The following is a 42,865-nucleotide window of genomic DNA, read 5'->3' on the forward strand; positions in this document are numbered from 1 at the left end:
GATGCGGTGATCGGCGTTAACCCGGTGACTGACGACGTGGAAAACTTAAGCCGCGTGCTGGATACCATCTATGGCGTGATCGACAAATTCAACATTCCGACCCAGGGCTGCGTGCTGGCGCACGTCACCACCCAAATTGAAGCGATCCGTCGTGGCGCACCAGGCGGGCTGATTTTCCAGAGTATCTGCGGCAGCGAAAAAGGGCTGAAAGAGTTTGGCGTGGAGCTGGCGATGCTCGATGAAGCACGCGCAGTGGGCGCGGAGTTCAACCGTATCGCCGGGGAAAACTGCCTCTACTTCGAAACCGGGCAGGGTTCTGCGCTATCGGCGGGCGCTAACTTCGGCGCAGATCAGGTAACGATGGAAGCGCGTAACTACGGGCTGGCACGTCATTACGATCCGTTTATCGTCAACACCGTAGTGGGCTTTATTGGGCCAGAGTATCTCTACAACGACCGGCAGATTATCCGTGCGGGCTTAGAAGATCACTTTATGGGCAAACTGAGCGGCATTTCTATGGGCTGTGACTGCTGCTACACCAACCACGCTGACGCTGACCAGAACCTCAACGAAAACCTGATGATCTTGCTCGCCACCGCAGGCTGTAACTACATCATGGGGATGCCGCTGGGTGATGACATCATGCTCAACTACCAGACTACGGCCTTCCACGATACCGCCACTGTGCGTCAGTTACTCAACCTGCGCCCGTCACCGGAGTTTGAACGCTGGTTGGAAAGCATGGGCATTATGGCAAACGGTCGCCTGACCAAACGGGCGGGCGATCCGTCACTGTTCTTCTGATGACGCGGAGATAACACATCATGGATCAAAAACAGATTGAAGAAATTGTACGCAGCGTGATGGCGTCAATGGGACAAGCGGCCCCCGCGCCGTCAGAAGCAAAATGCGCCACTACCACCTGTGCAGCACCGGTGACCTCGGAAAGCTGCGCGCTGGATTTAGGTTCCGCGGAAGCAAAAGCGTGGATTGGCGTTGAAAACCCGCATCGCGCAGACGTATTAACAGAACTGCGCCGCAGCACCGTGGCTCGCGTCTGTACCGGTCGTGCCGGTCCGCGTCCGCGTACCCAGGCGTTGCTGCGTTTCCTGGCCGATCACTCTCGTTCGAAAGATACCGTACTGAAAGAAGTGCCGGAAGAGTGGGTGAAAGCGCAGGGCTTGCTGGAAGTCCGCTCTGAAATTAGCGACAAAAATCTCTATCTGACTCGCCCGGATATGGGCCGCCGCTTGTGTGCAGAGGCTGTTGAAGCGCTGAAAGCGCAGTGTGTTGCCAATCCGGACGTACAGGTGGTTATTTCCGATGGTCTGTCTACTGACGCTATTACCGTCAACTACGAAGAGATCCTGCCGCCTCTGATGGCGGGCCTGAAACAGGCCGGGCTGAAAGTCGGTACGCCATTCTTTGTTCGTTATGGTCGGGTGAAGATTGAAGATCAGATTGGCGAACTTCTTGGCGCGAAAGTGGTGATCCTGCTGGTGGGTGAACGTCCGGGGTTGGGGCAGTCAGAAAGTCTCTCCTGCTACGCCGTTTACTCGCCGCGTATGGCAACCACCGTTGAGGCCGACCGTACCTGTATCTCTAACATTCACCAGGGCGGCACGCCGCCGGTTGAAGCCGCAGCCGTCATTGTGGATTTGGCGAAACGTATGCTGGAGCAGAAAGCATCCGGCATCAACATGACCCGATAAGGAGGCATCATGCCAGCTTTAGATTTGATTCGACCGTCGGTAACCGCCATGCGGGTGATTGCCTCTGTTAACGCCGAATTTGCGCGTGAACTGAAATTGCCGCCGCATATTCGTAGCCTCGGGCTGATTTCTGCTGATTCCGATGACGTCACCTACATTGCGGCTGACGAAGCGACCAAGCAGGCGATGGTTGAAGTCGTGTATGGTCGCTCGCTGTATGCGGGAGCTGCACACGGGCCGTCACCGACTGCCGGTGAAGTGCTGATTATGCTCGGGGGGCCAAACCCGGCGGAAGTGCGTGCCGGTCTGGATGCGATGGTTGCGCATATTGAAAATGGCGCTGCTTTCCAGTGGGCTAATGATGCAGAAAACACAGCCTTCCTGGCGCATGTCGTTTCGCGTACCGGCTCTTATCTCTCATCAACCGCCGGGATCACGCTTGGCGATCCGCTGGCGTATCTGGTGGCACCGCCGCTGGAAGCGACTTACGGCATTGATGCAGCCCTGAAATCTGCCGACGTGCAACTGGTGACCTATGTCCCGCCACCGTCAGAAACCAATTATTCAGCGGCATTTTTAACCGGTAGCCAGGCAGCGTGTAAAGCAGCCTGTAACGCCTTTACCGATGCAGTGCTGGAAATCGCGCGTAATCCAATCCAGCGTGCGTAACGGAGGTTGCCGATGATCAATGCACTGGGATTGCTGGAAGTGGACGGCATGGTCGCCGCGATAGATGCAGCTGATGCCATGCTCAAAGCAGCTAACGTTCGTCTGCTCAGTCACGAAGTGCTTGACCCTGGTCGCCTAACGCTGGTGGTGGAAGGCGATCTGGCGGCGTGTCGTGCGGCGCTGGACGCAGGTTGTGCTGCCGCGATGCGTACCGGGCGTGTCATCAGCCGTAAGGAGATCGGTCGGCCAGACGATGACACCCAGTGGCTGGTTACTGGCTTTAACCGCCAGCCGAAGCAACCCGTAAAGGAACCCGACGCGCCAGTTATCGTCGCGGAATCTGCTGACGAGTTGTTGGCGCTGTTAACATCAGTACGTCAGGGAATGACGGCAGGAGAAGTGGCTGCCCACTTTGGCTGGCCGCTGGAAAAAGCCAGAAATGCGCTCGAACAGCTCTTTTCTGCCGGGACGTTACGTAAACGCAGTAGTCGTTATCGTCTCAAGCCCCATTAACCTGTCGGAGGTGCCGGGTGTCCTACAACACCCGGCATTAACATCATGAAAAAGACCCGTACAGCCAATTTGCACCATCTTTATCATGAACCCTTACCCGAAAACCTGAAGCTCACGCCGAAGGTCGAAGTGGATAATGTTCATCAACGGCAAACAACGGATGTCTATGAACATGCTTTGACGATTACCGCCTGGCAGCAGATTTACGATCAGCTGCATCCGGGCAAATTTCATGGTGAATTTACGGAAATTCTGCTCGATGATATTCAGGTTTTCCGTGAATACACGGGGCTGGCGCTGCGTCAGTCGTGCCTGGTCTGGCCGAACTCGTTCTGGTTTGGCATTCCGGCGACGCGCGGTGAGCAGGGATTTATCGGTTCGCAATGTCTGGGAAGCGCAGAAATTGCGACGCGCCCTGGCGGCACCGAGTTTGAATTAAGTACGCCGGACGATTACACGATCCTTGGTGTGGTGCTTTCTGAAGATGTCATCACCCGGCAGGCTAACTTTTTGCATAATCCGGATCGGGTATTACATATGCTGCGTAGCCAGTCGGCGCTGGAAGTGAAAGAGCAGCATAAGGTCGCGCTGTGGGGGTTTGTCCAACAGGCGCTGGCGACGTTTTGCGAGAGCCCGGAAAATCTCCATCAGCCTGCAGTGCGAAAAGTGCTGGGGGATAATTTGCTAATGGCGATGGGGGCGATGCTGGAAGAAGCGCAGCCAATGGTGACGGTGGAAAGCATCAGTCATCAGAGTTACCGTCGGTTGCTTTCCCGCGCCCGTGAATATGTGCTGGAAAACATGTCCGAACCGGTGACGGTGCTGGATTTGTGTAATCAACTGCACGTCAGTCGCCGCACCTTGCAAAACGCATTTCACGCTATTTTAGGCATTGGTCCGAATGCGTGGCTGAAACGCATTCGCCTGAACGCCGTGCGCCGTGAACTGATTAGCCCGTGGTCGCAAAGTATGACGGTAAAAGACGCCGCCATGCAGTGGGGATTCTGGCATCTTGGGCAGTTTGCCACGGATTATCAGCAATTGTTTGCAGAAAAGCCTTCACTGACGCTGCATCAGCGGATGCAGGAACTGGAGTGAGGGTGAGGGCCGGATGAGGATGGTGTTTGATCCGGTCCATAGTGAAGTTACAAATTACGTTGAATTGCTATGTGTTTTATTGCCCAACGGGATAGGCGATAAACAAACCGACAATTGTCAAAATACACGCCAGCAGGAATACCAACATACAATTGACGCGCTTTCGCGAAATTTTAAATAAATAGCAAAATAGTGTTGTTACCACGATCACTACCGGGATAGTCATAAAATTAATAACGATGAGTGCTATCAATCCGAAACTTGCTCCTCCACCGTGGGGAATAAAAATGTGTTCTTCAAAATAAACTTCTATAGCAAATGCCAGCACACATCCCAAAAAACTCATATCCAGATGAGGGTGCCATTTACTTTCTTTATGTGATGTGTCTAACATTTTTAAATGCTCCCGTGAGCAAACTGGCGCAAAATAATTTCTAAGATTGCTGATAAGACGTCGCTGTTGTCCGGCACTCCGGGCAGATAAACGCGTAAATCATCCCTTCGCCATATTGTTCAATATCGGCATAATCCAGTTGCGCAAGAAACATCATTGTGTGGGAACATTGCGGACAGAGAGGATATTCCGCGTCCTGAATCCAGGTTGGATGCCCGCCAAGTTGCGAGAAAGAGACAGGTAAAAATGGGTCTGCGGCAAATAACGGTGACCTAAGGTTTCCCTGTCTCATGCTGTTTACAGGGAGTCGACGCCATTCCGATACATCATCCGGCAGCCAGGCAGGCGGGATATTTTTTGCAGACAAATGAGCGTTACCCTTTGAGTCCATGTAGCCGAAAATGGTGCTGTAGGCGGTGCAACATTCGCAAGTCACGACGCGAAAACTGCCGTTATCGCTAAGACCCGTTGCCTTCAGGTCAACGTCGAAAAGATTTGTTAGGGGCAATGCGCAATTTGGACAGGTATCGCTGCGTTCATCAACAACACGCAAAGCTTCGCAACACCCGGTGTTTTTCATCTCCAGATGAAAACATTGAGGAAAATAGAGATTACGCCTTTGATCTTCAGCGGTTAACTCCCAACCGGCCTCATGCGCATATTCTTCAGGCGCGATGTAAAGTGAACTGCGCCACAGCGGCGGGTTATTGCGCCAGTAGGCAAAACGTTCAACAACAACGTCATCCCCAATCCATGCCAGACATTGCAGAATAAAATTTCTGTTTTCTGCATCAACCTCAACCCGTTCTAACAGCCTGTCGCGTACATCTGTGGGGGCGCGGTGGAAAGGCATATAAGAATCATTGTCCAAATCATCGTAAGATATCCATTCTCTGAAATACGCATCCAGATTGGCCTGGGTAAATGCTGCCAGACAAAGCCAAATCTCCTGAGCGAGTTTATATTCACCAGATGCAAAGCGTTCTGTGGCGTAATCAGCCATTTGCTGCGCTTGATCGGCGGTCAACTGTTGATACAGGGCATCTGTGGGAACGGGGCAGGGAGTCCAGTCGATTAACGCATCGAATTTTCGCGGCTGGTGAACTAATTTCAGCATAGCAACCGGATCGCTTAACCCTGCAAACACATTCACGATCTTTTTGTTTTTCCTTATATATTCATTGTGTTCACGTTGCTGTTGGGTCTGAACGCAGGGCATACAGTATCCGTCAGTACGCGCAGCGGTTTCCGGCAGAATACGGTTTGAGCAATCAGGGTTTTTACAGGCGAGGCGTTCGCTCATTGGAGGTTGCTCCATGCATGTGATTACGTTGGATAATACTGCTCCACGAGATTATCTAATAAATTTAACCCGCCGAAAACTGAAGAGGTTAGCCTGATATGGCGATCCAGACTTATGGACTGAGTTGGTGGGGTCAGCAGTGGTTAAACGCGCTGACGCATATTGATGCCGACAACCGCTTACCGCGCGGTCGTACCTACGCGATTAAAGGGGCGGTACAAAAGCTTGATATCAAGGACGGTCACATCCGTGCGCAAGTGCGGGGATCGTACATTTATACGGTTGAAATTACCGTTCCACCGTTTTCCGGGCAGGAAAAAGAACGCCTGCTGGATGCGCTGGTCAACGATCCGCTGATTATCTCGCAGTTATTAAATCGCGAACTTTCGCCAACGGTGCTGGATCTGGCGAATGAGACGAATATCAAGATTTTCCCCGCGAGCTGGAAAGATCTTCATATGGATTGCAACTGCCCCGACTGGGCCGTGCCCTGTAAACATCTGGCCGCAGTGATTTATCTGATCAGTCGCCAGATCGACAGCGATCCGTTTCTGGTTTTTGCGCTACATGGTCTGGATTTGCCGACCGCATTGCGCCAGCGTGGAATGGACATCGACAAAAAGATCTTTATCACTCCCCCCTCGCTGTCAGCGCTATTCGCAAATCAACCTTTTGTTCATGAGGAAAAAGCGAATCAGGGGCTGGATTTTACCCTGATCCCTGCTTTACACCACGATCTGTTGCGACTGTTGCCCGATAATCCGGTTTTTTACCCCTTTGGTGATTTTCATCAGGTTTACAGCCAACAACTGGCACGCCTTGTTCGTTATGGGGAGCAATTGCAAAAAATTGTTCCTGAATCAGAGAGCCAGATGTAGTGGGAGCTGGGAGCAACCGAATCCCCGATGCTCAGAATTGACGGGGATTACCGTTGTTGCGTGCAGGGTATTACGCATCTTAAAGATCTCTCCACGCTGCTGGGGGAGCTGAAAAATTTGACCCCGCGACGCTTGCAGATGTTGCAACCTTCCGTCGCAGGTTTACACCTGGCCTGGCAATTCGCTGTTCATCTGCTGGCGAAAGGCGCAGTTATGCCACAGGTTTTTTCCTGTGAAAGTGAGACGCTGGTTCGCTGGCTTCCAGCTACGCTGGATGTAACGGTCGATAATTTGCTCGAACAGGTCGCCCGACAATTGCCGGACGGGTTGATCTCTTTTAACGATTGGGCGCTTACCGGCAAGCGGCAGGTTATAACCTTGTGCTCGCTGATGCTTGATCGGTTGGTACAGTCGGTTCCCCTGAAGAAAGGCGATACGCCATATGACAAGCTCTTTTTCCTCACCGGGCGGGTGACATTTGACTCGCGACGGGAAAGCGCCAGCGCCGCCAGTATCGCACAATGGCTGTCGCGCCTGACGCTGGTGCATCGCGAGCAGCCGCCAGTGATTATGCTGGATGAAGCCGGGGAAGACTTTGCGCTGCATCTGGCGGTGAAAATAACGGACCAGCCCGCGCCAGTGATGCTGGCGGATATTCTGCGGCAAAAATGCTACGAAAATACACGGATGGCCGTCCTGCAAACGCTGGCGATGTTGGCGGAATTCTACCCTCCGTTGTGTGAGTATCTGCGTGCCGGAGGGCGGCAGGCGCTGCGCCTCACCGCACAAACGTTGCCGGATTTTCTCTTTACCGCGTTGCCCGTTATTCGCATGCTGGGCATTCAGGCGTTGCTGCCGAAAGCGCTGGATAAAATATTACGCCCCAGACTCAGCATGCAGGTGAAATCATCCTCCGGCGCGGGAGGCAGCAGCGGGTTTCAACTGGGAAATCTGTTCGATTTTGACTGGCGCATTGCGTTGGGAGACAGGCAACTGACGGTTACTGAATTTGAAACGCTCATTGACAGTGCCGAAGGGATTGTCCGCTTCAAAGAACAGTTTATCTATCTTGACCCTGACGAAATCGCCCGACTGCGCAATAAGCTGTTAAATCCACCGGACATTAAAGGCATGGCGCTAACGCAGACGGCGTTGTCCGGTGAGTACGCAGGCACGCCGATTATGCTGGATAGCGCGGCCCGTGAGCAACTTCGGCAATTGACCTCGGTTGGTATGCCCTCTCAGCCCGTTTCTCTTAACGCCACGCTGCGGCCCTATCAGCAAACGGGTTTTGCCTGGCTGACGCATAACCTGGCGCTGGGGATCGGCGGCATCCTGGCCGATGATATGGGCCTCGGGAAAACGCTTCAGCTTATCGCTGCCATTCAGCATCAAAAAGAGACAGGCGCGCTGGCGGAGCGTAAGGTGCTGATTATCATGCCGACCACCTTGTTGACTAACTGGCAACGAGAAATCGCCCGTTTCGCCCCAACGTTAACGACGGCGATATACCACGGCGGCAAGCGCGCGTTGCCCGATGAGATGCCGGATATCCTGCTCACCACTTACGGCGTGGTGCGTAGCGATGCCGCAACGTTAAAGAAACAGCACTGGCGTCTGGTGGCGGCGGATGAGGCACAAAATCTAAAAAATCCGGCCTCGGCACAGACGAAGGCTGCAAAATCAATTCCTGCCGATGCGTTTATTGCTCTAAGCGGTACGCCGGTGGAAAACCGTCTTGCAGAATACTGGAGCATTATGGACTTTGCTCTGCGTGGCTATCTGGGGCCGCTAAAAACGTTTATTTCGGAGATTGAGAAACCGATCCAGATGGATCGTAATCAACAGGTTGCTGAACGTTTTCGCCGCATAACCGCGCCATTTTTGCTGCGTCGGCTGAAATCGGACAAAACCATCATCAGCGATCTGCCCGAAAAAATTGAAACCGACCGTTTCTGTGAACTGGCAACTAAACAGGCGGCAATTTATGCGTCCGTCGTGCGCGAAGGGATGCAGGTGATCCGTGGGGAGTCTGATGCCTTCCAGCGTCAGGGTCTGGTGCTGCAAATGATTATGGCGTTGAAGCAGGTCTGTAACCATCCGGCGCACTATCTGAAAAATAAGCAGATGGATGCGGCGCTTTCTGGCAAGGCGCAACTGTTATTGGATCTTCTGGACAGCATTGAAGAGACAACAGAAAAGGTGCTGATTTTTACCCAGTTCAAAGAGATGGGCGAACTACTGCAAAGCTGGCTTACCGCGCGTTATGGCGAACAACCCCTGTTTTTACACGGCGGCTTAAGCCGCAAAAAGCGCGATGAGCAGGTCGAACGTTTTCAAAATGACCGTTCTGTACGCCACTTTATTCTGTCGCTGAAAGCTGGTGGTACGGGGCTGAACCTGACCGCCGCCAGCCAGGTGATTCATTACGATTTATGGTGGAACCCGGCGGTGGAAGCGCAGGCCACCGACCGCGCCTATCGCATCGGCCAGCAGCGTAATGTGCAGGTGCATCGCCTGTTGACCCGTGAGACGTTTGAAGAGCGGATCAACGACATGATCAGAAATAAAAAAGCGCTGGCGGAGATGACTGTCGGCAGCGGCGAGCAGTGGTTGGGTAAGATGACGGATGATGAACTGGAAGAGCTGTTCAGGGCAGGCCAGGATTAGAGATTACCTTCAATCATAATCGTGTCATATTCCCGCATAAGGGGCTGCATCCATTCAACCACGTATTGAATGAATGGCGTGTAGCTCTCATTTTCTTGCCCTGCATCCAGCCAGGACGAAATTATTCTCTCACATTCAGCAACGGTAAATTCATTCCAGCTCGTATAATCAAACGCGCGTTCACCATTATTGAGCGGATAGCACGCCTTAATGCCTGCCGCCAGTATCGTGAAATCGCATTCGTAAATGAAAAGACTTTCAACATTATAATCCCACCCACCATTTGCCTCTTCTTTGTAGGGGTAGATAAAACATCCAATACTATTGTCTCCCCGGCGATGTGTTTTCCGCAAAGTGGTGCGATGTCTTTTCTCATCTCTATCAAGATAATAGGGCGGTATGGGGGTATCCAGCGCGACGGTCATCACCGTCACGATCTTTGACCATTCCTGAGGCGACATTTCACGGTCACAGTAATAATGAATATCGATATTTTTTTCTGACCAGATAAAGTGGCAACCATGTTTACCTTTGCCTACGCGGAGTGCAATGTTGTCATGGCGGTCGTTAATCTGCTGTACGCCCCAATATTCCCGGAAGCATTCGATCAATCTGTTTTTCTGTTCATCAACAGAGATGCTGGCGATGAGGGGGAGGGTGGTTTTCATTATTATTTATTCTCGTAGTATTTCGAGTTGCAATTCGCGTCCGCTAAACCCAATCCCTGACCTTAATAAACTCACTCAACGCCGCTTCCGGGCTGCCTGCTTCCGGTTGATAATCATACTCCCAGCGTACCAGTGGCGGCATTGACATCAGGATAGACTCGGTGCGCCCGCCAGTTTGCAGGCCAAACAGCGTTCCGCGATCCCAGACCAGGTTGAACTCGACATAGCGACCGCGACGGTAGAGCTGGAAATTGCGCTCGCGCTCGCCGTATTCCATCGCTTTGCGTCGTTCAACAATCGGTAAATAAGCGTCAGTGTAGCCTTGACCTACCGCCTGCATAAAGGCGAAACAGTGATCAAAGTCTGGCGTGTTCAGGTCATCAAAGAACAGCCCGCCAATACCGCGTTGTTCGTTACGATGTTTGAGGTAGAAGTATTCGTCGCACCACTTTTTGTAACGCGGATAAACGTCTTCGCCAAATGGCAGGCACAGGTCACGGGCGGTGCGGTGCCAGTGAATAGCATCGTCTTCAAAGCCATAGAAAGGGGTTAAGTCGAATCCACCGCCAAACCACCAGACGGGATCGGCACCCGGTTTTTCGGCAATAAAAAAGCGCACATTCGCGTGGCTGGTGGGAACGTACGGATTATGCGGATGCACTACCAGCGAAACGCCCATCGCTTCGAAACTGCGTCCGGCAAGTTCCGGGCGATGAGCAGTGGCGGAAGCAGGCATCGCCTCACCGTGGACATGTGAAAAGTTGACGCCCGCCTGTTCGAAAACACCACCATTACGTAACACCCGGCTACGTCCGCCGCCGCCAGCTTCGCGCTGCCAGCTATCTTCGACAAACTCTGCGCCATCGACGGCGCTCAGCTGCTGACAAATTGTATCCTGAAGGTTGAGCAGGAACTGTTTAACCTGGTGTGCGTCGGGTTTCATCACTTACCGCTTTCTCGAGTGTGCTTTCTGGTTGTCAAACCAGTGAAAATAACTGATCACGCCTTCGGCAATGGCTGTGGCGATTTTCTGGCGAAATGCCGCCGTGCCTAACAGCCGCTCTTCTTCCGGGTTGGTGATAAATGAGGTTTCCACCAGCACCGAAGGAACCGACGGCGATTTCAACACCACAAACGCGGCTTGTTCGGTGTTGCGGCTGTGCAGTTTATGCACCGGCTTAATCTTTTTCAGAATATGCGAGCCAAGCGTCAGGCTGTTTTTAATGGTATCGGTTTGCACCAGATCAAACAGCACTTGCTGCAATAGGTGATCCTTGTCAGTCGCTTTTTTACCGGCAACTTCATCAGCGCGGTTTTCGCGTTCAGACAGGTATTTCGCCATTGCGCTACTTGCGCCGCGGTTAGAGAGAGCAAATACCGAAGCACCGGCAGCTTTCGGGTTAGTAAAGCCGTCGGCGTGAATTGACATAAACAGGTCAGCGCCATGTTTATGGGCGATTTCAACGCGATCGTACAGCGGGATAAACGTATCGCCAGAACGCGTTAAACGCGCATCAATGCCATGATTACGCAATATGGAACGGACGTTTTTGGCAATCGCCAGCACCACATGTTTTTCTTTCGATCCATTGCGACCAATCGCTCCGGTATCAATTCCGCCGTGGCCTGGATCGAGAACAACGACACGTTTGCCGCCGCTTTTTTTGGCTTTCGGCTTACTGTGTCCGTTACTGGTTTTTAAAGGTTCTTCTTTGGCGATGGCTTGCGACATTCCTGACAACGTCAGGGCAGCCAATCCGGCTTTCAGCACCTGGCGGCGCGAAGTGAGTGTTTTTAGTGGTTTAAAAGTGCTCATACGGCCTGAGTTGTAATAATAAAGTTCCAGATGTTATATCGTATCGCGTAATCCGTTACGACCGTTTGCTGTTGAGAATTGTTTTACTTTTCATTTCAATAGTTGACAACTCCCCATTATGCCACTTTTTCAACCGATTTTCGTCAGATATTGGCTAATTCGACCGTTCACGCCATAATCAGCCTTTTAACCCGCAAAAAGGTAACCAATACCATGGAGATACGCGTATTTCGCCAGGAAGATTTCGAAGAGGTCATCACCCTTTGGGAGCGTTGCGACTTGCTGCGTCCGTGGAACGATCCGGAAATGGACATCGAGCGTAAGATGAACCATGACGTCAGTTTGTTTCTGGTCGCTGAGGTGAACGGTGAAGTGGTCGGAACGGTGCTGGGCGGTTATGACGGGCATCGCGGATCCGCTTATTATCTTGGCGTGCATCCTGAGTTTCGTGGGCGTGGGATTGCTAATGCGTTGCTTAATCGGTTGGAGAAAAAGCTGATTGCTCGCGGCTGCCCGAAAATTCAGATCAATGTGCCGGAAGATAACGACATGGTGCTCGGAATGTATGAACGCCTTGGATATGAACACGCCGACGTGCTGAGTCTGGGTAAGCGTTTGATTGAAGATGAAGAGTACTGAGTTTCATCCTGCCCATTATGATGCGCACGGACGCCTGCGTTTACCTTTTCTCTTCTGGCTTGTGCTATTGCTTCAGGCGCGAACCTGGGTGCTGTTTGTCATTGCCGGTGCGTCGCGTGAGCAGGGTACTGCGCTGTTGAATCTGTTTTATCCCGATCACGATAATTTCTGGCTGGGGTTAATTCCTGGCATTCCTGCGGTGCTGGCGTTTTTGTTGAGCGGTCGGCGGGCTACGTTTCCTCGCATCTGGTATGTACTCTATTTTCTGTTGCTGTTGGCGCAGCTTGTTTTGCTTTGCTGGCAACCGTGGTTGTGGCTGAACGGTGAATCCGTTAGCGGTATCGGTCTGGCGCTGGTAGTGGCGGATATTGTGGCGTTAATTTGGCTTTTGACCAATCGACGTTTACGCGCTTGTTTTGTGGTTGAGAAAGAATAACGGCACTTTTTTGCAAATTCGCACTCCAAGCAACGTTATTGAATAACCAAAGGAAGTGACATGAAATCGCTGCGTTTAATGTTATGCGCTATGCCGTTGATGCTGACCGGCTGTTCAACGATGTCGTCAGTTAACTGGTCTGCCGCTAATCCGTGGAACTGGTTTGGGTCGTCCACCAAAGTGAGCGAGCAGGGCGTGGGTGAATTAACGGCGTCCACACCACTGCAAGAACAAGCTATTGCCGATGCGCTTGATGGTGATTATCGCCTGCGCAGCGGAATGAAAACCGCGAACGGCAACGTGGTGCGCTTTTTTGAAGTGATGAAAGGCGACAACGTGGCGATGGTAATTAACGGCGATCAGGGCACGATCAGCCGCATTGATGTGCTGGATAGCGATATTCCTGCTGACACCGGTGTTAAAATCGGTACACCGTTTAGCGACCTTTACAGCAAAGCATTTGGCAATTGCCAAAAAGCTGATGGTGATGATAATCGTGCCGTCGAATGTAAAGCCGAAGGCAGTCAACATATTAGCTACCAGTTCAGCGGGGAATGGAGTGGTCCGGAAGGGTTAATGCCTTCGGACGATACCCTGAAAAACTGGAAAGTCAGTAAAATTATCTGGCGGCGTTAATTTGCGTCTGAACAAACCGCCGCCGCAAAAAAACACGTAAAATAGCGCCCAACAATGCCACGGATTGCGTGGCATTCTTATTTTCAGGAGGAACAATGTCTCAGGTTCAGAGTGGCATTTTGCCAGAACATTGCCGCGCGGCGATTTGGATCGAAGCCAACGTTAAAGGGGAAGTTGACGCCCTGCGTGCGGCCAGTAAAACATTTGCCGACAAACTGGCAACTTTTGAAGCGAAATTCCCGGACGCGCATCTTGGTGCGGTAGTTGCCTTTGGTAACAACACCTGGCGTACTCTGAGCGGCGGCGTTGGGGCCGAAGAGCTGAAAGATTTTCCGGGCTACGGTAAAGGCCTTGCGCCGACGACCCAGTTCGATGTGTTGATCCACATTCTTTCTCTGCGTCATGACGTAAACTTCTCTGTCGCTCAGGCGGCAATGGAAGCCTTTGGTGACTGCATTGAAGTGAAAGAAGAGATCCACGGCTTTCGTTGGGTTGAAGAGCGTGATCTGAGCGGCTTTGTTGACGGTACAGAAAACCCGGCGGGTGAAGAGACGCGTCGCGAAGTGGCGGTTATCAAAGACGGCGTGGATGCAGGCGGCAGCTATGTATTTGTGCAGCGTTGGGAGCACAACCTGAAGCAACTCAACCGGATGAGCGTTCACGATCAGGAGATGATGATCGGGCGTACCAAAGAGGCTAACGAAGAGATTGACGGCGATGAGCGTCCGGAAACTTCTCACCTGACCCGTGTTGATCTGAAAGAAGATGGCAAAGGACTGAAGATTGTTCGCCAGAGCCTGCCATACGGCACTGCCAGCGGCACGCACGGTCTGTATTTCTGTGCCTACTGCGCGCGTTTACATAACATTGAGCAGCAACTGCTGAGTATGTTTGGCGATACCGATGGTAAGCGTGATGCGATGTTGCGTTTCACCAAACCAGTCACTGGCGGCTATTATTTCGCGCCGTCACTGGACAAACTGATGGCACTGTAAGCGCTTCTGATTCGATGATGAAAGGCCAGCCAGTATCACAACTGACTGGCCTTTTTATTACTGCTTTAACGCCGCATACACCTGATCAACCACCCAACCATAAGTTGCAATCGGTAGCTGACCGCTTTCGAACATATTGGGATTTTTTTGTGGATCGGCAACTGGTGAATGTGGCTTGTTGCTTAACATCACAATCGCCATATGATTCACCGGATCGATAACGGTCACCGTCCCGGTCCAGCCAGTGTGACCGTAGGTTTGCGGGCTTGCCAACGTGCCAAACGTCGGCGTCATGGTGGCATTACCATTCAGGCGCCAGCCGAGGCCAAAAGTGGCGTCTTCCTTTGAGCTGGTGGTGAACATCTTCACCGTTTCCGCACTGAACAGCGTCACATCGCCATAGCCGCCGCCGTTCAGCATTGTTTGCATTAACACCGCAATATCGCCGGTATTGGAAAACAAACCTGCATGCCCGGAAACGCCGCCCATCGAATAAAAGGCTTTTTCATCGTGCACCTGGCCCCAGAGAGTGGAGGTGCGGATATTCGGGAAGTGAATCACGCCATCGCGGGTATTGCCGTTCAGTTCCGTGGCGGCAATTTGCTGTGGTTTAAAGCCTTTCAGCAGCGGATTAAACACCGTATGCGTCAGGCCGAGCGGGCGATAAATCGACTCTTCAACATAGCGGTCAAGCGGCTGACCAGTAACTGACTCGACGATAAATCCAAGCAGCATATAATCGACATCGCTGTAGATATGTTTGCTGCCGGGCTGATATTCCAGCGGCGTGCGCTTGATCATTTCCAGCGTCTGGCCTTTATCCTGGGAATATAACGCGCCCGCGACCGCTTTATTCGGATATTGCGGATCTGCCGGGAAACCGCCGCTGTGATGCAGCAGATCAGAAATCCGCAGCGTGTTTTTGCCTTTGATGGTGTCATTTGGACTGTCGGCAAATCCCGGAATATATTTCGCAATCAGATCGTCAGGATGTAGTTTGCCTTCGCTCATTAGCTTTTGTAGGGCGAAGTTAGTGGCGTACATTTTTGTGTTTGAGGCCAGGTCATACAGCGTCTCGGTGGTTGCTTTTACTGGCTGCTTCATTAACACGCTGCCATCGTACTTTTTCGCCGCGCACCAGGCTTTGCGATACACAATCTGATTATCTTTTATAATCAGCAGGTTTACGCCGGGATAACCATCATCAACTTGCTGGCTTATCCAGCGATCCATCTGATTAAGCCGTTCGACGTTAAACCCTGCTTTCTCTGGCGAACTTTCTGTCAGAACAGGGTATTCTGCGGCGCTGACGCTACAGCTGACAGCCAGCAGAGAAAAATAGAGCATTGTCCGTTTCATAATCAGTCCAGATTGACGTTACGGCAGCCAAAGAGTGTGGTGAAAATAAACCCACAAACCCATGCCACCAGAATCCCGCCAGCGTAAACCGCCATTGCCGGAAGGATGCCTTGCGCGGATGTCATCAGCGGCAGCGCCACTAGGCCAGACGGCCCAAAGGCGCTGTTTAAGCCCATCGGCAGGCCCCACCAGGCTATCAGGCCGATAAACAAACCGCCCGCCGCGCCGCCTAAACAGGCGGTAACAAATGGTTTCATGCGGGGTAGGGTGACGCCGTAAATTAACGGTTCGCCAACGCCCAGCAGACCGGGAATAATTGCCCCGCGGACCTGACTGCGTAATGCACTATGCGGTTGCGCCCGCCAGTAGAGTGCCAGCGCCGCGCCCACCTGGCCCGCGCCTGCCATTGAAAGGATGGGGAACAGGCTGTTGAATCCCTGGCTGTCCATTAACGCCAGGTAAACAGGAATAAAGCCTTGATGCACGCCAAACACCACGGCGATCAGGAATAGCCCTGCTAAAACTGCACAACCGAGCGGATTACTGTTCAGGTGCATAAACAGCCACGACATGCCTTCGAATAACCAGCCACCCAGCGGCATAATGATCAAATACGCCAGTGTGGCGGTGATCAGCAGAGTGATTAACGAGGTCAACAGCATGTCGAGATCGTCTGGCATAAAGCGGCGCACCATGCCTTCGATGCGGGCGCAGGCCCAGGCGGCAATCAACACGCCGATAATATTGCCACGCGGATCGATGGGCAGACCGAAGAAATCGTGAAAACCGGCGTAGTAACCGGTGGTGGCAGCAGGGTTATAACCGAGCAAAAAGAGCGCGGCGATGATTGCGCCATTGACGCCCGTGCCGCCAAATGCCTGGGCAGCGTTATAGCCCACCAGAATCACCAGGAAAGTGAACAAACCTTTGCTGAACACCTTCATAAAATTCAGCGCATCGGGTAGCGTTCCCTGAGCATCTGCCGGAACGTGCATCACGGTGGCAATTAACGTCGCTATCCCCAGCAACAGACCCGCAGCAATAAAACCGGGGATCAGCGGCGTGAAGATAGTGGCGAATTTGGCAAGAAACTGTTGCACGCCGGAGGTCTGTTTGGCTTTTAACTGGCGTTTATTCTGAGCGGCGATTTCTGCGGCATCCTGTACCGGGGCTTCGCCCAGCAGTTCGCTCATCGCTTTGGCGGCACGATGCGCTTTACCTGGTCCAAAAACGACCTGTACCTGATCGCTGGTCAAAATGACGCCCTTCACGCCTTCCAGCGTTTTGATATTGGGATCAACCAGTGAACTGTCATGTACACCCAGACGCAGGCGCGTCATACAGTTACCACAACTGGCGATATTCCCCGGTCCGCCGACACGGGTAAGGATGGTGTTCAGAAGTTCACTGCTGATCTCTTTGGCCATGGGTTATTCCTTGTCTAAAACCTGACGAATAAAGCCGCCGTGTTGATCCAGGCGTTTTTTTGCTTCTGCGGCATCGAGATTTTTCAGCACCATCACAATGGCCGTTTTACAGTTGCGCTCGCAAGCAATTAACGCCGCTTCCGCTTGTTCGGCGTTACATCCGGTGGCGTTTTTAACGATATTGACCTGGCGCACATGCAATTTTTCGTTGGTGGCGACCACATCGACCATCAGGTTGCCGAACACTTTGCCGGATTTAATCATCAGCCCGGTAGAGAGCATATTGAGCACCAGTTTCTGCGCTGTGCCTGCTTTCATTCGCGAAGAACCGGTAACCACTTCGGCACCAACCACCGGAGTAATAGCAAACTCAGCGGTGGTTGAAACGGCGCTCCCCGGATTACAGGAAATGCCCACTGTGCGGCAACCGAGTTGGCGTGCGTATTCCAGCCCGGCAATCACATACGGTGTGCGACCGCTGGCAGCAATACCAACCACCACATCCTGTGCGGTTAAGCCGATATTTTTTAGATCGTTAACGCCACCTTCCCGGCTATCTTCTGCGCCTTCCACCGCGTGCTGAATGGCATATTCACCGCCAGCAATCAAACCAACCACCAGGCCCGGTTTGACGCCGTAGGTCGGCGGACATTCGCTGGCATCAAGAATACCCAGACGACCGGAAGTCCCCGCACCGATGTAAATCAGTCGACCGCCGCCGCTTACCTGGGCGTGGATAACATCGATCGCTGCGGCGATATCCGGCAGTACACGCTCAACGGCAAGTGGTACGGTTTTATCTTCATTGTTGATAATCCGGCACATTTCCAGCGTTGATACGCGGTCAATTTCAGCCGAAGCGGCATTCGAGCCTTCGGTAATCATCTTTTCAAGTTGCATCGGTGGTGACCTTACTATTTACGATCAAATAATTGCAGATGGATGGAATCATATATCCCGAATTGACAGACTTAAAGGAATCATTGAGTCTACACTCGCAGAGTGTGAAGAGCGTCATAAGAACTTAAGCGGAATTTTTGCTGCCAGCCCAGGAGAGTGGAAGATGTTGTACCTGACGAAAATACGCAATGCAGAAAGTGAATTTACCGAGAACGAGCAAAAAATAGCTGACTTTCTGCAGGCTAAAGTGAGTGAGCTGAAATCCGTCTCTTCGCGCAAGATGGCGAAACAGCTCGGCATCAGCCAGTCGAGTATTGTGAAGTTTGCCCAGAAGCTCGGCGCGCAAGGATTTACTGAATTGCGTATGGCGTTAATTGGCGAATACAGTGCCAGCCGGGAGAAAACGAATGCCACGGCGCTGCACTTGCACAGTTCGATTACCAGTGATGATTCGCTGGAAGTGATTGCCCGCAAACTGAATCGCGAAAAAGAGCTGGCACTGGAGCAAACCTGCGCCTTACTCGATTACGCGCGGCTGCAAAAAATCATTGAGGTCATCAGTAAAGCGCCGTTTATCCAGATAACAGGCCTGGGCGGGTCGTCGCTGGTGGGGCGCGATCTTTCATTCAAACTGATGAAAATTGGTTATCGCGTGGCCTGTGAAGCCGACACGCACGTACAAGCTACCGTTTCCCAGGCGTTGAAAAAAGGTGATGTACAAATCGCTATCTCTTACAGCGGCAGTAAAAAAGAGATTTTGCTATGCGCCGAGGCAGCGCGAAAGCAGGGGGCAACGGTGATTGCCATTACTTCACTGACTGACTCTCCGCTGCGGCGGTTGGCACATTTCACCCTCGATACCGTTTCTGGTGAAACCGAATGGCGTAGCTCGTCGATGTCCACCCGCACGGCGCAAAATTCGGTTACCGATTTACTGTTTGTTGGGCTGGTACAACTTAATGATGTCGAGTCATTGAAAATGATTGAGCGCAGCAGTGAGCTAACACAACGCCTGAAATGATGCATAAAGCAGCGACTGGATTGAGATTTTCCTGAATTAGTGAGCTGATCCGCAGCAATATTTTGTTTATCCTGTATTTTCAGAGGGAATGGAGTGTAACGCTCTGTATTAACAAGGAGAGCATTAAAATGGGTAAACTCACGGGCAAGACAGCACTGATTACGGGCGCATTGCAGGGAATTGGCGAAGGAATTGCCAGAACTTTTGCGCGTCATGGCGCAAACCTAATCTTGCTGGATATCTCCCCTGAGATCGAAAAGCTGGCGGACGAACTGTGTGGTCGTGGTCATCGCTGTACGGCGGTTGTCGCCGATGTGCGTGACCCGGCATCGGTAGCCGCAGCTATCAAGCGCGCAAAGGAAAAAGAAGGGCGCATTGATATCCTGGTGAATAACGCAGGCGTTTGTCGTCTGGGCAGTTTCCTCGATATGAGCGATGAAGATCGCGATTTCCATATTGATATCAATATAAAAGGCGTATGGAACGTCACAAAGGCGGTGCTGCCGGAGATGATTGCCCGCAAAGATGGTCGCATTGTGATGATGTCTTCGGTCACTGGCGATATGGTGGCCGATCCGGGCGAAACGGCGTATGCCTTAACGAAAGCGGCGATTGTTGGCCTGACTAAATCGCTGGCGGTGGAGTACGCGCAGTCTGGTATTCGCGTTAACGCCATCTGCCCAGGATATGTTCGCACGCCAATGGCGGAAAGCATCGCGCGTCAGTCGAACCCGGAGGATCCGGAATCGGTGCTGACTGAAATGGCGAAAGCAATCCCGTTGCGTCGCCTCGCCGATCCGCTGGAAGTTGGCGAACTGGCGGCCTTCCTCGCATCCGATGAATCCAGCTATTTAACCGGTACACAGAATGTGATTGATGGCGGCAGCACACTGCCGGAGACGGTTAGCGTCGGCATCTGATTCACCTCTGTTTCCTCCCTGCATGTGTGGGGAGGATTTCGTCTTGAACTAAGTTCACCAGGCTATTTTATTTGTCATTTTGGCCCCGGGCAGTGCTCGAAATCCTCACGTACTATGTGTACGCTCCGGTTTCTCCGCGCTGTTCGTGTCCAAACTGACTGCAACAATTACGCCTGTTGAACCAAGTTCTTATTCCCTTTTCAACTTCCAAATCACCAAACGGTATATAAAACCGTTACTCCTTTCACGTCCGTTATAAATATGATGACTAATAGAAAGTCATTTAATTAATAAGGGTGCGCAATGGCCGTTAACTTACTGAAAAAGAACTCACTCGCGCTGGTCGCTTCTCTGCTGCTGGCGGGCCATGTACAGGCAACGGAACTGCTGAACAGTTCTTATGACGTCTCCCGCGAGCTGTTTGCTGCCCTGAATCCGCCGTTTGAGCAACAATGGGCCAAAGACAACGGCGGCGATAAACTGACGATAAAACAATCTCATGCCGGGTCATCAAAACAGGCGCTGGCGATTTTGCAGGGCTTAAAAGCGGACGTTGTCACTTATAACCAGGTGACCGACGTGCAGATCCTGCATGATAAAGGCAAGCTGATCCCGGCTGACTGGCAGTCGCGCCTGCCGAATAACAGCTCGCCGTTTTACTCCACCATGGGCTTCCTGGTGCGTAAGGGCAACCCGAAGAATATCCACGACTGGAACGATCTGGTGCGCTCCGACGTGAAGCTGATTTTCCCGAACCCAAAAACCTCCGGTAACGCGCGTTACACCTATCTAGCCGCGTGGGGCGCAGCGGATAAAGCCGACGGAGGCGACAAAGCCAAAACCGAACAGTTTATGACTCAGTTCCTGAAAAACGTGGAAGTGTTCGATACCGGCGGTCGTGGCGCGACCACTACTTTTGCCGAGCGCGGGCTGGGCGATGTGCTGATTAGCTTCGAATCGGAAGTGAACAACATCCGCAAGCAGTATGAAGCGCAGGGCTTTGAAGTGGTGATTCCGAAAACCAACATTCTGGCGGAATTCCCGGTGGCGTGGGTCGATAAAAACGTGCAGGCCAACGGCACGGAAAAAGCGGCAAAAGCTTACCTGAACTGGCTCTACAGCCCACAGGCGCAAACGATCATTACCGATTATTACTACCGCGTGAATAACCCGGAAGTCATGGACAAACTGAAAGACAAATTCCCGCAGACCGAGCTGTTTCGCGTGGAAGATAAATTTGGCTCCTGGCCGGAAGTGATGAAAACCCACTTCAACAGCGGCGGCGAGTTAGACAAGCTGTTAGCGGCGGGGCGTAACTAATGTTTGCAGTTTCTTCCAGACGCGTGCTGCCGGGCTTTACCTTAAGCCTCGGCACCAGTCTGCTGTTTGTGTGCCTGATTTTGCTGCTGCCGCTCTCCGCACTGGTGATGCAACTGGCTCAGATGAGCTGGGCGCAGTATTGGGAGGTGATCACCAACCCGCAGGTGGTCGCGGCCTATAAAGTGACGCTGCTGTCGGCGTTTGTGGCATCGATTTTTAACGGCGTTTTCGGCCTGCTGATGGCGTGGATTTTAACCCGCTACCGCTTTCCGGGCCGCACGCTGCTTGATGCGCTGATGGATTTACCGTTTGCGCTACCAACGGCGGTAGCAGGTTTAACGCTGGCCTCGCTCTTTTCCGTGAACGGTTTTTACGGCGAGTGGCTGGCGAAGTTTGATATCAAAGTCACCTATACGTGGCTTGGTATCGCGGTGGCGATGGCCTTTACCAGTATTCCGTTTGTGGTGCGTACCGTGCAGCCGGTGCTGGAGGAGTTAGGCCCGGAATATGAAGAAGCCGCAGAAACGCTCGGCGCAACGCGCTGGCAGAGTTTCTGCAAAGTGGTGCTGCCGGAACTTTCTCCGGCGCTGGTGGCGGGCGTGGCGCTGTCGTTTACCCGTAGTCTCGGTGAGTTTGGTGCGGTGATTTTTATCGCCGGGAACATCGCCTGGAAGACGGAAGTGACGTCGCTGATGATTTTTGTTCGCTTACAGGAGTTTGATTACCCGGCGGCGAGCGCAATTGCTTCGGTGATCCTCGCGGCGTCACTGCTGCTGCTGTTCTCAATTAACACTCTGCAAAGTCGCTTTGGTCGGCGTGTGGTAGGTCATTAATGGCGGAAGTGACACAGTTGAAGCGTTATGACGCGCGCCCGATTAACTGGGGCAAATGGTTCCTGATTGGCATCGGGATGCTGGTTTCGGCGTTCATCCTGCTGGTGCCGATGATTTACATCTTCGTGCAGGCATTCAGCAAAGGGCTGATGCCAGTTTTACAGAATCTGGCCGATCCGGACATGCTACATGCCATCTGGCTAACGGTGATGATTGCGCTGATTGCCGTCCCGGTAAACCTGGTGTTCGGGATTCTGCTGGCGTGGCTGGTGACGCGCTTTAACTTCCCCGGACGCCAGTTATTGCTGACGCTGCTGGATATTCCGTTTGCCGTGTCCCCGGTGGTTGCCGGTCTGGTCTATCTGCTGTTCTACGGCTCTAATGGCCCGCTCGGCGGCTGGCTGGATGAACATAATCTGCAAATTATGTTCTCCTGGCCGGGAATGGTGCTGGTCACCATCTTCGTGACCTGTCCGTTTGTGGTGCGCGAGCTGGTGCCAGTGATGTTAAGTCAGGGCAGCCAGGAAGACGAAGCGGCGATTTTGCTTGGCGCGTCTGGCTGGCAGATGTTCCGGCGCGTCACGCTGCCGAACATCCGCTGGGCGCTGCTTTATGGCGTGGTGCTGACCAACGCCCGCGCGATTGGCGAGTTTGGTGCGGTGTCGGTGGTTTCCGGCTCGATTCGCGGCGAAACACTTTCGCTGCCGTTACAGATTGAATTGCTGGAGCAGGACTACAACACCGTCGGCTCCTTTACCGCCGCGGCGCTGTTGACGCTGATGGCGATTATCACCCTGTTTTTAAAGAGTATGTTGCAGTGGCGCCTGGAGAATCAGGAAAAACGCGCGCAACAGGAGGAACATCATGAGCATTGAGATTGCCAATATTAAGAAGTCGTTTGGTCGCACCCAGGTGCTGAACGATATCTCACTGGATATTCCTTCTGGTCAGATGGTCGCGTTGCTGGGGCCGTCCGGTTCCGGGAAAACCACGCTGCTGCGGATTATTGCCGGGCTGGAGCATCAAACCAGCGGGCATATTCGTTTCCACGGCACCGACGTCAGCCGCCTGCATGCACGCGATCGCAAAGTCGGTTTCGTGTTTCAGCATTACGCGCTGTTCCGCCATATGACGGTGTTCGACAATATTGCCTTCGGCCTGACGGTGCTGCCGCGTCGCGAGCGCCCGAATGCCGCGGCGATCAAAGCGAAAGTGACAAAATTGCTGGAAATGGTGCAGCTTGCCCATCTGGCGGATCGTTATCCGGCCCAGCTTTCCGGCGGCCAGAAACAGCGTGTGGCGCTGGCGCGGGCGCTGGCTGTGGAACCGCAGATTCTGCTGCTTGATGAACCGTTTGGCGCGCTGGATGCGCAGGTGCGTAAAGAGCTGCGTCGTTGGCTGCGTCAGTTGCATGAAGAGCTGAAATTCACCAGCGTGTTCGTTACCCACGACCAGGAAGAGGCGATGGAAGTCGCCAACCGCGTGGTGGTGATGAGCCAGGGCAATATCGAACAGGCTGATGAACCCGATCAGGTCTGGCGCGAACCGGCGACCCGTTTTGTGCTGGAGTTTATGGGCGAAGTGAACCGCTTGCAGGGAACGATTCGCGGTGGGCAGTTCCACGTTGGTGCGCACCGCTGGCCGCTGGGATATACCCCTGCGTACCAGGGGCCGGTGGATCTCTTCCTGCGCCCGTGGGAAGTGGATATCAGCCGCCGCACCAGCCTCGATTCTCCGCTGCCGGTACAGGTGCTGGAAGCCAGCCCGAAAGGTCACTACACCCAATTAGTCGTGCAGCCGCTGGGGTGGTATGAAGATCCGCTCACCGTGGTAATGCGTGGCGATGATGCGCCAGTGCGCGGCGATCGTTTGTTCGTCGGGCTGCAACATGCGCGGCTGTATAACGGCGACGAGCGTATTGAAACCCGCGATGAGGAACTTGCTCTCGCACAAAGCGCCTGATAGGTTGAGTGAATGTTAAACGCCCGGAGGCGCTTCCCGCGATCCGGGCTTTTTAATGGCAAGGTTTTGTAACCTGTAGGCCTGATAAGACGCGTAAATGTCGCATCAGGCAACACCACGTATGGACAGAGATCGTGAGTACATTAGAACAAACAATAGGCAATACGCCTCTGGTGAAATTACAACGAATGGGGCCGGATAACGGCAGTGAAGTGTGGTTAAAGCTGGAAGGCAATAATCCGGCCGGTTCGGTGAAAGATCGTGCGGCGCTTTCGATGATCGTCGAGGCGGAAAAGCGCGGGGAAATTAAACCGGGTGATGTGTTAATCGAAGCCACCAGTGGTAACACCGGGATTGCGCTGGCAATGATCGCTGCGCTGAAAGGGTATCGCATGAAATTGCTGATGCCCGATAACATGAGCCAGGAGCGTCGCGCGGCGATGCGTGCCTACGGTGCGGAGCTGATTCTGGTCACTAAAGAGCAGGGCATGGAAGGTGCGCGCGATCTGGCGCTGGAGATGGCGAATCGTGGCGAAGGCAAGCTGCTCGATCAGTTTAATAATCCCGATAATCCTTATGCGCATTACACCACCACCGGGCCGGAAATCTGGCAGCAAACCGGCGGTCGCATTACCCATTTTGTCTCCAGCATGGGGACGACCGGTACGATTACCGGCGTGTCGCGCTTTATGCGCGAGCAATCCAAACCGGTGACCATTGTTGGTCTGCAGCCGGAAGAGGGCAGCAGCATTCCCGGCATTCGTCGCTGGCCTGAGGAATATCTGCCAGGCATCTTCAACGCTTCGCTGGTGGATGAGGTGCTGGATATTCATCAGCGCGATGCGGAAAACACCATGCGCGAACTGGCAGTGCGGGAAGGGATTTTCTGCGGTGTCAGTTCTGGCGGCGCGGTTGCCGGAGCACTGCGGGTGGCAAAAGCCAACCCCGGCGCTGTAGTGGTGGCGATCATCTGCGATCGCGGCGATCGCTACCTTTCTACCGGGGTGTTTGGGGAAGAGCACTTTAGTCAGGGGGCGGGCATTTAAGGATTAATAGCATTGGAGGCTGATGACAAACGCAAAACTGCCTGATGCGCTACGCTTATCAGGCCTACAAGGTTCCTGTAATATATTGAATTAGCAATATTTTGTAGGCCGAATAAGGCATTTACGCTGCATCTGGCATAAACAAAGTGCACTTTGTCAATAATCTGCTTTGTCGGCAGTTGTTGCTGCCGACAAATGCAGTTTTTAATTTTCGTGTGGAAACGTAGTAAGGTCATCAATCATTTTTTGAAGTATTGGTGAGTCCTGACCATCACCCCATTGAAGAATTTTTGCGGTAAGCTGATGACGGGCTAGTGCATTGAGTCCCATCTTTTTAAGTTTATGGGAGATTTTACCCATGACTTTAATCTGACCGAATGCAGTTGCGTAGGTAATCATATTGCTCTGGATAGTGCTCATTTCATCGGCTAGTAATTGCGCACGAATATCCTCTTCAAGAATACTTTCCATAGCGATATATTTCATACCCCAGATAGTTTCAATTAACATTTGAGGGAAATCAGCACAATCTAGATCCGGCTCTTTACGCAGGCTATTTTCAAGAACGTTTAGAGCATCAGCACCTTCATCGCTGCCAAAAGGAGATTCTTCATCCCAGCAACACACATAAAGTGGATCAGTAAAATGGCACTGGAAGTTTGGGTGTGACGTTTTAACATGTAACCCAATTTCTTCATCATCAAAATAGTAGCGATCCATGTAGTTAAAGTTTGGATCTTCTTGATAGCCTTTCTTCATTTTTGCGGCAATCAATTTACTGGCTTCTTTCAGACACTGTTCTTCATTATCGAACTCTTTTGTCTGGAATTTACCAATACTACCTACCTTGCCATAGTTGATAGCTAAACTATCCCCTTCGTCATCTATCCACCAAAATTTATTCGATTTTTCATCGTTATAAATAAAGCATTTTTTCATGTTACCTCCTGTAAATGCCTTGCCAAAGCGGATTAATTCCCTTCCGCAGGCACCGTTTTATCCGTCTGCGCAATTAACGCATGTAAAAAAGGTTGCGCGTTTTCATCGCTCTTACCGGGCATCTTCACGATATACGGCTTCCCGCTAATCGATGATGACGAAGCAACCTTATCAATAAATTGCTCAGCAGTATCAATGCGATTACGGGTATTGCCCAGCTTCAGACGCAAATGGGAAACCGCTTCATCGCAGGTATGTTCATCGCCGTTGCGCACAAATATCAAATCCTTTTTCTGTGCTAATCCCTCCAGCATGGCGTTGATGCGGGCTTCTTCGTGGGCGGTTAACTTCGCGTAAGCGGGGAGTGTCATTAGCAGCGTAATGACCAGACAAATGATTTTCTTCATTGAATTACCTTATCCTTGTTTTGTGATAGCCGATTTGACTGCCAGAATCAGGTAAAGTTTCGGTTGGAATACGATGAGGATCATCGGCAAGGAGAAAAAATTAAATGAGTAGTTTGTTGTTGTTTAACGATAAGAGCAGGGCATTGCAGGCGGATATCGTCGCCGTGCAGTCGCAGGTAGTGTACGGCAGCGTAGGCAACAGCATTGCCGTGCCTGCTATCAAACAGAACGGCCTGAATGTCTTTGCCGTGCCGACGGTATTGCTGAGCAATACGCCGCATTATGACACTTTCTACGGTGGTGCGATTCCGGACGAATGGTTTAGCGGTTATTTGCGTGCGCTTCAGGAGCGTGATGCGCTGCGCCAGCTGCGCGCTGTCACCACGGGCTATATGGGAACGGCATCGCAAATCAAAATCCTTGCCGAGTGGCTGACTGCGCTACGCAAAGACCATCCTGACTTATTGATTATGGTCGATCCGGTGATTGGCGATATTGATAGCGGAATTTATGTCAAACCTGACCTTCCTGAGGCATACCGACAATATTTACTGCCTCTGGCGCAGGGTATTACGCCTAATATCTTTGAGCTGGAAATCCTGACCGGTAAAGATTGCCGCGATCTCGACAGTGCCATTGCTGCCGCAAAAAGTCTGCTTTCAGACACATTAAAATGGGTGGTGATTACCAGCGCCTCCGGCAATGAAGAAAATCAGGAGATGCAGGTGGTGGTGGTCAGTGCCGACAGCGTGAATGTCATTTCCCATTCCCGGGTTAAAACTGACCTGAAAGGGACTGGCGACCTGTTTTGTGCTCAGCTTATCAGTGGTTTGCTGAAAGGGAAGGCGTTAACCGATGCGGTGCACCGCGCGGGGTTGCGCGTACTGGAAGTGATGCGCTATACCCAGCAGCATGAGAGCGATGAATTGATTTTGCCGCCTCTGGCTGAAGCATAAAAAAATGGCGCCGATGGGCGCCATTTTTCACTGCGGCAAGAATTATTTCTTGATGCGAATAACCGGAGTTTCACCCACAGTCACGCTACCGGACAGTTTGATCAGTTCTTTGATTTCGTCCATGTTGGAGATAACAACCGGAGTCAGGGTAGACTTGGCTTTCTCTTCCAGCAGCGGGAGATCGAATTCAATCACAGTATCGCCAACTTTCACGCGCTGACCTTCTTCAGCAATACGCTTGAAGCCTTCGCCTTTCAGTTCAACGGTGTCGATACCGAAGTGGACGAACAGTTCAACGCCGCTATCAGATTCGATAGAGAACGCGTGGTTGGTCTCAAAGATTTTACCAATGGTGCCGTCTACAGGCGCGACCATTTTGTTTCCAGTTGGTTTGATAGCAATGCCATCACCAACGATTTTTTCCGCAAAAACGACATCCGGCACGTCTTCGATATTGACGATCTCGCCAGAGAGCGGAGCAATGATCTCAATAGTTCCGGTATCCTTCTTGTCGTCGGAAACCAGAGATTTCAGTTTATCGAACAAACCCATGATCTTCTCCTAAGCAGTAAATTGGGCCGCATCTCGTGGATTAGCAGATTGTTTTTTCTTCAATGAACTTGTTAACCAGCGTCATTAACTCGTCCGTTGTCGGTTGAGCAAGAGCCTGCTCTGCTAACACCTTCGCATCTTCGAAGTTCGTGTTACGGATAATCTTCTTAATGCGCGGGATAGAAATGGCGCTCATAGAGAATTCGTCCAGACCCATCCCCAGCAACAGAAGTGTAGCACGTTCATCGCCAGCAAGCTCACCACACATGCCAGTCCATTTGCCTTCAGCATGAGAAGCATCAATAACTTGCTTGATCAAGTTCAGCACGGACGGTGACATTGGCTGGTAAAGGTGTGAAATCATATCATTACCACGGTCAACTGCCAGAGTGTACTGCGTTAAATCATTGGTGCCGATACTAAAGAAATCAACTTCTTTGGCTAAATGACGTGCAATTGTTGCGGCAGCCGGTGTTTCCACCATTACGCCGATTTCAATTGACTCGTCAAACGCTTTACCTTCGTCGCGCAGTTCCTGTTTGTAGATTTCGATCTCTTTGCGCAGTGCACGCACTTCTTCAACAGAGATGATCATCGGGAACATGATGCGCAATTTACCGAAAGCAGAGGCACGCAGGATAGCGCGGAGCTGATCGCGCAGGATCTCTTTACGATCCATCGCGATACGGATAGCGCGCCAGCCGAGGAACGGGTTCTCTTCTTTCGGGAAGTTCATGTATGGCAGCTCTTTGTCGCCGCCGATGTCCATGGTACGAACGATAACCGCCTGAGAGCCACACGCTTCAGCCACTGCTTTGTAAGCAGCAAACTGTTCTTCTTCAGTGGGCAGCGCGTCGCGGTCCATGAACAGGAACTCAGTACGATAAAGACCAACGCCTTCAGCGCCGTTACGCTCAGCACCTTCAACGTCACGAACCGTACCGATGTTAGCGCACACTTCTACCTGGTGACCGTCCAGCGTAATAGCTGGCAGATCTTTCAGTTTAGCAAGCTCTGCTTTTTCAGAAGCCACTTGCTCCTGAACAGCGCGCATTTTATCAATAACTTCGTTGGTTGGATTGACGTAAACCTGATTATTTACGGCATCCAGAATCAGATAGTCGTCATTTTTCACCTGAGAGGTGACGCTACCGGTACCCACGATAGCAGGCAGTTCCAGAGAACGCGCCATGATAGAGGTGTGGGAAGTACGGCCACCCGCGTCGGTGATGAAACCCAGCACCTTCTTCAGGTTCAGCTGTGCGGTTTCGGACGGCGTCAGGTCAGCGGCAACCAGAATGACTTCATCCTGAATGGCGCTCAGGTCGATAATCTTCAGGCCCAGGATGTTGCGCAGCAGGCGCTTACCGATATCACGTACGTCAGCCGCACGCTCTTTCAGGTATTCATCATCCAGCTCTTCCAGGGCAGAAGCCTGACCTTCGATAACTTCATGAGCAGCTGCGTCAGCTGTCATGTGCTTATCTTTAATCAGGGCTATGATTTCCTGCTCCAGCTCCTCATCTTCGAGCAGCATAATATGCCCTTCAAAGATGGCTTCTTTTTCTTCACCGAACGTTTCACCAGCTTTCGTTTTGATCGTTTCCAGCTGGGCTGATGCCTTGGCACGACCGCTCAGAAAACGTTCAACTTCCTGATCAACCTGGTCGGCAGAAATTTTTTTCCGGTCAATGACAATTTCGTCTTCTTTCAGAAGCAGAGCTTTACCGAAAGCGATACCCGGGGATGCTAAAATGCCTGAAATCATAACCCTACCTTACTTGTGACTGATTTTTAAAAGAACCCGGGAAATTACTCGAGTTCCGCCATCAGTTTAACCAGATGTTCAACCGCTTTCTGTTCGTCTTCGCCTTCTGCGGAGATAGTCACAACGGTACCTTGAGTCAGGCCCAGAGTCTGCAGTTTAAACAGGCTTTTCGCGCTGGCGCTTTTGCCGTTGGAAGTCACAGTAATTTCAGAAGTGAAGCCCTTAGCTTCTTTTACAAACTGGGCAGCAGGGCGGGTGTGCAGACCGTTCGGAGCGGTAATGGTAACTTCTTGCTGGAACATTGTATTTCCCCAACTTATAGGTTTAGTGTTGTGGAACTAAAGTCTAGCCTGGCGGTTCGACTTTAGCCTGTATTGTTAGCGCCAGTTTTTAACAGACGCGACGCACGAAGAGCGCAATACAGTCCTTTGCTGGCGGGTGTTGACCGCTGACGTTTCGTACGTCATTAAACATTATGCCGCTAAAGGAAGAATTGAACCAAATCATAAAATCGATTCAGCTATGGCTTTTCCTGTAACGATTAATTTCGCGCATCAAAATAATTAGTCTGGTTAAATACCAGTTCCGACAGGCTGAATCAATGCCAGGAGGGGCGAAAGTTTGAAGCAGGCCACAAAAAAGCACCTGAAAAGGTGCTTTTTTACGCATTTTTAACAAGCTGGCATTACTGTTGCAATTCTTTCTCAGTGAAGAGATCGGCAAACAATGCGGTGCTTAAATAACGCTCACCCGATGACGGTAGAATAACCACAATATTCTTGTTGGTAAAGCTTTCATCTTCTTGTAGTTTCAACGCTGCAGCAACAGCCGCTCCAGAAGAGATACCTGCAAGAATACCTTCCTCTTCCATCAGACGACGCGCGGTAGAAATAGCTTCTTCATTGGTGATGCCAATGACTTTATCGACCAGTTTGAGATCAAGGTTAGCCGGGATAAAACCAGCGCCAATCCCCTGAATTTTATGCGGGCCAGGTTTAATCTCTTCACCTGCCAGCGCCTGGGCGATAACCGGAGAATCGGTTGGCTCCACGGCGACAGAGATGAGATCAGTCTTGCCTTTGGTGCCTTTAATGTAGCGGCTGACGCCGGTCAGCGTACCGCCAGTCCCAACACCAGCAATAAATACATCAACCTGACCGTCGGTATCTTCCCAGATCTCCGGACCGGTGGTTTTTTCGTGAATTTCAGGGTTTGCCGGATTGCTGAATTGTTGCAGCAGTAGGTATTTCTCTGGATTCCTGGCGACAATTTCTTCTGCTTTTTGGATTGCGCCTTTCATGCCTTTAGCACCTTCGGTCAGCACCAGGTTTGCACCTAACGCTTTCAGCAGCTTGCGGCGTTCAATACTCATGGTTTCTGGCATGGTCAGGGTGAGTTTGTAACCGCGAGCGGCAGCCACATAGGCCAGTGCAATCCCGGTATTACCGCTGGTTGGTTCAACCAGTTCAACGCCTGGTTTCAGCACGCCGCGCTTTTCGGCATCCCAAATCATGTTGGCACCGATACGGCACTTAACGCTGAAGCTGGGGTTACGGGATTCCACCTTCGCCAGAATGCGTCCGTTACCGATGCGATTCAGGCGAACCAGCGGCGTGTGACCGATAGTCAGCGAGTTATCTTCAAAAATCTTACTCATGGCCTGTCCTTAACTGTATGAAATTGGGATACAACAGGTAGCATACCCGCTCAGAGAATATGCGGAAGTAAGGATTTAGCATATCTATATGCAGAAGGGAAATAATGACATGCAGGATGGAATAAGGGGTGGCATAAGCCACCCCTGTTTCACACAAACGGTTTACAAAATAACCGGTAGATTGTTACCGCCACATCGCGTGTTTATCGCGATAGCAATCGACCCACATCGCCGTCGCGCCACAAACGGCAACGGGCATAATGAACAGATTAAGCAGCGGGATCATCGTAAACAGGCTGGTTAAAGCACCAAACTGCATATTGGTGATTTTGCGTGTGCGCAGGGCGGTGCGCATCTCTTTAAACGGCACTTTGTGGTTATCGAAGGGGTAATCGCAATACTGGATGGCTAACATCCAGGCGCTAAACAGGAACCACAGTACCGGTGCGACGGTTTGCCCAATGCCAGGGATGAAGTAAAGAATTAGCAATACAATTGCGCGCGGCAGATACCAGGCAAATTTTTGCCATTCGCGTTTCATGATTCGCGGCACATCTTTCATGATACCGAAAATTCCGGTATCTGGCGGTGTAGCGCCAGTCAGTCTTGCTTCCAGTTGTTCAGCCAATAAACCGTTGAACGGAGCAGCAATCCAGTTAGCAATCGTTGAGAAGAAATAGCCAAACACTAACAGCACAGAGATGACAGCCAGGGGCCACAACAGATAGCTCAGCCATTGTAACCAGTCCGGAACATAACTCATGAGAGTCGGGATCCAGACATCGAGTTGCGTAAAGAGCCACCAGAATGCGCCCCCCATCAACAAAATATTGACCAACAGCGGTAAAATAACAAAACGCCGAATCCCAGGTTGCGAGACGAGCTTCCAGCCTTGCGCAAAATAGTAAAAACCGCTGCGTGGGGCAGATGTGAATGATGAAACCATAATCAGGATGAGCTCCTTTTGACCAATCCCAGGAAAATTCTGCGTATTTTACCGGGTAATTGCGCAATGGACAGTTAGGATATGTTCGAAAAAACAGCAAAAAGCACGATTTCATCTATCTTTGTGCTGTGAAAGTTAATAGTGCACTTGCACTTGAGGTAATCGGCAAATACTCTTAGTGAGTAAATGTTTGCCGTGGTGGCAAGGTGTTAGAACAACAGAGAATATAATGATGCAGGATTTGCGTCTGATATTAATCATTGTTGGCGCGATCGCCATAATCGCTTTACTGGTACATGGTTTCTGGACCAGCCGTAAAGAACGATCTTCTATGTTCCGCGATCGGCCATTAAAACGAATGAAGTCAAAACGTGACGACGATTCTTATGACGAGGATGTCGAAGAAGATGAGGGCGTTGGTGAGGTTCGTGTTCACCGCGTGAATCATGCCCCGGCTAACGCCCAGGAGCATGAGGCTGCTCGTCCGTCGCCGCAACACCAGTACCAACCGCCTTATGCGTCTGCGCAGCCGCGTCAACCGGTCCAGCAGCCGCCTGAAGCGCAGGTACCGCCGCAACATGCTCCGCGTCCAACGCAGCCGGTGCAGCAACCCGTGCAGCAGCCTGCCTATCAGCCTCAGCCTGAACAGCCGTTGCAGCAGCCAGTTGCGCCACAGGTCGCGTCAGCGCCGCAGCCAGTGCATTCAGCGCCGCAACCGGCACAACAGGCTTTCCAGCCTGCAGAACCTGTAGCGGCACCACAGCCTGAGCCTGTAGCGGAACCGGCTCCAGTTATGGATAAACCGAAGCGCAAAGAAGCGGTGATTATCATGAACGTCGCGGCGCATCACGGTAGCGAGTTAAACGGTGAACTGCTTCTTAACAGCATTCAACAAGCGGGCTTCATTTTTGGCGATATGAACATTTACCATCGTCATCTTAGCCCGGATGGCAGCGGCCCGGCGTTATTCAGCCTGGCGAATATGGTGAAACCGGGAACCTTCGATCCTGAAATGAAGGATTTCACTACTCCGGGTGTCACTATCTTTATGCAGGTACCGTCTTACGGTGACGAGCTGCAGAACTTTAAGCTGATGCTGCAATCTGCGCAGCATATTGCCGATGAAGTGGGCGGTGTAGTGCTTGACGATCAGCGCCGTATGATGACTCCGCAGAAATTGCGCGAGTACCAGGACATCATCCGCGAAGTCAAAGACGCCAACGCCTGATACACTTAAGGCAAATTAACTCCTCTTCGAACCCCCGCTTGTCGGGGGTTTTTAGCATTGATGGTGCGATATGGAATCAATCGAACAACAACTGACAGAACTGCGAACGACGCTTCGCCATCATGAATATCTTTATCATGTGATGGATGCGCCGGAAATTCCCGACGCTGAATACGACAGGCTGATGCGCGAACTGCGCGAGCTGGAAGCCAAACATCCAGAGCTGATTACACCTGATTCACCTACCCAACGTGTAGGTGCTGCGCCGCTGGCGGCTTTCAGCCAGATCCGCCATGAAGTGCCCATGTTGTCGCTGGATAACGTCTTTGATGAAGAAAGCTTTCTTGCTTTCAACAAACGCGTACAGGATCGTCTGAAAAGCAACGAAAAAGTGACCTGGTGCTGTGAGCTGAAACTGGATGGTCTTGCCGTCAGCATTCTGTATGAAAATGGCGTTTTAGTCAGTGCAGCGACCCGTGGCGATGGCACTACCGGCGAAGACATTACATCAAACGTGCGTACTATTCGCGCCATTCCGCTGAAGCTACACGGTGAGAATATCCCGGCGCGTCTGGAAGTGCGTGGTGAAGTGTTCCTGCCGCAGGCGGGGTTCGAAAAGATTAACGAAGATGCGCGACGCACGGGCGGGAAAGTGTTTGCTAACCCGCGTAATGCGGCTGCAGGTTCACTGCGTCAGCTTGATCCGCGTATTACAGCGAAGCGACCGCTCACTTTTTTCTGCTATGGCGTCGGTGTTCTGGAAGGTGGCGAGCTACCGGATACTCATCTTGGCCGTTTACTGCAATTTAAAAAGTGGGGATTACCGGTCAGCGATCGGGTAACGCTTTGTGAATCGGCGGAAGAAGTGCTGGCGTTCTACCACAAAGTGGAAGAAGACCGCCCGACGCTGGGCTTTGATATCGACGGCGTGGTAATTAAGGTCAACTCACTGGCACAGCAGGAACAGCTTGGCTTTGTTGCGCGTGCCCCGCGCTGGGCGGTAGCGTTTAAATTCCCGGCGCAGGAACAGATGACCTTTGTGCGTGACGTCGAGTTTCAGGTTGGGCGTACTGGCGCGATTACGCCTGTTGCGCGTCTTGAACCAGTCCATGTTGCTGGTGTGCTGGTGAGTAACGCCACACTGCATAATGCTGACGAAATCGAACGTCTTGGTTTACGCATTGGCGATAAAGTGGTGATTCGCCGCGCTGGCGACGTGATCCCGCAGGTGGTTAACGTCGTGCTTTCTGAACGCCCGGAAGATACCCGTGAGGTTGTATTCCCGACGCATTGTCCGGTATGTGGTTCTGACGTCGAGCGTGTGGAAGGTGAAGCGGTTGCCCGCTGTACCGGTGGCCTGATTTGCGGTGCTCAGCGTAAAGAGTCGCTGAAACACTTTGTTTCCCGCCGTGCGATGGACGTTGACGGTATGGGCGACAAAATCATCGATCAACTGGTTGAAAAAGAATATGTCCATACCCCGGCGGATCTGTTCAAACTCACCGCAGGCAAACTGACCGGACTGGAGCGCATGGGGCCGAAATCGGCACAAAATGTGGTTAACGCGCTGGAAAAAGCGAAAGAAACCACCTTTGCCCGCTTCCTCTATGCACTTGGCATCCGTGAAGTCGGCGAGGCCACCGCAGCAGGTCTGGCGGCATATTTCGGCACGCTGGAAGCGCTGGAAGCCGCTTCGATTGAAGAGCTGCAAAAGGTGCCTGATGTTGGCATTGTCGTTGCCTCCCACGTTCACAACTTCTTTGCCGAAGAAAGCAACCGCAATGTCATCAGCGAGCTGTTGGCGGAAGGCGTTCACTGGCCTGCGCCGGTGGTGATTAACGCGGAAGAGATTGACAGCCCGTTTGCTGGTAAAACCGTGGTGCTTACGGGCAGCTTAAGCCAGATGTCGCGTGATGACGCTAAAGCTCGACTGGTCGAACTGGGCGCGAAAGTCGCGGGCAGTGTGTCGAAGAAAACTGATCTGGTGATTGCCGGAGAAGCGGCTGGTTCTAAACTGGCGAAAGCGCAAGAACTGGGCATTGAAGTGATCGATGAAGCGGAAATGCTGCGTTTGCTGGGAAGCTGAGATGGAAAAAGAGCAGCTGATTGAAATAGCCAATACGATAATGCCGTTTGGCAAGTACAAAGGACGTCGCTTAATCGACCTGCCGGAAGAGTATCTTTTGTGGTTTGCCCGCAAGGATGAATTCCCGGCAGGGAAGCTCGGTGAGCTAATGCAAATCACGCTGCTGATTAAAACCGAGGGGCTGACGCAACTGGTCCAGCCCCTGAAACGCCCACTTTAAGCTTTATCGGCGCTGCTTTCCTGCTGCGCCTGTAACTGTTCGGTCTGGCGTTTGTATCGACGCGCCAGCACCGCACAGGCCATCAATTGGATCTGATGGAAAATCATCAGGGGCAGCACCATCATACCGATCACGGATGTGGGGAACAGAATGTTTGCCATCGGGATGCCATTTGCCAGACTCTTTTTCGAACCACAAAAGACGATAGTAATTTCATCTGCCTTATTGAAGCCTAGTCGGCGTGCCATAAAGACGTTAACTACAATCACGATAGCCAGAAGAACGCAACTGACCACCACGATAAACAGCAATGATCCCCAGCCAACTTTGTGCCAGATACCGTTAACGACGGCTTCGCTGAATGCCGTATAAACCACCAATAGAATGGACGTCTGGTCAGTTTTCGCAATCCATTTTTTATTACGCGACACCCAGTCACCAATCCACGGCCGCGAAAGATGCCCCAACACAAACGGCAGCAGCAGTTGCAGCATTATCTTACCTACCTGCTCAAGGCTGCCCCCTGCACCGTGAACATTCATCACCAGGCCAACCAGCAACGGTGAAAGGAAAATCCCCAGCAGGCTGGATGCTGACGCAGAACAAACCGCCGCCGCGACGTTACCGCCCGCCATTGACGTGAAGGCGATTGCAGACTGCACGGTCGCGGGGAGAATGCACAAGTAGAGAAAACCGGAGTAGAGCATCGGGTCGACATTTACCGGTTTCCACCACGCAAACAGCACGCCCAGAATCGGAAACAGCACGAAGGTGCTGCACATTACCCATAAATGCAGTCGCCAATGACCACCGCCTGCAATAATGGCCTCTCGCGATAACTTCGCGCCGTGCATAAAGAACAGCAGAGCAATGGCTGCGGTAGTCAGATTTTCAAAGAAGGGAACGAAATCGCCCCTGGCCGGAAAGAAAGAGGCCAGCAACACCACCGTGATCAGGGTTAAGGTGAAAGGATCGAGGATACGAAAAAGTTTCATAAAGACTCCAGATGATCGATGGTTCTATTGTGCTTCTTCCAGTTTGAGAAATAAAATTGATTTATTGCATCCATTCATGAAGAAAAAAGATGAATTATTCTTTAAAGCAATTAAAGGTTTTCGTCACAGTAGCGCAGGAGAAAAGTTTTAGTCGTGCAGGAGAGCGTATCGGCCTGAGCCAGTCGGCAGTGAGTCACAGTGTGAAGGAGCTGGAAAATCATACTGGTGTTCGCCTGCTGGACAGAACCACGCGTGAAGTGGTGCTTACAGATGCAGGGCAGCAGTTGGCTTTGCGTCTTGAGCGACTGCTGGATGAACTTAACAGCACGTTGCGCGATACCGGGCGTATGGGGCAACAACTGAGCGGAAAAGTTCGGGTCGCTGCCAGCCAGACCATTTCCGCGCATCTTATTCCGCAATGCATTGCTGAAAGCCATCGCCGCTATCCAGATATTCAGTTTGTCCTGCACGATCGTCCGCAGCAGTGGGTGATGGAAAGTATTCGCCAGGGAGATGTCGATTTTGGCATCGTCATCGATCCAGGCCCAGTGGGCGATCTGCAATGTGAAGCGATTCTTTCCGAGCCTTTCTTTCTGCTTTGCCATCGCGATAGCGCTTTGGCCGTGGAAGATTATGTACCCTGGCAGGCATTACAGGGAGCGAAATTGGTGTTGCAGGATTACGCGTCAGGCAGCCGACCGCTGATTGACGCAGCGCTGACGCGCAATGGTATTCAGGCGAATATTGTGCAGGAGATTGGTCATCCGGCGACGCTGTTCCCGATGGTAGCCGCAGGCATCGGCATCAGTATTCTTCCCGCACTGGCGCTACCATTGCCTGAAGGTAGCCCACTGGTGGTAAAGCGCATTACGCCGGTGGTTGAACGCCAGTTGATGCTGGTGCGCAGGAAGAACCGTTCACTTTCCACCGCCGCTGAAGCGTTATGGGACGTAGTACGAGACCAGGGCAATGCGCTAATGGCTGGGCGGGAAGGGGATCCTTTGTATCAGATATAGAGTGAATTCATACTGCCGGGAGCTCCGGCAGTAATCAATCAGAAATTAAATTTGATGGAGTAGATTATCGCATCCTGGTAAAAATCTTCGCCCAGTTTGTCATCCGCATAACGATACTGAATCCCTGTGGTGATGTGTGAAGTTGCATTCCACCAAAGTGCGACGGCACCGTTCAGACCTTCTTTGCCGCCATTACCTGCCGCGTAGGTGGCATCACGATCAAACTCGTACTCGTTCCAGTTGGTGAGGGTGAATTTCTCACTGCCCAGCATAAAGCTGTAACCTGCAACCCAACCGGCGACATAACCGTTATCGCCGGTATAATAGGTTTGGTCTGTATAGCGTTTTGCAAAGAACGGTTTGAACCACCAACCGCTGCCGGTGAAATTGTAGCCGATCCCGTAAAGGAACATATCGTCATGGAAATTCACACGATTCGCAGAACCGTAGGTGCCATACGCATGCAAGTAGAGATTAAATCCGGTGTCACCCAGGTAAATACGGTTGGTATTTTTAAATGTATAACGCTGCTCGCTACCCTGTTTATCATGACGATCATTATAAAAGTTTTCCCAGTCGAAGAACCCGTACATTTCTCCCCAACTAAAGTTAGCGCCGCCTTCCAGTTCCAGATATCCAAAATCATCTTTGTGTGATTTGGTCGACGATTTCTCAGTGGTTCTGCTAGTCCAGTCAAGATAATGAATACCTATATCAGCAAAACCGCCTTTAAATTCTGCATGGGATACTGCTGGTATCGCCAATACAGAAGAGAGTGTCAGAGTAAAAAGATGTTTTTTCATAGCATAATTCCCTATGCCGATCGTTATTAGTTGATTGCTTAATAAAAAGGTTGATTAAAAGCGGCATATTGTTAATGCAAGGGAAAGGAGAGTACCAATACAGTTTTTTCAGCCTATTAATAGTGAAAAAATATAAATATATCGATATCGAATAACTATCGGATACATGAAAAAAGTGTATTGGTATGAGGTAGGGCAATCTCGTTATAAAAAGGCGTTAGATTCCACCCTACAAAAAAAGGATATATATGTATCAGGCTCTCTTTTCTCATAACCCACTGTATTGCGTAGATATTATCAAGACTTATAAACCTGATTTCACGCCACGAGTGGCCTTTATTTTAGGTTCCGGGCTGGGCGCGCTGGCCGATCAGATTGAGAACGCGGTCGCAATTTCCTACGAAAAGCTGCCTGGGTTCCCGGTAAGTACCGTACACGGTCATGCGGGTGAGCTGGTGCTGGGTTATCTCCAGGGGGTGCCAGTGGCGTGCATGAAAGGTCGCGGACATTTCTACGAAGGTCGTGGGATGACCATCATGACGGATGCAATCCGTACCTTTAAGTTGCTGGGCTGCGAGTTGCTGTTCTGCACCAATGCGGCTGGCTCACTGCGTCCTGAAGTGGGGGCCGGCAGTCTGGTCGCATTGAAAGATCACATCAACACCATGCCGGGAACGCCGATGGTGGGTCTTAATGATGAACGCTTTGGTGAGCGCTTCTTCTCGCTGGCGAATGCCTACGATGCGGAATACCGCGCACTGTTACAAAAAGTGGCGAAAGAAGAGGGGTTCCCTCTGACGGAGGGCGTGTTCGTCTCGTATCCGGGGCCGAATTTCGAGACTGCGGCGGAAATTCGCATGATGCAAATTATTGGTGGGGATGTTGTTGGTATGTCTGTGGTGCCTGAGGTTATTTCAGCTCGCCATTGCGAACTTAAAGTCGTTGCGGTCTCTGCGATTACCAACATGGCGGAAGGTCTGAGTGACGTGAAGCTTTCTCATGCCCAAACGCTGGCAGCAGCGGAACTCTCAAAGCAAAACTTTATTAATCTTATTTGCGGCTTTCTGCGCAAAATTGCCTGAGTAAAACAACAATAAACGGCCTCACTGAGTGAGGCCATATGATGCGACAAGGAAACGATTATGAGCATCGCTTTGCGCTTAAAGGTAATGTCCTTTTTGCAATATTTTATCTGGGGGAGCTGGCTGGTTACCCTCGGTTCTTACATGATTAATACCCTTCATTTCACCGGCGCTAATGTTGGCATGGTTTACAGTTCCAAAGGGATCGCCGCGATTATTATGCCTGGTATAATGGGGATCATCGCAGACAAATGGCTGCGTGCAGAACGTGCATACATGCTGTGTCACCTGGTGTGTGCGGGCGTACTTTTTTATGCGGCATCCGTAACTGATCCGGATATGATGTTTTGGGTGATGTTAGTCAATGCGATGGCGTTTATGCCGACTATTGCGTTATCGAACAGCGTCTCTTATTCCTGTCTTGCCCAGGCAGGGCTTGACCCGGTGACCGCTTTCCCGCCCATTCGCGTTTTTGGTACGGTGGGGTTCATTGTCGCCATGTGGGCAGTAAGCCTGCTGCATCTGGAATTGAGTAGTCTGCAACTGTATATCGCGTCCGGTGCGTCATTGCTGCTGTCGGCTTATGCGCTGACTTTGCCGAAGATTCCGGTTGCGGAGAAAAAAGCGACTACATCGCTTGCCAGCAAGCTGGGTCTGGATGCCTTCGTGCTGTTTAAAAATCCACGCATGGCTATCTTTTTCCTCTTCGCCATGATGCTGGGTGCGGTGCTGCAAATTACCAACGTTTTTGGCAACCCGTTCCTGCATGATTTCGCCCGTAATCCTGAGTTTGCTGATAGCTTCGTGGTGAAATATCCGTCCATTTTACTGTCAGTTTCACAGATGGCTGAAGTCGGTTTCATTCTGACGATACCGTTCTTTTTGAAGCGTTTCGGTATTAAAACCGTCATGCTGATGAGTATGGTGGCGTGGACGCTGCGCTTTGGCTTCTTTGCCTATGGCGATCCATCACCAACCGGGTTTATTTTGCTGTTGCTGTCGATGATTGTTTACGGTTGTGCATTCGATTTCTTCAATATTTCTGGTTCGGTCTTTGTCGAACAGGAAGTTGATTCCAGCATTCGTGCCAGCGCCCAGGGCCTTTTTATGACGATGGTAAATGGCGTCGGCGCATGGGTTGGCTCGATTCTGAGCGGTATGGCAGTGGATTACTTCTCGGTGGATGGCGTAAAAGATTGGCATACCATTTGGCTGATGTTTGCAGGGTATGCTCTTTTCCTCGCAGTGATATTTTTCTTTGGGTTTAAATATAACCATGACCCTGAAAAGATAACGCATCGTTCAGTTACACATTAAAAGGATTCGCAGCTCTGTTCCTTGGGGCTGCTTTTATGATAAAGGTTAATTAGTGAAAGATATTTTATTTTCTTCTGGCGTTGGTTTTGGCATTGGTGCTTTGTTTACAATCGTGCGATTACCTATTCCTGTTCCAAATGTATTGCCGGGTATATTATCCATCGTGTTTATGTATGTCGGATATCTGGTGGTGAAATACTTTATGCCATGATAATTTAATACGATGTATTTTTTATATGGAGCACTTAATTATGGAACGCGTATATAGAACAGATCTTAAGTTGCTCCGTTATTTTCTTGCCGTAGCGGAAGAGTTGCATTTTGGTCGCGCAGCAGCGCGTTTAAATATGTCTCAGCCTCCGCTCAGTATTCATATTAAAGAGCTGGAAAATCAACTCGGCACGCAGCTTTTTATTCGCCATTCGCGCAGCGTCGTACTGACACACGCGGGCAAAATCTTGATGGAAGAATCGCGTCGATTGCTGGTGAATGCAAATAATATATTGGCTCGGGTTGAACAAATAGGTCGGGGAGAAGCAGGGCGGATTGAACTCGGGGTTGTGGGAACGGCAATGTGGGGACGGATGCGCCCGGTTATGCGGCGATTCCTTAGAGAAAATCCTAACGTTGAAGTTCTGTTTCGCGAAAAGATGCCCGCGATGCAAATGGCCTTGCTGGAACGCCGCGAACTTGATGCCGGGATCTGGCGAATGGCGACAGAACCACCGACTGGTTTTACCAGCTTACGGTTGCATGAATCGGCGTTTCTGGTGGCGATGCCTGAAGAGCATCATCTCTCATCATTTTCCACCGTCCCGCTGGAAGCGCTACGTGACGAGTATTTCGTTACAATGCCGCCCGTGTACACTGACTGGGATTTTTTGCAGCGAGTTTGCCAGCAGGTGGGATTTTCACCGGTTGTTATTCGCGAAGTTAATGAACCGCAAACGGTACTCGCCATGGTCAGTATGGGTATTGGTATCACATTGATAGCGGACAGCTACGCGCAGATGAACTGGCCCGGTGTCATATTCCGTCCGCTCAAAGAACGCATCCCGGCAGACTTATATATTGTTTATGAAACGCAGAAGGTGACGCCCGCGCTGGTTAAACTGCTGGCGGCGTTGGCGCAGTAGATGAGAGGCACGGGAACTGCCGGACATAGTTGGTCTGATAAGCGAAGCGCATCAGGCAATTTCGCAAATTGCAGATAGCAAAAAAGCGCCTTTAGGGCGCTTTTTTACATTGGTGGGTCGTGCAGGATGACTCGCTTCGCTCGCCCTTCGGGCCGTCGCCGCAAGCGGCTCCGTTGTTTCGCTACGCTCAACACCGAACCTGCAGCAGGTTCGAATCATCTATATCGCAGATAGCAAAAAGGCGCCTTTAGGGCGCCTTTTTACATTGGTGGGTCGTGCAGGATTCGAACCTGCGACCAATTGATTAAAAGTCAACTGCTCTACCAACTGAGCTAACGACCCGAAGTGGTGGGTGATGACGGGATCGAACCGCCGACCCCCTCCTTGTAAGGGAGGTGCTCTCCCAGCTGAGCTAATCACCCACTTCGGTACTTCACATTGTTACAAGAAATCTAGCTGGCGAGAAAGTGGTGGGTGATGACGGGATCGAACCGCCGACCCCCTCCTTGTAAGGGAGGTGCTCTCCCAGCTGAGCTAATCAC

The 42,865-nt window shown here is 51.5% G+C and carries 44 protein-coding genes, 2 tRNA genes and 1 other RNA gene (1 of these 47 only partly in view); 27 read left to right on the plus strand and 20 right to left on the minus strand.

The window, feature by feature from the left end; all coding sequences use genetic code 11:
- The 5 genes in view from eutB to eutR are tightly spaced (at most 45 nt apart) and all read left to right on the plus strand, a layout consistent with a single transcriptional unit that may run on beyond the window.
- Positions 1-804 carry the 3' portion of an ethanolamine ammonia-lyase subunit alpha gene (eutB, locus tag BEB54_RS11855; RefSeq protein ID WP_000769961.1) on the plus strand. It extends 558 nt beyond the left edge of the window, so 804 of the gene's 1,362 nt are visible here — the last part of the coding sequence; its start codon lies beyond the left edge, outside the window; its stop codon occupies positions 802-804.
- 20 nt (positions 805-824) lie between these two features.
- Complete coding sequence (gene eutC, locus BEB54_RS11860) at positions 825-1,712, plus strand: ethanolamine ammonia-lyase subunit beta (protein ID WP_000372324.1); 888 nt, start codon at positions 825-827, stop codon at positions 1,710-1,712.
- A gap of 9 nt (positions 1,713-1,721) precedes the next feature.
- On the plus strand, positions 1,722-2,381 hold the full coding sequence (eutL, locus tag BEB54_RS11865; protein ID WP_001111034.1) for an ethanolamine utilization microcompartment protein EutL: 660 nt from the start codon (positions 1,722-1,724) through the stop codon (positions 2,379-2,381).
- Positions 2,382-2,393: 12 nt separating this feature from the next.
- The gene (eutK, locus tag BEB54_RS11870) at positions 2,394-2,894 is read left to right on the plus strand and encodes an ethanolamine utilization microcompartment protein EutK (RefSeq protein ID WP_001295463.1); all 501 of its coding nucleotides are present in this window, start codon (positions 2,394-2,396) and stop codon (positions 2,892-2,894) included.
- 45 nt (positions 2,895-2,939) lie between these two features.
- Entirely contained in the window at positions 2,940-3,992 is a 1,053-nt protein-coding gene (gene eutR, locus BEB54_RS11875) for an HTH-type transcriptional regulator EutR (protein WP_105277652.1), read from the plus strand.
- 76 nt (positions 3,993-4,068) lie between these two features.
- Here the strand turns inward: eutR and BEB54_RS11880 are convergent, their stop codons facing one another.
- The gene (locus BEB54_RS11880) at positions 4,069-4,386 is read right to left on the minus strand and encodes a hypothetical protein (protein WP_105277653.1); all 318 of its coding nucleotides are present in this window, start codon (positions 4,384-4,386) and stop codon (positions 4,069-4,071) included.
- 40 nt (positions 4,387-4,426) lie between these two features.
- The gene (locus BEB54_RS11885; RefSeq protein WP_105277654.1) at positions 4,427-5,689 is read right to left on the minus strand and encodes a DUF1963 domain-containing protein; all 1,263 of its coding nucleotides are present in this window, start codon (positions 5,687-5,689) and stop codon (positions 4,427-4,429) included.
- Between the two features lie 98 nt (positions 5,690-5,787).
- Between BEB54_RS11885 and BEB54_RS29300 the strand changes: the two genes are divergently transcribed.
- Together BEB54_RS29300 and BEB54_RS11890 are read left to right on the plus strand one after the other, a co-directional pair.
- Entirely contained in the window at positions 5,788-6,567 is a 780-nt protein-coding gene (locus tag BEB54_RS29300) for an SWIM zinc finger family protein (RefSeq protein WP_236943374.1), read from the plus strand.
- Between the two features lie 27 nt (positions 6,568-6,594).
- Positions 6,595-9,237 (plus strand): DEAD/DEAH box helicase, encoded by a 2,643-nt coding sequence (locus tag BEB54_RS11890; RefSeq protein WP_236474679.1) that lies wholly within the window; start codon positions 6,595-6,597, stop codon positions 9,235-9,237.
- Here the strand turns inward: BEB54_RS11890 and BEB54_RS11895 are convergent.
- The 3 genes from BEB54_RS11895 to amiA are packed head-to-tail and all read right to left on the minus strand — an operon-like array spanning position 9,234 to position 11,721.
- Complete coding sequence (locus BEB54_RS11895) at positions 9,234-9,905, minus strand: hypothetical protein (protein ID WP_000858968.1); 672 nt, start codon at positions 9,903-9,905, stop codon at positions 9,234-9,236. The two genes, BEB54_RS11890 and BEB54_RS11895, sit on opposite strands and share 4 nt — an antisense overlap.
- A gap of 43 nt (positions 9,906-9,948) precedes the next feature.
- Complete coding sequence (gene hemF / locus BEB54_RS11900) at positions 9,949-10,848, minus strand: oxygen-dependent coproporphyrinogen oxidase (RefSeq protein WP_105277660.1); 900 nt, start codon at positions 10,846-10,848, stop codon at positions 9,949-9,951.
- A gap of 3 nt (positions 10,849-10,851) precedes the next feature.
- Positions 10,852-11,721 (minus strand): N-acetylmuramoyl-L-alanine amidase AmiA, encoded by an 870-nt coding sequence (gene amiA / locus BEB54_RS11905; RefSeq protein WP_000102907.1) that lies wholly within the window; start codon positions 11,719-11,721, stop codon positions 10,852-10,854.
- Positions 11,722-11,934: 213 nt separating this feature from the next.
- On the opposite strand from amiA, the gene BEB54_RS11910 reads away from it, so the two are divergent.
- From BEB54_RS11910 to yfeX, 4 genes are all read left to right on the plus strand, one after another.
- Positions 11,935-12,360: a GNAT family acetyltransferase gene (locus BEB54_RS11910; protein ID WP_105277655.1), complete on the plus strand. Its 426-nt coding sequence runs from the start codon at positions 11,935-11,937 to the stop codon at positions 12,358-12,360.
- Positions 12,347-12,796: a DUF2919 domain-containing protein gene (locus BEB54_RS11915; protein ID WP_039020930.1), complete on the plus strand. Its 450-nt coding sequence runs from the start codon at positions 12,347-12,349 to the stop codon at positions 12,794-12,796. The genes BEB54_RS11910 and BEB54_RS11915 overlap by 14 nt, the downstream gene beginning before the upstream one ends.
- 60 nt (positions 12,797-12,856) lie before the next feature.
- A complete protein-coding gene (locus tag BEB54_RS11920) occupies positions 12,857-13,432 on the plus strand; it encodes an RpoE-regulated lipoprotein (protein WP_000838945.1) in 576 nt (191 codons plus the stop codon).
- A gap of 95 nt (positions 13,433-13,527) precedes the next feature.
- A complete protein-coding gene (yfeX, locus tag BEB54_RS11925; protein ID WP_001305214.1) occupies positions 13,528-14,427 on the plus strand; it encodes a porphyrinogen peroxidase in 900 nt (299 codons plus the stop codon).
- Positions 14,428-14,484: 57 nt separating this feature from the next.
- Here yfeX and pbp4b read toward each other — a convergent pair whose 3' ends face one another.
- The 3 genes from pbp4b to murQ are packed head-to-tail and all read right to left on the minus strand — an operon-like array spanning position 14,485 to position 18,113.
- The gene (gene pbp4b / locus BEB54_RS11930) at positions 14,485-15,786 is read right to left on the minus strand and encodes a penicillin binding protein PBP4B (protein WP_105277656.1); all 1,302 of its coding nucleotides are present in this window, start codon (positions 15,784-15,786) and stop codon (positions 14,485-14,487) included.
- A gap of 2 nt (positions 15,787-15,788) precedes the next feature.
- Positions 15,789-17,213, minus strand: a complete 1,425-nt coding sequence (gene murP, locus BEB54_RS11935) for a PTS N-acetylmuramic acid transporter subunit IIBC (RefSeq protein ID WP_001040487.1) — start codon at positions 17,211-17,213, stop codon at positions 15,789-15,791.
- A gap of 3 nt (positions 17,214-17,216) precedes the next feature.
- The gene (gene murQ / locus BEB54_RS11940) at positions 17,217-18,113 is read right to left on the minus strand and encodes an N-acetylmuramic acid 6-phosphate etherase (RefSeq protein WP_046081661.1); all 897 of its coding nucleotides are present in this window, start codon (positions 18,111-18,113) and stop codon (positions 17,217-17,219) included.
- A gap of 163 nt (positions 18,114-18,276) precedes the next feature.
- Here murQ and murR point away from each other — a divergent pair, with 163 nt between their 5' ends.
- From murR to cysM, 7 genes are all read left to right on the plus strand, one after another.
- Positions 18,277-19,134, plus strand: a complete 858-nt coding sequence (gene murR, locus BEB54_RS11945) for an HTH-type transcriptional regulator MurR (RefSeq protein ID WP_105277657.1) — start codon at positions 18,277-18,279, stop codon at positions 19,132-19,134.
- Between the two features lie 128 nt (positions 19,135-19,262).
- A complete protein-coding gene (gene ucpA, locus BEB54_RS11950) occupies positions 19,263-20,054 on the plus strand; it encodes an SDR family oxidoreductase UcpA (RefSeq protein WP_000517442.1) in 792 nt (263 codons plus the stop codon).
- Positions 20,055-20,357: 303 nt separating this feature from the next.
- Positions 20,358-21,374 carry a thiosulfate/sulfate ABC transporter substrate-binding protein CysP gene (cysP, locus tag BEB54_RS11960; RefSeq protein ID WP_000290221.1) on the plus strand — a complete coding sequence of 339 codons (1,017 nt, stop codon included), beginning with the start codon at positions 20,358-20,360 and terminating at the stop codon, positions 21,372-21,374.
- Positions 21,374-22,207 (plus strand): sulfate/thiosulfate ABC transporter permease CysT, encoded by an 834-nt coding sequence (gene cysT, locus BEB54_RS11965; RefSeq protein WP_000458406.1) that lies wholly within the window; start codon positions 21,374-21,376, stop codon positions 22,205-22,207. The genes cysP and cysT overlap by 1 nt, the downstream gene beginning before the upstream one ends.
- The gene (cysW, locus tag BEB54_RS11970) at positions 22,207-23,082 is read left to right on the plus strand and encodes a sulfate/thiosulfate ABC transporter permease CysW (RefSeq protein WP_000852686.1); all 876 of its coding nucleotides are present in this window, start codon (positions 22,207-22,209) and stop codon (positions 23,080-23,082) included. Before cysT ends, cysW begins: the two co-directional genes overlap by 1 nt.
- Positions 23,072-24,169 (plus strand): sulfate/thiosulfate ABC transporter ATP-binding protein CysA, encoded by a 1,098-nt coding sequence (gene cysA / locus BEB54_RS11975; RefSeq protein WP_000021028.1) that lies wholly within the window; start codon positions 23,072-23,074, stop codon positions 24,167-24,169. The genes cysW and cysA overlap by 11 nt, the downstream gene beginning before the upstream one ends.
- A 134-nt stretch (positions 24,170-24,303) precedes the next feature.
- Positions 24,304-25,215 (plus strand): cysteine synthase B, encoded by a 912-nt coding sequence (cysM, locus tag BEB54_RS11980; RefSeq protein ID WP_000105473.1) that lies wholly within the window; start codon positions 24,304-24,306, stop codon positions 25,213-25,215.
- A gap of 204 nt (positions 25,216-25,419) precedes the next feature.
- On the opposite strand, the gene BEB54_RS11990 is transcribed toward cysM, so the two are convergent.
- Positions 25,420-26,154 carry a WGR domain-containing protein gene (locus BEB54_RS11990; RefSeq protein WP_105277658.1) on the minus strand — a complete coding sequence of 245 codons (735 nt, stop codon included), beginning with the start codon at positions 26,152-26,154 and terminating at the stop codon, positions 25,420-25,422.
- A gap of 32 nt (positions 26,155-26,186) precedes the next feature.
- Positions 26,187-26,561: a YfeK family protein gene (locus tag BEB54_RS11995; protein ID WP_105271487.1), complete on the minus strand. Its 375-nt coding sequence runs from the start codon at positions 26,559-26,561 to the stop codon at positions 26,187-26,189.
- A gap of 104 nt (positions 26,562-26,665) precedes the next feature.
- Between BEB54_RS11995 and pdxK the strand changes: the two genes are divergently transcribed.
- Positions 26,666-27,517 (plus strand): pyridoxine/pyridoxal/pyridoxamine kinase, encoded by an 852-nt coding sequence (gene pdxK / locus BEB54_RS12000; protein ID WP_000096640.1) that lies wholly within the window; start codon positions 26,666-26,668, stop codon positions 27,515-27,517.
- A 42-nt stretch (positions 27,518-27,559) separates the two neighbouring features.
- Here the strand turns inward: pdxK and crr are convergent, their stop codons facing one another.
- From crr to cysZ, 5 genes are all read right to left on the minus strand, one after another.
- Positions 27,560-28,069 (minus strand): PTS glucose transporter subunit IIA, encoded by a 510-nt coding sequence (gene crr, locus BEB54_RS12005; protein WP_000522247.1) that lies wholly within the window; start codon positions 28,067-28,069, stop codon positions 27,560-27,562.
- Positions 28,070-28,109: 40 nt separating this feature from the next.
- Positions 28,110-29,837: a phosphoenolpyruvate-protein phosphotransferase PtsI gene (gene ptsI / locus BEB54_RS12010; protein WP_000623136.1), complete on the minus strand. Its 1,728-nt coding sequence runs from the start codon at positions 29,835-29,837 to the stop codon at positions 28,110-28,112.
- Positions 29,838-29,881: 44 nt separating this feature from the next.
- Positions 29,882-30,139: a phosphocarrier protein Hpr gene (gene ptsH / locus BEB54_RS12015; RefSeq protein ID WP_000487600.1), complete on the minus strand. Its 258-nt coding sequence runs from the start codon at positions 30,137-30,139 to the stop codon at positions 29,882-29,884.
- Positions 30,140-30,522: 383 nt separating this feature from the next.
- Positions 30,523-31,494, minus strand: coding sequence for a cysteine synthase A (gene cysK / locus BEB54_RS12020; RefSeq protein WP_105282199.1), 972 nt, complete (start codon positions 31,492-31,494; stop codon positions 30,523-30,525).
- A 184-nt stretch (positions 31,495-31,678) separates the two neighbouring features.
- Positions 31,679-32,440: a sulfate transporter CysZ gene (cysZ, locus tag BEB54_RS12025; RefSeq protein WP_000254839.1), complete on the minus strand. Its 762-nt coding sequence runs from the start codon at positions 32,438-32,440 to the stop codon at positions 31,679-31,681.
- 229 nt (positions 32,441-32,669) lie between these two features.
- Between cysZ and zipA the strand changes: the two genes are divergently transcribed.
- The 3 genes from zipA to BEB54_RS12040 all read left to right on the plus strand — a co-directional run bounded on the left by zipA (position 32,670) and on the right by BEB54_RS12040 (position 35,974).
- A complete protein-coding gene (gene zipA / locus BEB54_RS12030) occupies positions 32,670-33,668 on the plus strand; it encodes a cell division protein ZipA (protein ID WP_105282200.1) in 999 nt (332 codons plus the stop codon).
- A 70-nt stretch (positions 33,669-33,738) separates the two neighbouring features.
- Positions 33,739-35,754, plus strand: coding sequence for an NAD-dependent DNA ligase LigA (gene ligA / locus BEB54_RS12035; protein WP_105282201.1), 2,016 nt, complete (start codon positions 33,739-33,741; stop codon positions 35,752-35,754).
- A 1-nt stretch (position 35,755) separates the two neighbouring features.
- Positions 35,756-35,974 carry a DUF3820 family protein gene (locus tag BEB54_RS12040; RefSeq protein ID WP_000410201.1) on the plus strand — a complete coding sequence of 73 codons (219 nt, stop codon included), beginning with the start codon at positions 35,756-35,758 and terminating at the stop codon, positions 35,972-35,974.
- On the opposite strand, the gene BEB54_RS12045 is transcribed toward BEB54_RS12040, so the two are convergent.
- Positions 35,971-36,969, minus strand: coding sequence for a bile acid:sodium symporter family protein (locus BEB54_RS12045; protein WP_105282202.1), 999 nt, complete (start codon positions 36,967-36,969; stop codon positions 35,971-35,973). The genes BEB54_RS12040 and BEB54_RS12045 overlap by 4 nt on opposite strands.
- 89 nt (positions 36,970-37,058) lie before the next feature.
- Between BEB54_RS12045 and BEB54_RS12050 the strand changes: the two genes are divergently transcribed.
- Positions 37,059-37,985, plus strand: coding sequence for a LysR family transcriptional regulator (locus BEB54_RS12050; RefSeq protein WP_047645727.1), 927 nt, complete (start codon positions 37,059-37,061; stop codon positions 37,983-37,985).
- Positions 37,986-38,023: 38 nt separating this feature from the next.
- On the opposite strand, the gene BEB54_RS12055 is transcribed toward BEB54_RS12050, so the two are convergent.
- On the minus strand, positions 38,024-38,788 hold the full coding sequence (locus BEB54_RS12055) for a nucleoside-specific channel-forming Tsx family protein (RefSeq protein ID WP_000716371.1): 765 nt from the start codon (positions 38,786-38,788) through the stop codon (positions 38,024-38,026).
- A 248-nt stretch (positions 38,789-39,036) separates the two neighbouring features.
- Here BEB54_RS12055 and xapA point away from each other — a divergent pair, with 248 nt between their 5' ends.
- From xapA to xapR, 4 genes are read left to right on the plus strand one after another with little or no spacing between them, the layout of a single operon-like run.
- Complete coding sequence (xapA, locus tag BEB54_RS12060) at positions 39,037-39,870, plus strand: xanthosine phosphorylase (protein ID WP_105282203.1); 834 nt, start codon at positions 39,037-39,039, stop codon at positions 39,868-39,870.
- A gap of 60 nt (positions 39,871-39,930) precedes the next feature.
- Entirely contained in the window at positions 39,931-41,187 is a 1,257-nt protein-coding gene (gene xapB, locus BEB54_RS12065) for a xanthosine/proton symporter XapB (protein ID WP_000020390.1), read from the plus strand.
- Between the two features lie 52 nt (positions 41,188-41,239).
- Positions 41,240-41,398: a DUF1427 family protein gene (locus tag BEB54_RS12070; protein WP_000651752.1), complete on the plus strand. Its 159-nt coding sequence runs from the start codon at positions 41,240-41,242 to the stop codon at positions 41,396-41,398.
- Positions 41,399-41,438: 40 nt separating this feature from the next.
- Positions 41,439-42,323 (plus strand): DNA-binding transcriptional regulator XapR, encoded by an 885-nt coding sequence (gene xapR, locus BEB54_RS12075; RefSeq protein WP_105282204.1) that lies wholly within the window; start codon positions 41,439-41,441, stop codon positions 42,321-42,323.
- A gap of 110 nt (positions 42,324-42,433) precedes the next feature.
- On the opposite strand, the gene BEB54_RS12080 is transcribed toward xapR, so the two are convergent.
- The 3 genes from BEB54_RS12080 to BEB54_RS12090 all read right to left on the minus strand — a co-directional run bounded on the left by BEB54_RS12080 (position 42,434) and on the right by BEB54_RS12090 (position 42,745).
- A non-coding RNA gene (locus tag BEB54_RS12080) (RtT sRNA) lies at positions 42,434-42,562 on the minus strand.
- Positions 42,563-42,589: 27 nt separating this feature from the next.
- Positions 42,590-42,665: transfer RNA gene (locus BEB54_RS12085), tRNA-Lys, on the minus strand.
- A gap of 4 nt (positions 42,666-42,669) precedes the next feature.
- A tRNA-Val gene (locus BEB54_RS12090) sits at positions 42,670-42,745 on the minus strand.
- Positions 42,746-42,865: the final 120 nt, after the last annotated feature.

This window comes from Escherichia sp. MOD1-EC6021, from assembly GCF_002965245.1.
GTDB classification, from domain to species: Bacteria; Pseudomonadota; Gammaproteobacteria; order Enterobacterales; family Enterobacteriaceae; genus Escherichia; species Escherichia coli_F.

Coding starts and splice junctions, on each gene's coding strand:
- eutC (WP_000372324.1), top strand. CDS start 825: ATGGATCAAAAACAGATTGAAGAAATTGTACGCAGCGTGATGGCGTCA.
- eutL (WP_001111034.1), top strand. CDS start 1,722: ATGCCAGCTTTAGATTTGATTCGACCGTCGGTAACCGCCATGCGGGTG.
- eutK (WP_001295463.1), top strand. CDS start 2,394: ATGATCAATGCACTGGGATTGCTGGAAGTGGACGGCATGGTCGCCGCG.
- eutR (WP_105277652.1), top strand. CDS start 2,940: ATGAAAAAGACCCGTACAGCCAATTTGCACCATCTTTATCATGAACCC.
- BEB54_RS11880 (WP_105277653.1), bottom strand. CDS start 4,386: ATGTTAGACACATCACATAAAGAAAGTAAATGGCACCCTCATCTGGAT.
- BEB54_RS11885 (WP_105277654.1), bottom strand. CDS start 5,689: ATGAGCGAACGCCTCGCCTGTAAAAACCCTGATTGCTCAAACCGTATT.
- BEB54_RS29300 (WP_236943374.1), top strand. CDS start 5,788: ATGGCGATCCAGACTTATGGACTGAGTTGGTGGGGTCAGCAGTGGTTA.
- BEB54_RS11890 (WP_236474679.1), top strand. CDS start 6,595: ATGCTCAGAATTGACGGGGATTACCGTTGTTGCGTGCAGGGTATTACG.
- BEB54_RS11895 (WP_000858968.1), bottom strand. CDS start 9,905: ATGAAAACCACCCTCCCCCTCATCGCCAGCATCTCTGTTGATGAACAG.
- hemF (WP_105277660.1), bottom strand. CDS start 10,848: ATGAAACCCGACGCACACCAGGTTAAACAGTTCCTGCTCAACCTTCAG.
- amiA (WP_000102907.1), bottom strand. CDS start 11,721: ATGAGCACTTTTAAACCACTAAAAACACTCACTTCGCGCCGCCAGGTG.
- BEB54_RS11910 (WP_105277655.1), top strand. CDS start 11,935: ATGGAGATACGCGTATTTCGCCAGGAAGATTTCGAAGAGGTCATCACC.
- BEB54_RS11915 (WP_039020930.1), top strand. CDS start 12,347: ATGAAGAGTACTGAGTTTCATCCTGCCCATTATGATGCGCACGGACGC.
- BEB54_RS11920 (WP_000838945.1), top strand. CDS start 12,857: ATGAAATCGCTGCGTTTAATGTTATGCGCTATGCCGTTGATGCTGACC.
- yfeX (WP_001305214.1), top strand. CDS start 13,528: ATGTCTCAGGTTCAGAGTGGCATTTTGCCAGAACATTGCCGCGCGGCG.
- pbp4b (WP_105277656.1), bottom strand. CDS start 15,786: ATGAAACGGACAATGCTCTATTTTTCTCTGCTGGCTGTCAGCTGTAGC.
- murP (WP_001040487.1), bottom strand. CDS start 17,213: ATGGCCAAAGAGATCAGCAGTGAACTTCTGAACACCATCCTTACCCGT.
- murQ (WP_046081661.1), bottom strand. CDS start 18,113: ATGCAACTTGAAAAGATGATTACCGAAGGCTCGAATGCCGCTTCGGCT.
- murR (WP_105277657.1), top strand. CDS start 18,277: ATGTTGTACCTGACGAAAATACGCAATGCAGAAAGTGAATTTACCGAG.
- ucpA (WP_000517442.1), top strand. CDS start 19,263: ATGGGTAAACTCACGGGCAAGACAGCACTGATTACGGGCGCATTGCAG.
- cysP (WP_000290221.1), top strand. CDS start 20,358: ATGGCCGTTAACTTACTGAAAAAGAACTCACTCGCGCTGGTCGCTTCT.
- cysT (WP_000458406.1), top strand. CDS start 21,374: ATGTTTGCAGTTTCTTCCAGACGCGTGCTGCCGGGCTTTACCTTAAGC.
- cysW (WP_000852686.1), top strand. CDS start 22,207: ATGGCGGAAGTGACACAGTTGAAGCGTTATGACGCGCGCCCGATTAAC.
- cysA (WP_000021028.1), top strand. CDS start 23,072: ATGAGCATTGAGATTGCCAATATTAAGAAGTCGTTTGGTCGCACCCAG.
- BEB54_RS11990 (WP_105277658.1), bottom strand. CDS start 26,154: ATGAAAAAATGCTTTATTTATAACGATGAAAAATCGAATAAATTTTGG.
- BEB54_RS11995 (WP_105271487.1), bottom strand. CDS start 26,561: ATGAAGAAAATCATTTGTCTGGTCATTACGCTGCTAATGACACTCCCC.
- pdxK (WP_000096640.1), top strand. CDS start 26,666: ATGAGTAGTTTGTTGTTGTTTAACGATAAGAGCAGGGCATTGCAGGCG.
- crr (WP_000522247.1), bottom strand. CDS start 28,069: ATGGGTTTGTTCGATAAACTGAAATCTCTGGTTTCCGACGACAAGAAG.
- ptsI (WP_000623136.1), bottom strand. CDS start 29,837: ATGATTTCAGGCATTTTAGCATCCCCGGGTATCGCTTTCGGTAAAGCT.
- ptsH (WP_000487600.1), bottom strand. CDS start 30,139: ATGTTCCAGCAAGAAGTTACCATTACCGCTCCGAACGGTCTGCACACC.
- cysK (WP_105282199.1), bottom strand. CDS start 31,494: ATGAGTAAGATTTTTGAAGATAACTCGCTGACTATCGGTCACACGCCG.
- cysZ (WP_000254839.1), bottom strand. CDS start 32,440: ATGGTTTCATCATTCACATCTGCCCCACGCAGCGGTTTTTACTATTTT.
- zipA (WP_105282200.1), top strand. CDS start 32,670: ATGATGCAGGATTTGCGTCTGATATTAATCATTGTTGGCGCGATCGCC.
- ligA (WP_105282201.1), top strand. CDS start 33,739: ATGGAATCAATCGAACAACAACTGACAGAACTGCGAACGACGCTTCGC.
- BEB54_RS12040 (WP_000410201.1), top strand. CDS start 35,756: ATGGAAAAAGAGCAGCTGATTGAAATAGCCAATACGATAATGCCGTTT.
- BEB54_RS12045 (WP_105282202.1), bottom strand. CDS start 36,969: ATGAAACTTTTTCGTATCCTCGATCCTTTCACCTTAACCCTGATCACG.
- BEB54_RS12050 (WP_047645727.1), top strand. CDS start 37,059: ATGAATTATTCTTTAAAGCAATTAAAGGTTTTCGTCACAGTAGCGCAG.
- BEB54_RS12055 (WP_000716371.1), bottom strand. CDS start 38,788: ATGAAAAAACATCTTTTTACTCTGACACTCTCTTCTGTATTGGCGATA.
- xapA (WP_105282203.1), top strand. CDS start 39,037: ATGTATCAGGCTCTCTTTTCTCATAACCCACTGTATTGCGTAGATATT.
- xapB (WP_000020390.1), top strand. CDS start 39,931: ATGAGCATCGCTTTGCGCTTAAAGGTAATGTCCTTTTTGCAATATTTT.
- xapR (WP_105282204.1), top strand. CDS start 41,439: ATGGAACGCGTATATAGAACAGATCTTAAGTTGCTCCGTTATTTTCTT.